The organism is Sphingopyxis witflariensis (assembly GCF_002205635.1).
GTDB classification, from domain to species: Bacteria; Pseudomonadota; Alphaproteobacteria; order Sphingomonadales; family Sphingomonadaceae; genus Sphingopyxis; species Sphingopyxis witflariensis.
In genome coordinates this window covers 203,430-261,100 of the sequence record NZ_NISJ01000003.1, presented here as the reverse complement: position 1 = coordinate 261,100, position 57,671 = coordinate 203,430, and the positions used below count along the sequence as shown (strand labels likewise).

At 61.4% G+C, this 57,671-nt stretch carries 47 protein-coding genes, 2 tRNA genes and 2 pseudogenes (2 of these 51 cut by a window edge); 28 read left to right on the top strand and 23 right to left on the bottom strand.

The window, feature by feature from the left end:
• Positions 1-1,684, bottom strand: a pseudogene (locus CDQ91_RS07740) (BPTD_3080 family restriction endonuclease) (its annotated part extends 719 nt beyond the left edge of the window); the annotation flags it as partial.
• Positions 1,685-2,315: 631 nt separating this feature from the next.
• On the opposite strand from CDQ91_RS07740, the gene CDQ91_RS07735 reads away from it, so the two are divergent.
• From CDQ91_RS07735 to CDQ91_RS07715, 5 genes are all read left to right on the top strand, one after another.
• Positions 2,316-2,861 (top strand): hypothetical protein, encoded by a 546-nt coding sequence (locus tag CDQ91_RS07735; protein WP_088472146.1) that lies wholly within the window; start codon positions 2,316-2,318, stop codon positions 2,859-2,861.
• Positions 2,852-3,466, top strand: coding sequence for a hypothetical protein (locus CDQ91_RS07730; RefSeq protein ID WP_088472145.1), 615 nt, complete (start codon positions 2,852-2,854; stop codon positions 3,464-3,466). The genes CDQ91_RS07735 and CDQ91_RS07730 overlap by 10 nt, the downstream gene beginning before the upstream one ends.
• Positions 3,463-4,077, top strand: coding sequence for a hypothetical protein (locus CDQ91_RS07725; RefSeq protein ID WP_088472144.1), 615 nt, complete (start codon positions 3,463-3,465; stop codon positions 4,075-4,077). Before CDQ91_RS07730 ends, CDQ91_RS07725 begins: the two co-directional genes overlap by 4 nt.
• Positions 4,067-4,444: an MbcA/ParS/Xre antitoxin family protein gene (locus tag CDQ91_RS07720; RefSeq protein WP_201791873.1), complete on the top strand. Its 378-nt coding sequence runs from the start codon at positions 4,067-4,069 to the stop codon at positions 4,442-4,444. Before CDQ91_RS07725 ends, CDQ91_RS07720 begins: the two co-directional genes overlap by 11 nt.
• Positions 4,445-4,536: 92 nt before the next feature.
• Positions 4,537-4,824 (top strand): hypothetical protein, encoded by a 288-nt coding sequence (locus tag CDQ91_RS07715; protein ID WP_088472143.1) that lies wholly within the window; start codon positions 4,537-4,539, stop codon positions 4,822-4,824.
• Positions 4,825-5,086: 262 nt separating this feature from the next.
• On the opposite strand, the gene CDQ91_RS07710 is transcribed toward CDQ91_RS07715, so the two are convergent.
• The 3 genes from CDQ91_RS07710 to CDQ91_RS07700 are packed head-to-tail and all read right to left on the bottom strand — an operon-like array spanning position 5,087 to position 7,081.
• On the bottom strand, positions 5,087-5,383 hold the full coding sequence (locus tag CDQ91_RS07710) for an excalibur calcium-binding domain-containing protein (protein ID WP_088472142.1): 297 nt from the start codon (positions 5,381-5,383) through the stop codon (positions 5,087-5,089).
• Between the two features lie 48 nt (positions 5,384-5,431).
• Complete coding sequence (locus CDQ91_RS07705; RefSeq protein ID WP_088472141.1) at positions 5,432-5,863, bottom strand: hypothetical protein; 432 nt, start codon at positions 5,861-5,863, stop codon at positions 5,432-5,434.
• 18 nt (positions 5,864-5,881) lie between these two features.
• Entirely contained in the window at positions 5,882-7,081 is a 1,200-nt protein-coding gene (locus CDQ91_RS07700) for a hypothetical protein (RefSeq protein WP_144036718.1), read from the bottom strand.
• A 1,295-nt stretch (positions 7,082-8,376) separates the two neighbouring features.
• Between CDQ91_RS07700 and CDQ91_RS07690 the strand changes: the two genes are divergently transcribed.
• Positions 8,377-9,930: a MobA/MobL family protein gene (locus CDQ91_RS07690; RefSeq protein ID WP_088472138.1), complete on the top strand. Its 1,554-nt coding sequence runs from the start codon at positions 8,377-8,379 to the stop codon at positions 9,928-9,930.
• A protein-coding gene (locus tag CDQ91_RS07685) for an IS3 family transposase (protein WP_088470872.1) occupies positions 9,881-11,052 on the top strand; the annotation gives its coding sequence in 2 pieces (ribosomal slippage) (positions 9,881-10,145 and positions 10,145-11,052; 1,173 coding nt in all). The genes CDQ91_RS07690 and CDQ91_RS07685 overlap by 50 nt, the downstream gene beginning before the upstream one ends.
• A 230-nt stretch (positions 11,053-11,282) precedes the next feature.
• On the opposite strand, the gene CDQ91_RS07680 is transcribed toward CDQ91_RS07685, so the two are convergent.
• Positions 11,283-11,885 carry a recombinase family protein gene (locus CDQ91_RS07680; RefSeq protein WP_088472137.1) on the bottom strand — a complete coding sequence of 201 codons (603 nt, stop codon included), beginning with the start codon at positions 11,883-11,885 and terminating at the stop codon, positions 11,283-11,285.
• A gap of 474 nt (positions 11,886-12,359) precedes the next feature.
• Here CDQ91_RS07680 and CDQ91_RS07675 point away from each other — a divergent pair, with 474 nt between their 5' ends.
• Entirely contained in the window at positions 12,360-13,757 is a 1,398-nt protein-coding gene (locus CDQ91_RS07675; RefSeq protein WP_088472136.1) for an AAA family ATPase, read from the top strand.
• Positions 13,758-14,337: 580 nt separating this feature from the next.
• Positions 14,338-15,321, top strand: a complete 984-nt coding sequence (locus CDQ91_RS07665) for a hypothetical protein (RefSeq protein WP_088472134.1) — start codon at positions 14,338-14,340, stop codon at positions 15,319-15,321.
• Positions 15,322-15,345: 24 nt separating this feature from the next.
• On the opposite strand, the gene CDQ91_RS07660 is transcribed toward CDQ91_RS07665, so the two are convergent.
• Positions 15,346-15,419 (bottom strand) — tRNA-Gly (locus tag CDQ91_RS07660).
• A 137-nt stretch (positions 15,420-15,556) separates the two neighbouring features.
• Positions 15,557-16,027 carry an Lrp/AsnC family transcriptional regulator gene (locus tag CDQ91_RS07655; RefSeq protein WP_088472133.1) on the bottom strand — a complete coding sequence of 157 codons (471 nt, stop codon included), beginning with the start codon at positions 16,025-16,027 and terminating at the stop codon, positions 15,557-15,559.
• A 98-nt stretch (positions 16,028-16,125) separates the two neighbouring features.
• Here CDQ91_RS07655 and putA point away from each other — a divergent pair, with 98 nt between their 5' ends.
• Positions 16,126-19,224 (top strand): bifunctional proline dehydrogenase/L-glutamate gamma-semialdehyde dehydrogenase PutA, encoded by a 3,099-nt coding sequence (gene putA / locus CDQ91_RS07650; RefSeq protein ID WP_088472132.1) that lies wholly within the window; start codon positions 16,126-16,128, stop codon positions 19,222-19,224.
• 208 nt (positions 19,225-19,432) lie between these two features.
• On the opposite strand, the gene CDQ91_RS07645 is transcribed toward putA, so the two are convergent.
• The gene (locus CDQ91_RS07645; RefSeq protein ID WP_237245875.1) at positions 19,433-20,380 is read right to left on the bottom strand and encodes a tetratricopeptide repeat protein; all 948 of its coding nucleotides are present in this window, start codon (positions 20,378-20,380) and stop codon (positions 19,433-19,435) included.
• A gap of 159 nt (positions 20,381-20,539) precedes the next feature.
• On the opposite strand from CDQ91_RS07645, the gene gdhA reads away from it, so the two are divergent.
• The 5 genes from gdhA (at position 20,540) to CDQ91_RS07620 (ending at position 31,817) form a co-directional block, all read left to right on the top strand.
• Positions 20,540-21,895 (top strand): NADP-specific glutamate dehydrogenase, encoded by a 1,356-nt coding sequence (gene gdhA, locus CDQ91_RS07640; RefSeq protein WP_088472131.1) that lies wholly within the window; start codon positions 20,540-20,542, stop codon positions 21,893-21,895.
• A gap of 241 nt (positions 21,896-22,136) precedes the next feature.
• Positions 22,137-23,570, top strand: a complete 1,434-nt coding sequence (locus tag CDQ91_RS07635) for a multiheme c-type cytochrome (protein WP_088472130.1) — start codon at positions 22,137-22,139, stop codon at positions 23,568-23,570.
• Between the two features lie 3 nt (positions 23,571-23,573).
• Positions 23,574-25,553 carry a heme-binding protein gene (locus CDQ91_RS07630; RefSeq protein ID WP_088472129.1) on the top strand — a complete coding sequence of 660 codons (1,980 nt, stop codon included), beginning with the start codon at positions 23,574-23,576 and terminating at the stop codon, positions 25,551-25,553.
• Between the two features lie 3 nt (positions 25,554-25,556).
• Positions 25,557-27,473, top strand: a complete 1,917-nt coding sequence (locus CDQ91_RS07625; RefSeq protein WP_088472128.1) for a hypothetical protein — start codon at positions 25,557-25,559, stop codon at positions 27,471-27,473.
• Positions 27,474-27,479: 6 nt separating this feature from the next.
• Positions 27,480-31,817, top strand: a complete 4,338-nt coding sequence (locus tag CDQ91_RS07620; RefSeq protein WP_088472310.1) for a hypothetical protein — start codon at positions 27,480-27,482, stop codon at positions 31,815-31,817.
• A gap of 87 nt (positions 31,818-31,904) precedes the next feature.
• Here the strand turns inward: CDQ91_RS07620 and CDQ91_RS07615 are convergent, their stop codons facing one another.
• Both CDQ91_RS07615 and CDQ91_RS07610 read right to left on the bottom strand, forming a co-directional pair.
• On the bottom strand, positions 31,905-33,998 hold the full coding sequence (locus CDQ91_RS07615) for a RelA/SpoT family protein (RefSeq protein ID WP_088472127.1): 2,094 nt from the start codon (positions 33,996-33,998) through the stop codon (positions 31,905-31,907).
• Positions 33,999-34,174: 176 nt separating this feature from the next.
• Complete coding sequence (locus CDQ91_RS07610; RefSeq protein WP_088472126.1) at positions 34,175-34,504, bottom strand: CC_3452 family protein; 330 nt, start codon at positions 34,502-34,504, stop codon at positions 34,175-34,177.
• A gap of 126 nt (positions 34,505-34,630) precedes the next feature.
• Here CDQ91_RS07610 and CDQ91_RS07605 point away from each other — a divergent pair, with 126 nt between their 5' ends.
• From CDQ91_RS07605 to CDQ91_RS07595, 3 genes are read left to right on the top strand one after another with little or no spacing between them, the layout of a single operon-like run.
• Positions 34,631-35,146: a winged helix-turn-helix transcriptional regulator gene (locus CDQ91_RS07605; RefSeq protein ID WP_088472125.1), complete on the top strand. Its 516-nt coding sequence runs from the start codon at positions 34,631-34,633 to the stop codon at positions 35,144-35,146.
• Between the two features lie 46 nt (positions 35,147-35,192).
• On the top strand, positions 35,193-36,320 hold the full coding sequence (locus tag CDQ91_RS07600; protein ID WP_088472309.1) for a sensor histidine kinase: 1,128 nt from the start codon (positions 35,193-35,195) through the stop codon (positions 36,318-36,320).
• A complete protein-coding gene (locus CDQ91_RS07595; RefSeq protein ID WP_088472124.1) occupies positions 36,317-37,123 on the top strand; it encodes a LytR/AlgR family response regulator transcription factor in 807 nt (268 codons plus the stop codon). Before CDQ91_RS07600 ends, CDQ91_RS07595 begins: the two co-directional genes overlap by 4 nt.
• 84 nt (positions 37,124-37,207) lie before the next feature.
• On the opposite strand, the gene ribA is transcribed toward CDQ91_RS07595, so the two are convergent.
• The 4 genes from ribA to CDQ91_RS07575 all read right to left on the bottom strand — a co-directional run bounded on the left by ribA (position 37,208) and on the right by CDQ91_RS07575 (position 42,512).
• Entirely contained in the window at positions 37,208-38,263 is a 1,056-nt protein-coding gene (gene ribA / locus CDQ91_RS07590) for a GTP cyclohydrolase II (RefSeq protein ID WP_088472123.1), read from the bottom strand.
• Positions 38,260-39,051 (bottom strand): exodeoxyribonuclease III, encoded by a 792-nt coding sequence (locus CDQ91_RS07585; protein ID WP_088472122.1) that lies wholly within the window; start codon positions 39,049-39,051, stop codon positions 38,260-38,262. The genes ribA and CDQ91_RS07585 overlap by 4 nt, the downstream gene beginning before the upstream one ends.
• Positions 39,052-39,415: 364 nt before the next feature.
• Positions 39,416-40,075, bottom strand: a complete 660-nt coding sequence (locus tag CDQ91_RS07580) for a LolA family protein (protein ID WP_174688481.1) — start codon at positions 40,073-40,075, stop codon at positions 39,416-39,418.
• Positions 40,076-40,193: 118 nt separating this feature from the next.
• Complete coding sequence (locus CDQ91_RS07575) at positions 40,194-42,512, bottom strand: FtsK/SpoIIIE family DNA translocase (protein WP_088472121.1); 2,319 nt, start codon at positions 42,510-42,512, stop codon at positions 40,194-40,196.
• A gap of 138 nt (positions 42,513-42,650) precedes the next feature.
• Here CDQ91_RS07575 and CDQ91_RS07570 point away from each other — a divergent pair, with 138 nt between their 5' ends.
• Positions 42,651-43,892 carry an FAD-dependent monooxygenase gene (locus CDQ91_RS07570; RefSeq protein WP_088472120.1) on the top strand — a complete coding sequence of 414 codons (1,242 nt, stop codon included), beginning with the start codon at positions 42,651-42,653 and terminating at the stop codon, positions 43,890-43,892.
• Positions 43,893-44,007: 115 nt separating this feature from the next.
• Here the strand turns inward: CDQ91_RS07570 and CDQ91_RS07565 are convergent, their stop codons facing one another.
• Both CDQ91_RS07565 and CDQ91_RS07560 read right to left on the bottom strand, forming a co-directional pair.
• On the bottom strand, positions 44,008-44,658 hold the full coding sequence (locus CDQ91_RS07565; protein ID WP_088472119.1) for an LON peptidase substrate-binding domain-containing protein: 651 nt from the start codon (positions 44,656-44,658) through the stop codon (positions 44,008-44,010).
• Positions 44,658-45,569: a tetratricopeptide repeat protein gene (locus CDQ91_RS07560; RefSeq protein ID WP_088472307.1), complete on the bottom strand. Its 912-nt coding sequence runs from the start codon at positions 45,567-45,569 to the stop codon at positions 44,658-44,660. Before CDQ91_RS07560 ends, CDQ91_RS07565 begins: the two co-directional genes overlap by 1 nt.
• Before the next feature lie 214 nt (positions 45,570-45,783).
• Here CDQ91_RS07560 and CDQ91_RS07555 point away from each other — a divergent pair.
• The 3 genes and pseudogenes from CDQ91_RS07555 to CDQ91_RS07545 all read left to right on the top strand — a co-directional run.
• A tRNA-Gly gene (locus CDQ91_RS07555) sits at positions 45,784-45,858 on the top strand.
• A gap of 290 nt (positions 45,859-46,148) precedes the next feature.
• Complete coding sequence (locus tag CDQ91_RS07550; RefSeq protein WP_088472118.1) at positions 46,149-47,342, top strand: DUF932 domain-containing protein; 1,194 nt, start codon at positions 46,149-46,151, stop codon at positions 47,340-47,342.
• 120 nt (positions 47,343-47,462) lie between these two features.
• Positions 47,463-48,020, top strand: a pseudogene (locus CDQ91_RS07545) (ParB/RepB/Spo0J family partition protein); the annotation flags it as partial.
• Here the strand turns inward: CDQ91_RS07545 and CDQ91_RS22025 are convergent.
• Together CDQ91_RS22025 and CDQ91_RS07535 are read right to left on the bottom strand one after the other, a co-directional pair.
• Positions 47,999-48,373 carry an RNA polymerase sigma factor gene (locus CDQ91_RS22025; protein ID WP_419722554.1) on the bottom strand — a complete coding sequence of 125 codons (375 nt, stop codon included), beginning with the start codon at positions 48,371-48,373 and terminating at the stop codon, positions 47,999-48,001. The pseudogene CDQ91_RS07545 and the gene CDQ91_RS22025 overlap by 22 nt on opposite strands.
• A gap of 563 nt (positions 48,374-48,936) precedes the next feature.
• Entirely contained in the window at positions 48,937-49,668 is a 732-nt protein-coding gene (locus tag CDQ91_RS07535; protein WP_237245874.1) for a thermonuclease family protein, read from the bottom strand.
• Positions 49,669-49,904: 236 nt separating this feature from the next.
• Here CDQ91_RS07535 and CDQ91_RS07530 point away from each other — a divergent pair, with 236 nt between their 5' ends.
• The 4 genes from CDQ91_RS07530 (at position 49,905) to CDQ91_RS07515 (ending at position 54,175) form a co-directional block, all read left to right on the top strand.
• Positions 49,905-50,228, top strand: a complete 324-nt coding sequence (locus tag CDQ91_RS07530; RefSeq protein WP_088472116.1) for a DUF736 domain-containing protein — start codon at positions 49,905-49,907, stop codon at positions 50,226-50,228.
• 76 nt (positions 50,229-50,304) lie between these two features.
• A complete protein-coding gene (locus CDQ91_RS07525; RefSeq protein ID WP_088472115.1) occupies positions 50,305-51,234 on the top strand; it encodes a HEPN domain-containing protein in 930 nt (309 codons plus the stop codon).
• Positions 51,235-51,479: 245 nt separating this feature from the next.
• Entirely contained in the window at positions 51,480-53,063 is a 1,584-nt protein-coding gene (locus tag CDQ91_RS07520) for an anti-phage dCTP deaminase (protein WP_088472114.1), read from the top strand.
• Positions 53,064-53,392: 329 nt separating this feature from the next.
• On the top strand, positions 53,393-54,175 hold the full coding sequence (locus CDQ91_RS07515; protein WP_088472113.1) for a DUF5131 family protein: 783 nt from the start codon (positions 53,393-53,395) through the stop codon (positions 54,173-54,175).
• On the opposite strand, the gene tcmP is transcribed toward CDQ91_RS07515, so the two are convergent.
• The 3 genes from tcmP to CDQ91_RS07500 form a co-directional block, all read right to left on the bottom strand.
• Positions 54,105-55,040, bottom strand: coding sequence for a three-Cys-motif partner protein TcmP (gene tcmP, locus CDQ91_RS07510; protein WP_088472112.1), 936 nt, complete (start codon positions 55,038-55,040; stop codon positions 54,105-54,107). The genes CDQ91_RS07515 and tcmP overlap by 71 nt on opposite strands.
• Before the next feature lie 147 nt (positions 55,041-55,187).
• Positions 55,188-56,078 carry an ImmA/IrrE family metallo-endopeptidase gene (locus tag CDQ91_RS07505; RefSeq protein WP_201791872.1) on the bottom strand — a complete coding sequence of 297 codons (891 nt, stop codon included), beginning with the start codon at positions 56,076-56,078 and terminating at the stop codon, positions 55,188-55,190.
• Between the two features lie 3 nt (positions 56,079-56,081).
• A complete protein-coding gene (locus tag CDQ91_RS07500; protein WP_088472304.1) occupies positions 56,082-56,450 on the bottom strand; it encodes a helix-turn-helix domain-containing protein in 369 nt (122 codons plus the stop codon).
• 161 nt (positions 56,451-56,611) lie between these two features.
• On the opposite strand from CDQ91_RS07500, the gene CDQ91_RS21460 reads away from it, so the two are divergent.
• Both CDQ91_RS21460 and CDQ91_RS07495 read left to right on the top strand, forming a co-directional pair.
• Positions 56,612-56,749, top strand: coding sequence for a hypothetical protein (locus CDQ91_RS21460; protein WP_164499238.1), 138 nt, complete (start codon positions 56,612-56,614; stop codon positions 56,747-56,749).
• 58 nt (positions 56,750-56,807) lie between these two features.
• The gene (locus CDQ91_RS07495) at positions 56,808-57,065 is read left to right on the top strand and encodes a hypothetical protein (RefSeq protein ID WP_088472111.1); all 258 of its coding nucleotides are present in this window, start codon (positions 56,808-56,810) and stop codon (positions 57,063-57,065) included.
• Positions 57,066-57,174: 109 nt separating this feature from the next.
• On the opposite strand, the gene CDQ91_RS07490 is transcribed toward CDQ91_RS07495, so the two are convergent.
• Entirely contained in the window at positions 57,175-57,510 is a 336-nt protein-coding gene (locus CDQ91_RS07490) for a hypothetical protein (RefSeq protein ID WP_088472110.1), read from the bottom strand.
• Between the two features lie 57 nt (positions 57,511-57,567).
• Positions 57,568-57,671: the 3' end of a hypothetical protein gene (locus tag CDQ91_RS07485; RefSeq protein ID WP_144036717.1), read on the bottom strand. The gene runs 676 nt beyond the window's last position; the window shows 104 of its 780 coding nt (coding positions 677-780); its start codon lies off the right edge, out of view — the gene reads right to left on this strand; its stop codon occupies positions 57,568-57,570.

The window sequence follows — 57,671 nt, the reverse complement described above, 5'->3', positions numbered from 1 at the left end:
GCTGGATAAGTTCGTCCTTAAATCGGGCTATCTCATCCTTTGCTGCGTCGCGGAAGTCGCTGCTGATTGCGTCGCCGCTTTCGAGCTGCTGGCTATCAATCAATAGAGTGCGCATGCGGGGAAGAGCTGTGCCTTCTGGATCATAGTTCCAGAAGAGGGGGCACTTCCCCTTCATCGGCGTGACATTGCCGTCGTCGTCCGTAATCTCATAGCCGGAGATATAATCGTGAACGAGTTTTGACGTCGCAGTGTTGTTGCACACGACGATGAACACCGGATCGACGCCGATACCCGCCTCGCGCCAAAGCTCGTGGGTCTTCTCATAATGGCCGTAGAGAGCATCGATCGCGGTCAGCAGTTCATTCGGCAGCTTTCGCGGGTCGAGTCCCTTCGCAGTGCTGCGTCCTTTTTTCGGAAGATGCTTGCCGACATGCTCCCAGAGATTGCGGAACATCGGCGTGTCGCCGCCGGGCACATTGTCCATCACCGGCACGCGCGGTAGTTTCACGATGCCGCACTCGATGGCGTCCATCAGGCTGAAGTCGCTCATGACCCAGCCGAATAGCGAGCCCTCGCGGTAGCCCGAACCGCGAAGGAAGAAGGGAGTGGCCGACAAATCATAGACCATCGACACGCCGAGTTCGCGCTTCACTGCTTCGATGCCGGCAATCCAGAGGCGCGCAGCCTCATTGTTTTCCTTGGCTTCGGCTAGCTCATCGCCCTTGAGCGACTTCTGCTCTTCATCAGTGAGTGGCCGTTCGCGGTAGCAGTGGTGCGCCTCGTCGTTGATGACGACGATGTTTTTGAGTCCCATCAGCTCGCCTGCAACGCGGCGGATCATCGCACCATCGCTTTCGGGCTTGGGGGTGGTGCGCAGCGCGGCCTGCTGCACCTTGTTCAACGAGACTTCGTCCTTCTTCTTGAAGGAATGGTAATTGGTGATGACGATCTTCGCTCGGCCGAGGTCGAGGAGCATGTCGTCGGGCACGATCTCTCGGCTCTGGTAATAGCTTTCCGGATCGTTGGGCTGGAGGACGCGCAGGCGGTCCTTGATCGTAATACCTGGTGCGACGACGAGAAAGCCCTTCGAGAAACGCTTCGCATTGGGATGCCGCACCGCATTGAGCGTCTGCCACGCAATGAGCATCGCCATCACGGTCGTCTTGCCCGCGCCGGTGGCGAGCTTGAGCGCCAACCGCATCAGCTCAGGATTCGACGCAGCGTTGGCTGCTTCGAGGTGGGTCCAAAAGCGTCGCCCCTGCGACGACGATCGTGGCGCAACCTCGGTCAGCCAGATAACAGTCTCGACAGCCTCGACCTGGCAGAAGAAGGGCTTCTGGTTTGCAAAATTGTGCGTGCGCCAATGACGAAGCAGGCGCGCAGTCGTGGGCGTGACCTGCCACTGGCTTTCCGGCAGCCGCCGCCAACTCTCGACTGCTGAGCGGATGCCGTTGATGACTTCGGTCGGGTTGTATTCCTGTCCGGCTTCATCCGCGAGAAAGTCGACCTGAGTTGCCTTCCCGCGAACTTTTTTTGCTTTCGGAATCGGAGAAACGAGCGCGCTCTGCCGCCTGCGATGGACAATTTCGCTAGTCGGCTGGCCGTGCCCGTCTAGTTCCCAATGGCGATCCGGTTCCGCATAGGGGGTATTCAATATTGGAGAATTAAAGAAAGCGTCGCTCATCCACCCCACCCCGCTGCGTCGCCACTACAATTAGGCGATCTACCCCTCAGCAATCACCTCCTATGGCTGACCTTGACGGAGGTTGGCAACCACTCGGCAACATTCCTACGTCATCAATAAATCGAGTTTGGTGAAAATGTCGGAGAGCCGCCTGAAGCAGCGGCACCAGATTCATTCCGAATTTGGGCTGAATAGCCAATCTAGGCGCATTGAGGACGTTACGATGGTTTCAAGAGATGAACTTTATCAGCTGGTGTGGTCCGAACAGCGTGTCCGATCAGCTTGTAGCCGCATGGGCGGACTCATGGCGCTCCTTGGAGGAGCTGTGGTTGGGCTGCCGCCGAGCGGAAACTCCAAGACTTCCCTGACGACGAAGATGGATCGGCGCCAGAGAGCGCCGATTTTTAACGGAAGAGAAGGTGCAGGTTAGCCCTGCAAGAAGGATGAAAAACATCTGACGCGGGGCTGCCGCCAGAGCCCGATAATCGAGCTCGTAAAAACGAGTAGTTCCAATGAAATTGACGAAGATATCCATGCCGCACTGCGCGGCTGACGGCACAAATGCGCTTCCCCCGATAATAGTGACCGGAGCTGTCCGAAGCGACTGCGCGCTCGCAGAGGGATTCAGCGCATGACGATGCTCGGACTTGTCATCAAGGGAAGCGTGCCGCTCCCGACCGCCTCGCGAACAGACCTCAAGGCTATGCGCTACTTGGCATCGCTCATGCACAGCCGAGCCAGGCATGACCTCCTGAATACGGTGGGCCTGCTTGGCAACAGCCTGTACCTTGAGACGCCCGGCATCCTCGTCCGGGCGACAGCCTGCGCAGCACCACTGTTTCTGGGCGAGATGGAGGTTGAAGCCGTCGCGACCGGTCATCCGGTTCTGTTACTCCGGCATTCGTCCGACCGGTTGGCAGCCGATCTGAAGGTCGATATCGTCCTGCCGGGTGACGGCGACCTTGCATGGTTTCTCGATTACCAGCTTTTTCGCGGCCTCGCGGGCGACAGCTGGCTCGTGCCGTCGGATCATGGGCCGTCGATCCAGCTGATGCGCCACGGTCTGTTCCTGTCTGAACAGGCTCCTTATTCCGACGAATGGGACAGGAATGCCGGGCTGGAGCGGGCGAGTGCGCATTTGGGCGCTCATCTTAGCGGAGGCTGGTCATGGCGATGAAGAAGTGCCCGGCCCTCGGGGATCTCGACTATGTCCCGGTGCCCGGCGGCAACCCCGGTCTGGTCTTCGGTGTCGTGCGCCGGCAGATCAAGGGCGGTCCCATTCACACCGTCCCGATCTCGGTGCTCAGGCGCCTTTGTCCCGGACGCAAGACCGATATCACTGCCCCTTGGGTGCCGTCCTGTTATCGTTGGGATGTTCTGTTGCCGCCACAGGCCAATGACGACTGTCTCGATCCCAAACACCTGTGCGAAAAGTATGAGGAGCAGGCCTTCGACGGGCTCAAGGATCTGCTCGTGATGACGACGATCCGCTTTCCCGACGCGGATCGCTTGCACCAAATCTGGGAGGATGTTCGCAGCTTTACGCGCGAGCATCTGTGCCGCAATCGCAACCTCGCGGTGATCGCCGCGATGCATCTGCCGATCCAGGTTGGTTCAACCAATCCGCCGCATGTGCATTTGATGGCGATGGCCAGGGAGCTCAAATCCTATGGTTTCGGCGACTTGGTCCGGCCCTTCGCCGCGGACGCGGGCAAAGCCATGATCGCTGCCGAATGGGCCGATTGGCAGGCGCAGCAAGGTGGCAGCGCCGGCGGTGCATGACTGATGTCACCGGCGCCGGCGCCGGCGCTCCGGACGGCAACGCCGGAGATGACCCCGTTCAAGGCGGAAGCCCAGCTTCTGGCTGGAGCGAAGAGATGAAAGCAGCGGCCCCAGCCGAAGCCGCGGCAAAGAATGGACTCAAGATGAAAAAATATCTGACCGACACAGACAGGGCTGAAGAGGCCGACGCTTTGCGGATTGCGCTCGCGATCATCCGCAAAGTGGGCCTGGAGCTTGATACCAAGCTGCCCGTCCTGCCGCCCGATTTTGCCCAATTTCTGATAGCGCCCCAGGCGTATCTACTGATCGTGCCGTCCACGGCGGCGAACCGAGCCGATCGCCGGAAGGTCGAGGCGGCCATGCGCATGGCACAGTGCGACGCGATCATTGTGAATATTATCCCGCAAATCAGCGGACCGAGGAGGATCTTGTTCGAAATCGGGATCGATGGCCTGACACCTGTCTGGCATTCAGAATATCTCTCTCGCGGCGTCGATGGCGGGCTCTATTTCATACCCGGCCACGATCCGAGCGGGCCGATGTTCAAGCTGACGAAGCAAGGTCTCAAATCGTCGGCAGATTTCGGCGGGATACGTTTCAGTGGATACTGACAAGGCTGATTTTGGGCTGCTTGCCGTCGGCCTTCGAACATTCTTCCGGTTGGCGGACGAATGGCACCTGAGTGAGGCCGAGCAGATCATCCTGCTCGGCTCGCCCGCGGAGTTCGAATTGGCGCAGTGGCAGCGAGGCGATGTCGCTTCGGGATCTGGTGAAACATTGGAGCGGATTTCCCTTATCCTCGGGATCTACAAGGCCATCCAGACGCTTCTTCCAGATCGCGTGCGGGCCAACCGCTGGATGCGGGCGCCCAATTTGGCTCCGACCTTCTCCGGCGGTAGTGCGCTCGATCAGATGCTCCGCGGAGACATCGCAGATTTGCGCCGCGTACGGACCTATCTCGACGCCCAACTCGGATGAGTTTTCGCTGCAGTGCGTAGATTCAACCCGCCTGGCGCGAGAAGTTTGGCCGATGCAGACGACATTGATTTTAAATATGAAAAGGGAATTGCATGCTGGTCGCAACGATAGAGATTTGGCCGTGGGGTTCCTCGGAGCTGAGATATAAAGTCGGCGAGATCACGCTCGGAAATATCACAGCCGCAGGGGCCGTCAGCACATACGAAGTGCGCGTACAACAGGATGCATATGATGAAGCCGGTGTCGCCGAGATTTGCGAAGAATTTCTACTGCGCGATCGCGATCGCAGCGCGGGCCCCCTCGCGCTGATCCGAGCTGCCTTGGCGATTGCCGTCCCGAAGCTCGAAGACAACGTCGGCAAGGTGAACGATGAAAGTTAGCCGACCGCACCCGACAACTCCATTGGGGGATGCCATACCGAAGAAGAGGATGGCCGCTGCCAACTCGCCTGGCGAGGAGTATCGAGCAAAGCTGTTCGAGACTTTCTTCTCCTTGAGATCGTTTATCGGCGATCGACGCGCAATCATGTGCGATCCAAATAGCCTGCAGAACTCTGGCATCTGCCTCAGCATGAAGCCGTTTCAATTCGCGATCGTCAGACTTTTCCTTCCGGCCATCATCATCGCCTTTTGCCGGCGCGCTTCACTCGCAGCCCACCCCGTCGCCGTCGCGATCAAGGTGGCGGCCGTATCCCGGATCGCCGCGCCGAACGGGCGCGGCACCAGCCGCGCGCGCCGCCGAGCAATTGGCATAAAAGGCACCGCCGCCGGACAGGCGCTGCGGACGCTCGATGGGAGGTGCGCTCCGCCCCGAGGACCGATGACAATGACGGCCGCCATTTTTGCGGTCGTTGTGACAACCGTCCGCTGCGAGGCCTCCCGGATGCGCTGCAGCTGTCAGCGGCCATAGGGCTGCGATCAAAAAGACGGATGGTCGCATTGGATTTCTTCGCGGAAGAAAATGCCGCGCCAGATGTAGTACATGCGATCAATCACAGCGATGAGCGCTCCAATATTTATCCCAGCGCGCGGCGTTCCCGCTGCGCAGCATCGCGCACGAAAGGTCGCCCGACCAAGAGGAGCTACAGAAGGCGGCCGTCCGATTTCCGCCGGCTCCGCCGCGCGAGACGCAGCGCATCGCCGGGCCACGGACCACAATATGGCCGGTACGGTTTTTCCCCTGCGGCTCGCCAACAAGCCGCACGAGATGGTCGCGCGCGGCGACGGGGTCGGCGTCGGGGCAGGGGTGGCCTGGCCTGCAACTGCCGTCCATCTCGCGCGCCGCAATACCCGACAGTCGGACATGCGGCCCCTCGGCGCACCAGATTGGGCCGTCGCCGTCCCACACTGCAGTCGGCGTACAAACGAACGCCTGGCCAGCGGGGACGATCTGTGCGGCAAGAACCAAGGCCAATAGCATCTATTTCTTACCTCGCCGTCAGATCGCGCAATCTCTACGCGTGGCCGCAACGGTATCGAACGCAGAACCACGCGCCTTTGCCCCCTCGAACAGATCGACACGAACGGTGGCACCCGCCTTTAGAAGTGGGGCATTTGTCTCGCAAATCTTGCGTATGATTTGTCGGCGACCATTTTCCGTTACGCTGGCACCCTTCTGGTCGACGAGGGCTGTCATGATGAGGCTGCTGCCATTGGCCTCAACCTTGGAGACGGTCGTTTTCTCCATGAAAACGATCGGAGTCTTCATATTCTGTACGACGCGAGCCAATTCGGCATCGAGGTCTATCTCCGGAAGCCGGGCGGGACCGGTCGCATGCGCCGCAAGCGTCGCCGGATTTATCGGGGCGACATTTGCCGATCCGACGGTGCTAGTCGCTTCCTCGGTAGCTGGCAGGCCCTGCACCGCCGGCGCAAGGTTGGTGAATGTCGGAGCCGGCGTGCCCGGTTTTACCAACCGGAATGAAAAGGGATAGCGCTCGCCATTCCAGTCCAGATTGATCGTCACGACCGTGGGAAGCTTCTTATCCTTGATCTTCGCGAGCACAATCTTGCCGCCGTAGCTCCGGTCGGGATCGACAGTTGAAAGCTGCACGACGCTGTTCGCCAGATCGCGGCGCGTCTGGTCGAGGCGCTGCTGGACATTATGGATGGCATAGCCTGTCCCGGCGGTAATCGCCGCAGCCTGGATCTGGCCGAAGACACTGGGCGCACTATAATAGCCGTGATAGCTGCCGCGCGGCGTGTAGAAACTGCTGTGATAAGTGTCGCGCTGACTCGCCGCGCCGGCTGCCGCTAGACCGCCAAGCGCTGCCAAACCGATCTGCGTCCACATCGCGCGGTTCTTTGCCTTCTTTTCGAGATCCTGCCGGGAAAAGACCGCCAGGGACTGCTCACCGGCGAGGATGGAGAAATTGGTGACGTCGATATTGGCGGGGAGCTGACCGGCATTATACACGCCGACGAAGAAGGCCAAACTGCCATGATCGACTGGCAGCGGCTGAATCTGGACCGATCCCTGTCGGTTGAATAGCTCGACCGTCGCCACACCCTGGTCATAGCGGACGGTCTCATTTCCGACCTGGACGGGTTGGAGGAGGAATTTCTCTTTCGCCATCGCATCATGGGCAAAGCTTGACGATAGTCCAAGCAGCAAGACAGCAGTTACTATGCGTTTCATTACTCACCCCCGACAAAATCAGTCGGCGGCTGATATGCTCAATAGATTATCGGTGTCTTAAGGCTCGAAATCATGACTTGGGTATTTGGCTTGATTTGGCACATAAATTTGCACCCTCGCCAGCAATTCGGCGATATCAGCATCGTCGCGAGCTCAATCTCCCGCTTATCCGTTCAAAGACGATCGAATATTCTGGAGCCAATTGCATGGATCGCCGCCACATTGACGAACAATGAGACCATGGGGGATCCACGCCCGCATGGCTTGTCTAGCGGCGCTTAATCCTGACCTCGCCACGCGCGACCATCAGAGCCAGCATGGCTATTCGGACGTCTCTGCTTTGGGATCGTTTCCCCGCGCGAACTTGTTCGGCGCCCCAAGGGAAACCATCTGCCTCGAGGAGGGACGCGGCGATCTCTTCCGCTTCCCGCCGATAGGCTTCGTTCCAGGCTTCCATCCTATTGCTCACTTCCAATATTGGCCGCGCCAATTAGGCGCCGAAGTCAGCTCGCGAACCGAGCAGTAACGTCATACAGTGACCGGTGCCCGTCGGCGATACCGATGGTCATCGCATTCGAACAGAGGGACGATGTCCAGGATAGTCCGCCGATCAGGCGACCGGCCGCATCGCATAATAGGCCAGCGTAAAAGGGGCGACATTAGGGTGCCTAATGCGGCGATTAGGGCCGCGACACACGCTCGTACCGCCGCCAAGCCGGTCGCTGCGCGGGAAACGTCCGTAACGGGCGGAGTCGCGGCCATCGAAATCCCCGCGGCGAGTTCATGCCCTGTAAGCGCGATCGCATAACTTCGACAGGAACCGTCATGGCTGCCAGAGCCGCGAAGTCGGAGCAGTGTTTTGTGTGGCTATCTCGTTGCGAGCTCTCATCCATATTTGGTCTGATGTGAGATCACTATCTACTCCCCGACGGGACGCCGGCACCTTTTGTGCGGTATCCTTCGGCATCATATTGTCGAGCCTGACGCCCATTGGCGACCGGCCAGAATGCCGACGCCTCCTACCTTTTCAGGTTCAAGCTTGGAGTAGAAGTATTACTAGGCGCAATAGCGCTAAACTGACTTTCTCAGTTTAGGTTGGCATGCTTTCGCATGACGTGCACGACATTCGGCGAGGGTCCGCCTCATCTTTATTTTGCGCGCTACCACGCGGGCCCGTTCGCCGACATACTTCGGCTCAGGGGAAGGGGCCAGAAATATTTTGAGTGGCGCTCTTGCCACTGATTGGAACAAATGAGAAACTTATAGGAGTCAAATCAGAAACATAGGCTCTCGCAATGCGCACTCTCGGTCCCATCGGTCATCTCTCGGCTGAAGTTCGAAAACTTTTGGAAATAGATGAAGAGGAGGCGCTTCTCGGTAAAGTCCGTAAAAAGCGCAAGCCAACGAAAGACGACGAGAAGACGCGGAAGGCCAGCGGCGGTCGCTTTACGCAAGAGCCGGATTTCAGCTTCCCGGGCCCTTTCTCGGACCGGCCCGTGTCAGCCAACGGGCGTGTATCACTCCATTTCTCGCGCGACGTCGTCACGAAAGGCGCCAATGGATCATCGATCCTCCACTTGGCGGCGGGACCGAAGCGGCTGACACCGTCGGCTCCGGCCGATCACGACAATTATGTGTCGCGACCCGAGGCGGTCATGACCATTTCTGCTGCAAACTTCGAGGATTATGCCGGGCGGGAGGCCGCGCTGGAGCTCGCTGGCGACGGCAAGGTTGCGTTGTTTACAAACATCAGCCCGGAGCCCGCTGTCCGGAGTGACTATTGGCGCAAGGTGCATGAGCATGAGCGAACGCCAAAACCGGATGCGGTCGAGTTTTATGGTGCGCACCTGCCTGCGTCGTCATGGCGACAGATCGCGGCGATCGAGGATCTGCCCGCCAAGATCCGTGAGCTGGCCGCGAAGATGGCGACGACGAAGGGAAACAAGAGCCACAAGAAGAAGCCTGACGCTGAGCTCGTGATGGGCCGAGCGGAGGCCGGGAAGCTGCTCGCCGTCATTCGAAAGGAGGTGGGAGCGTGGGATAGGAAGAAGTCTCCGATACGTATCCGACAGGGGCGCGGAGGTCGAACCCAGTTCCGATATACGGCCGAATTCCCTCAAGGCATTGATACAACCGCCCGCCTCCGTATCACGGCTGAATTCTGCCAGGAACTGGACGCGAAAGGCGTCATGTATACGGCTGCCATTCATGCGCCCGATGCTCACAACGACGAACGAAATTTTCATCTCCATGTCGCGACCCATGACCGGCCGGCCCGGCGACTGGAGGACGGGCGATGGGACTTTGAGGTCAGAGAAGTGGTTCCAGGTCAGTGGAATCGTTTTCGATATCCATATCGGCAGCCGAAAATTGCTGCACTTTCCCGGGACCCCGCTGGCGGAAATCCGCGCGAGTATGCCGCATCTGAAATTTACCGCATGCGGGAAAAATTTGCCGATCTTTGCAATACAGAGTTGAAGCTTGCGGGCTGCGGAAGACTGTTTGATCCTCGAACCTACGAAAAAATGGGCATCGATCAACCACCCACTGAACGGCTCGGTCCGCAATCGTCCGCGCTCGAAACGGCAGGCATCCCGACCGCGAAGGGTAGCAGAAACGCAGAAATCTTATGGACGGCAGAACTTCAGCGCAATCTCAAGATGTGCAACAAAGCGCAGAAAACGCGTGAAAAGCTTCGCGCGCACGTCGAAAATGCGCTGAAGGCGCTCGACGGAGTGATCTGCCCCCTTCTGAGTGGTCCAAAATTGATGATATTTTGGATTACGAAGGAGATTATGAATGCCGAGCAAGAAGCATCGCCCGGAAGAGATTATTGGCAAGCTGCGTGAAGCGGAGGTTGTGCTGGCGCAGGGCGCCACGACGGCTGAAGCGTGTCGCCGGATCGCGGTCAGCGAGCAGACCTATTATCGGTGGCGCAAGGAATATGGCGGCCTGAAAACCGACCAGGCGCGTCGGATGAAGGACCTGGAGAAGGAGAATCTTCGGCTTCGGCGTGCGATATCCGACCTCACTTTGGACAAGCTGATATTGCAGGAAGCTGCCCGGGGAAACTTCTGAGCCCCGCGCGCCGAAGGCGCTGTATCGACCACATCAGAACGATGATTCCGGTGTCCGAGCGGCGGCTCTGCCGCGTACTCGGGCAGCACCGATCGACACAGCGCAAGGCGCCCCGCGGGGCAGATGACGAAGCGGCTCTTACCGAGGATATCATTGCGCTGGCGCGGCAATATGGTCGTTATGGCTATCGCCGGGTGACGGCGTTGCTGCGCGATGCGGGGTGGCATGTGAACCGCAAGCGAGTCGAGCGCATCTGGCGACGCGAGGGGCTGAAGGTGCCGCAAAGACAACCGAAACGCGGGCGGCTCTGGCTGAATGACGGATCGTGCATCCGGCTTCGGCCAGAGTATCCCGGCCATGTCTGGTCCTACGACTTCGTCGAGGGCCGCACCCACGATGGTCGCAAATATCGTATCCTGTCGATCATCGACGAGGCGAGCCGGGAGTGCATGGCGTTGCCCGTGGCGCGTAAACTCAAGAGCGACGACGTGCTGGCGGCGCTGGCCGAACTGTTCGTCACGCGCGGGCCACCAGCGCATATCAGGTCTGACAATGGGCCGGAGTTTATTGCCACGGCAGTGCAGGAATGGCTGGCGAAGGTCGGTGTGAAGACGCTCTACATCACGCCCGGATCGCCCTGGGAGAATGGCTATTGCGAAAGCTTCAACGGATCGCTGCGCGATGAACTGCTCAACGGCGAAATCTTCTACTCGCTCGCCGAGGCCCGGATCCTGATCGAGGCCTGGCGGCGACATTACAACACCGTCCGGCCGCACAGCTCGCTGGGATATCGGCCACCGGCGCCGGAGGCCGTTCCCTCGCCAGTGTTGCCCTCCGGTTCCGCTTCGCTCCACCTACGGCCAACACTGGCGAGGGAGGCGTCAATGCACTAACAATCCACCCGGACCACTCGGTGGGGGCCGGTCAGCTGTCCGGCCCATTTGGCCAGAAGCGAACAGTCTCCAGCCGACCATTTTCCCCATATTTTGAACGGCGGTTTTCGTAGTCCAACACCCCGAAGAAAACCGACGGGCGACCTCCCCAAAAACCGTCGATCGCTGCCGACCCTGATGCAATAAAACGGAACCACCAAAATCGGACATTATGGCCGGCAGGGCATTTCCTAGCCGGCCGTCCCGCCGCCCCTCCGTCTCGCTGCACAGGAGCGTTTGACCGTCGAGGGAGAAATTCCGAAGTGTTGGGCCGTTGCGGCAATGCTGGCCATATTCTCGCTGCGCCAAAGCGCGACTTGGGCGGGGGCGACAATGGGTTCCCTTCCGAGGCTGGACTTTCCGCGATGCGTCCTGCCGTTCGCTTTCAGCGAAGCCCTGGCGGCAGCCCGGCCCGCGTCACATCGATCGCGGATGCGGTCCCGTTCCATCTGCGCCATTTGCGCGAGTACAGCCAGGATGAGTTCGCCGACGCCCCTGGCAATTGGCCCAATCCCGAGCACATCGACAACGACGCCCTTTTTGATGAGGGCTCGCACGCTATGCTGGACGTCCAATGCATCGCGTCCCAGTCGATCAACGGCGTAGACACATAGCGTGTCTCCTTCGCGAACGTAATCGGACATGGCGGCGAATCCAGGCCGGTCATTCGCCAATGTCGCACCGCTTATCGCTTCGTCGACGAACTCCCGGTCGAACATTCCGCCTAGTGCGGTCCGTTGAGCATCGACAGACTGATCCCTTGTCGACACGCGATAATATGCAATGCGGCTCACTCTTTCCTCCTGGTTTAAAACCTACCCCTTCCTTTCTGACCTTGGATCAAAGGTCTCGGACGTAAGTTCTGGACCGGGGAACCGGACGCATTTTCGATAGGTTCAAAACGTGGAAGTTCTGAGCCGATCAGTGACGGGCGCGCCAATCTGCACTTTGGGGCATTCGCGCACGGATGGCAGAAAACATCCAGAGTCTGGACAGGAATGAAGAAGGCGCATCACGCACGCCCAACTGCGGCTTAATCAAGCGACGACAGTGCCTGGGACAGGGAGGTATCGGGGGTAGGATAGAGAGCGGGAGTTGAGGGCAGAGCACCTCTCTCCCGCTCTCTATCCTACCCCCTTACCCCCAACGGATCATGTCGTAGCAAGAGATTGATGAAAGGTTAAGGGGCCATTGGAAAGATGAAATTTCGAGAGTTAACAGTCGTTTAACCAGGCTCTCTTAGGTCTCACTGGTAGAGGAGAACTTCTATGAGTGACGAAAATTGGACCATTCGGGCGCGACGCGGCGAGTATTCTGCTCGCGATGCAGCTAAAACCCTGGACCCTATGAAATGGGCCGTCCATCGGCTTCTTCCGGCAACAGGAGCATCGGTCTTATTCGGAACTGGGAGTACCGGAAAAACCCAGCTGCTCCTCTGGCTCGCGGCGCATATAGCGGCCAGGGGTGAGAAGAAGCCGAAAAAATGGCTTGGCGCTGACGTCGCCGTGACCGGAAAAGTACTCGTACTTTCCGCCGAGGACCTCCGCGAACATCTGTTCAAACGCATTGGCGACATCGCGCGGCGGATGAGCGAGCAGTTCGGATGGGCCGACGAAGAGGTCGAGGATGTCTGCGCGCGTATCCATGTTATGCCCTTCCTCTCCATGGGCGTGACAGAATTCACAGAGTTGAATCCGTCGCTCTTCCGGCGCGGCGCAGGCGGCGATTGGGAACCGTCCGAATCGCTGCGGAGTATCGAGCGGTTCCTCGAGGACGCAAATAACGAGGCGGATGCCAATGAACGCCCGGAGGACCGCTTTGTAGGGGTGATCCTGGACTCAGCAGTTTCGATGGCCGGGTTTGAAATGTCACAGTCGGAAGCCGCGACGAACTTTCTGTTCCACTTGAATCGAATGTCTCGCCGGCAGGGCATGTTCTGGGCTGTCATTGGTCACACGCCGAAGGATGCCGGAAAGAAGGCAGATGATCCGGCGGTCGAACGTCTAAGGGGCTCCGCCATGTGGTCGACGACTCCGCGAGCGGTAATCGAGCTTCGCTGCGCGACCTCAAGTGACAATGTGGACGATGTGCGCGTCCGCTATCCGAATCTGGACACCCGCGACATTCTGCTTCTTTCGACCGCAAAGGCCAACTCGGAGGATGCCGATCTAGATCCACGCGCGCTGGTCCGTGAGAAGGACAGTGGCGCCTTCATAGATATTACGGGCCAGTTCCCAGGGATATTCGATCGTGTTCAGAAAACGCACGCTGATGCCGACCGGTCAGAACCGCGCATCCCGCGCGACCGCAACCAAACCGGGTTGGCTATTATCGACATTATTAGTCGGGTAACCAACGACGGGCGGCCCCAGGAGAAGTTCACCCGGCAGAGCGTCCGAGACGAGTTCGATCGTCAACGACCTCTGAACGAGGCTCTCCGTGACGTTGCTCCCGAGCATGAAGGAAAATACTCGCGAAAGGATTTCAGCTTGGCTTGGTACATGGCCCAGTTCCGGGACTTTGGTGCAATCGCTGATAGCAAGGCCAGCAGTTTTTTAATCGTCGACCTCGCGCTTGCGCACGCGCGCTTCTCCGATGTCGGAGATACGAATCGGAGCGAAATCAAGGCCGTTGACCTTGATTCGCCCGGAATAGACCAAGATTGAAGGTTAACTCTGTGGGTGGGCGTAAGCCCATCCACGGAGGAAAAATTGAATTACAGTCCTTTATTCGGTCTCAGATCTAAGGCCGACTCAACTGCTCGCGCCAATGTGATTTACGTCGTGCCGGGTCAAACTGGGCAGGCTCCAAGTTTCTGCACGCAGCAAGTGCCGCCAATCCGCCCGAAAAAGATGGATGGCGAGACATGACGGTCCACGCTTCCGAACTGATGCGCAAGCTTTCCAAGAAGATCGATCAGCGTCGGTCCATCCAACTTTCAGCCGATGATCTGGACTATTTTGTCGCCAGTGGTGCGTGGGACGCACTCTGCAAATCCGTACTCGAATACCAGAGGAACCAATGCCAAGAACGAAGCGCCCAAAACCGCTCTACCAGCGCGGAGATTACAAACTCTATCGACGACCAGACCGCGAGAACCTTGAGATCGTCTGGTACGACCACGAGGCCCGACGCGAACGTAGTATTAGCGGACGTACAAGCGATGTTCGGGAAGGCTGCAAGGCGGTAGACCGACTGTACTTGAAGGCATCAGGAGAAGACATCTGCCCTGGATGCGGGAGAGCCATGGTCGGGGAAGCGGCGCCACTCGTTACGATGGCGATCAAGGACTACATGCTGACTTCGGAGCACAAGGCTGGATTCAAGTCAGCGAGGACGCGCCTGTCGCATGTCGTGGGCTATATCGCGAAGGAAAACCCAAAACTAACGGTTCCTATGATCAATGAGCGTTGGATTGACGGCTTCCGAGCCTACATGAAAAGTCACGGCTACGCGCTTGGTCACATTGAAGGATGCGTTTTGCAATTCGCTGCGGCGATCAACGCCGTGCCGGGTCACCAAGCACGTTTCAAAAGCCGCTCCGTCAAGGACGCGGCGCAGACGCCGGTGTACCGCGCAAATATCGAAACGATCGCGGAGATGTTCCGCTTTTGTATTGACCCGCCGCCGCCTGATGGACGCCAATGGACGGAAAAGGAGCGACATATGGTCATCGGCCGGCGCGTTAATCTTCTGCGCTATCTGCGCGCTGCCGTTGCGACTTGGGCCCGACCTGACGCAATCTCTGGCCTCAAGGCGCGTGGGCAGTGGCATAAAGATGCGGGCGTGCTCGCACTCAACCCACCCGGTCGCGCACAGACGAAGAAACACCGGCCGACGGTCCCGGTCCCCAGTCAGTTCATACCCTGGTTGGATGAGGCGATGGGCCGTGACAACTACCTGCCGGTGAGTTCCATACGGCATAGCTGGGAGAAAATGCGTAAATATCTCAAATTGCCAGCCAATCGGCAGAGCGGCGAGAAACTGATTCGCCGATCAGTCGCGACAATTGCGCGGCCTTTGATTGGGGAGCGGGATTGGGTCCAGGGCGAGATGATGATGGGTCATAAGAAGGCAACGATCAGCGATATCTACGCCCTTCCTGACCCGGCGCATTTTGGTCGCGCACTGGAAGTCACCGAAGTGATTATCGATGATATCGAGAAGCTCTGTCCGGGCGCTTACCGCAAAGTTACCGCAGAAGCCGTTGGACTGAGGCTTGTAAAATGAGGCAAAACTGGCTGATTTCTGCGGTGGAGCGGGTGAAGGGAATCGAACCCTCGTCGTAAGCTTGGGAAGCTTCTGCTCTGCCATTGAGCTACACCCGCAATCCCGCCGACAGGCTGCTGTGCAAAGCCGTTTCGCAATGGCGTTGCGGCAGCATCGGCTGACGGCACGGGCTTTGCCGTCTTCGAACGCGCCGGTCAATCCCCTGATGCGGGCGTGTGCGACCATCGCCCCGACCTCAGCGCGCCGCTTCGCTGATCGTTTCCATCGCGACGAAGGTCGATGTGCTGGCGACGAAGGGCAGGCTCGAGATTTTCTCACCCAATATGATCCGGTAACGGCGAATGTCGGGGGTACGGACCTTGAGTAGATAGTCGAAGCTGCTCGCGATAAGGTGGCATTCCTCAACTTCGTGAATCCCGCGCACCGCGGCGTTGAACTGCTCCAGTGCCGCTTCGCGCGTGTCCGACAGCTTCACTTCGGTGAAAGCGACATGGTCGAGCCCGACCTTGGCGGGGTCGATGATCGCGCGAAAGCCGATGATCACGCCGCTTTGCTGCAAACGCTTTACCCGCTGCTGGCACGGGGTTTTCGACAGGCCGACCTGCTGCGCGAGTTCGGTGAAGGTGATCCGGCCGTCCTGACGCAGGATCGACAGGATCTTCCGGTCAAATGCATCCATATCGACTGTTGATGTTTCATTTTTCATCCAATTCGCCTAGATCGAATGGTGAAATAGGTCAAAAGATAGTTTGTTAAAGTAATATGAAGTCAGATCGCCTTCCTTCTATGCTTTAAAGGGGCCGCATGACCATGTCTTCCCCCGATCGCGCCGCGGTGCGCGCCCTCGCCCGTCGTTCCGAAGCCGAGCTTGTTGGCGAGCTGCGCACCGCGCTCGCGACCTCCCCCGCCAGCGTCGATGCGGTGACGCGGCGCGGCCTCGCACTGATCCGCAAGGCGAAGGCCGAGGGCGAGCGCGAGACGCTCGTCGCGCAGTTGATGAACCGCTACCGCCTGTCGACCGAGGAAGGCGTCGTGCTGATGTGCCTCGCCGAGGCGTTGCTGCGCGTTCCCGACAATGCGACCGCCAATGCGCTGATCCGCGACAAGATTGCCGGACGCCACTGGGCCGATGGCGATGATGGCGACAGCCCGCTGATCGTTTCGTTGTCGTCGCGCGGTCTGTCGCTGGGTTCGGCGACGCTGATGCTTGACGCAATGGGCAGCAAGGCGAACCCGCTGACCTTGCTCAAATCGATGATCCGCCGTTCGGGCGAGCCGGTGATCCGTCAGGCTGCACTCGCGGCGATGAAGATGCTCGGCCAGCAGTTCGTGATGGGCGAGACGATCGACGCCGCGGTCAAGCGCGCCGACAAGGACAAGTCCGAACTTGCGAGCTTCGACATGCTTGGCGAAGCCGCACGCACCGCCGAGGATGCCGCGCGCTATTATGACAGCTATGCCGCCGCGATCCAGCGCATCGGCCGCGATGCGAAGCCGGGCGATCCGCACGCCAATCACGGTATTTCGATCAAGCTGTCGGCGCTCCACCCGCGCTATGAGTATCTCCAGCCAGCGCGTGTCCGCGACGAACTGATCCCGCATGTGATCGAACTCGCGCGGGCTGCGCGCGCGGTGAATATCCCGCTGATGATCGACGCCGAGGAAAGCGACCGGCTCGAACCGCATATGGACGTGTTCGAGGCGCTGCTAGATGCCGGGATCGCCGACGGCTGGACCGGGCTCGGCATCGTGATCCAGGCCTATCAGAAGCGCGCGCCGGCGGTGATCGACTGGCTCGCGGCATGCGCGCGGGCGCGCGGTGCCAAAGTGTCGATGCGCCTCGTCAAAGGCGCCTATTGGGACACCGAGATCAAGCGCGCGCAGGTGCTGGGGCTGGACGATTTCCCGGTCTTCACCGCAAAGGCGCACACCGACCTCAATTATCTGCGCTGCGCGCAATTGCTGCGCGACTGCCAGGACTGCATCTACCCCGCCTTCGCCAGTCACAATGCGATGACGCTGGCGTTCGTCGCCGAGCTGTTCGCGGGCGCCGATTATGAACTGCAACGGCTGCACGGCATGGGCGAGGGCGCGCATGACGCGCTCGTCGCGCTCTTCCCGCCGCCGCGCCCGGTGCGCGTCTATGCCCCGGTCGGCACCCACCGCGACCTGCTCGCCTATCTCGTCCGCCGCCTGCTCGAAAATGGCGCGAACTCCAGCTTCGTTCACCAATTCTCGGACCCCGATGTGACCGCCGAGGAGCTCGCGATCGACCCGCGCAGCATCGCGAATGCTCCGGCGCCGAAGATCGCGACCGGGCTTGGCCTCTACGGCGCCGAACGCCGCAATTCGCGCGGCTATGACCTCGGCGAGCCGGGCGTGCCCGAGGCACTGGTTGCCGCGATCGCCAAGGCGCGGCGCGGCGATATCGTTGCCGCGCCGCTCGTCGGCGGCGAAGCGCGCGGCGGCAAGGAAGAGGCGGTGCGCAATCCCGCCACCGGCGCCATCGTTGGCCGTGTGATCGAGGCCGATGCCGCTGCCGTAGCCGCTGCGGTCGCTGCCGCGCGTGCGGCGCAGGACGACTGGAGCCTCGCCGGCGGCGCCTTCCGCGCCGAACGGCTCGAACGCGCCGCCGACCTGATCGAGGAACGCGACGCGCTGTTCCTCGGCCTCGCGATCGACGAAGCGGGCAAGACGCTGGTCGATGCGATTGCGGAAGTGCGCGAAGCTGTCGATTTCCTGCGCTATTATGCCGGGCAGGCGCGCGCCGGCTTTACCCATCCGGTCGCGCTTCCGGGGCCAACGGGTGAGCGCAACGAACTGATGCTCGAGGGCAAGGGCATTTTTGCGTGCATCAGCCCGTGGAACTTCCCCCTCGCTATTTTCCTGGGGCAGGTGTCGGCGGCACTCGCGGCGGGCAATGCTGTGCTCGCCAAGCCCGCCGAACAGACCCCGCTGATCGCGTATGCCGCGGTCGAGATCCTGCTTGAGGCCGGAGTGCCCGGCGATATTCTCCATTATCTGCCCGGACGCGGCGAGACCGTCGGCGCGGCGCTGACCGGTCATGCCGACATCATCGGGGTTGCCTTCACCGGATCGACCGAGGTCGCGCGCGCGATCAACCGCGGCCTCGCGATGCGCGACGGCCCGATCGCGACGCTGATCGCCGAAACCGGCGGCGCCAATGCGATGATCGTCGATTCGACCGCGCTTCCCGAACAGGTCGCGCGCGATGCCGTCGCGAGCGCCTTCCAGTCGGCGGGGCAGCGCTGTTCGGCACTGCGCCTGCTCTGCGTGCAAGAGGATGTCGCCGAGGCGATGATCGAAATGGTCGCGGGGGCGATGGCCGAACTCAACGTCGGCGATCCGGCGCTGCTGGCGACCGACGTCGGCCCGATCATCGATGACGAGGCGCAGGCGAATATCGCCGCCTATGTTGCCGAAGCGCGCGCTGCGGGCCGGGTGATCGCCGAAGCCGGGCGCTCCAATCTTCCTGCTGACGGCCATTTCGTCCCGCCGGCGATGATTCGCCTCGATGCGGTCACCGACCTGAAGCGCGAGATTTTCGGACCCGTGCTCCACGTCGCGACGTGGAAGGCGGGTGAACTCGACCTGCTGATCGACGCGATCAACGCGTCCGGTTACGGCCTGACCTTGGGTGTCCACACCCGGATCGACGCGGTCGCAGCGCATGTCGCGGCGCGGGCGCAGGTGGGCAATGTCTATGTCAACCGCAACCAGATCGGCGCGATCGTCGGCTCGCAGCCGTTCGGCGGGCGTGGGCTGTCGGGGACGGGGCCGAAGGCCGGCGGCCCGCATTATCTGCACCGCTTCGCCGAGGAAAAAACGATCTCGACCGATATTACGGCGGCGGGCGGCAATGCAGCGTTGATGGCGGGGTAGAAGGATTCCCGATGCTGATGTGCGGGCGCAATGGCCCGTGCATCAGCGGTACGGATTTTACCACGAGGCCCGATACAGAGTGGACGCACTGTCCCGGGCAAATACGTCCGAAATCGTCTCGCGGCGAAAATGCCGCGGCGACCCTATGTTATGGTTCCCCCCGCAGCGGGATCAGCATAGCCATTTCTCGCTCGGGTGCCAGTGGGGATTATGCCCCCGGAACGCCCAGCAGCTGCGCTTGTGCTTTCAGTCGCCCTGCCGCGCCCGGATTGGCGGCGATGCCGTCCTTCAGCGCTTGCGCTGCCTTCGATGTTTCGCCCAGCGTCATGCGGCTGCGCATCAGCATGATCCAGCGGTCGACGTTGGCGGGGTCGGCCTTCAATTTCGCCTCCAGCCCGCTCACCATGCCCTCGATCATCGCATCCTGCTGCCCCTTGGGCAGCTGCGACGCGGCCTCCATGTCCGACCGGCTCGGGCCGGGGATGGCGCGCGCGGCGACGGGCATCTCTTCGGCTGTCAGTGCGCGTGGCTGCGTAGAGGCGAGCCGTGCGGCGACGTCGATCTTGTGGATTTTTCCGACCTGTTCGATGGTGCGACGCAGGTCCGCTTCCCACGGTGCACCCTGCGGCGTGTCGGCGAGCAGCGCGAACCAGTCGTCGATCGCGCCCTTGTGATCGCCGCCGATATCCTTCTTCACCGCCATGAAATAGCGCGCGCGCGGGTCCTTGGCGTCGAGTGCAATCGCCTTCTGAAACGCTTCGAGTGCGTTCGCCGGCATCGGGTCGCGGTCGCTCGCCATCACCCGCGCTTCGCCGAGCGCCGACCACAGCCCCGCCGAATCGGATGCGATGGCGACCCCTCTCTCATATGCGGTGGCGGCGCCCTTGAAATCGCCGAGGTCGAAGCGCGCGGCGCCGAGCGCGGTCCACGCCTCGGCGCTGTTCGGTTCGGCGCGGGTGCGCGCTTCCAGGGCCGCAAGCTGATCGGATGGCGCGGCCGCCTGCGTGGCAGGATCATTGGCGGCAGGGGCAGAATCGCGCCAGATCGCATAACCGATGGCGGCCGCCAGCAGCACGAAGGCGGCGATCAAAATTGCCCGGTTGGTGCCCGTCATGCCCCCGGTCTTGGCCTTCGCCATGCCATTGCTCTCGTTCATTTTTGCCCCTTTGGTCGGTTCCGCAAATAAAGCCGCGCCGCGCGATGCGCCGTCTTGCCTTTGCCCGGCGATGGTGTAGCCTTTCTTCCGTAAGGTCGGTCAACGATAAAATCGTCAGGGGTCGCGCCGGCTTTCCCAGTCATAACAGGGGAGGGGTGCATGGCAGTTTCGGATCACGTCGATTTTTCGACGTTCATGGAGGGCGTCAAAAAGCGCAATCCGGGTCAACCCGAGTTCGTCCAGGCGGTTCAGGAAGTCTCGGAAGATATTTTCGACTTCATCGCCGACAAGGAAGAATATCATTCACAGCAGATTTTGCGCCGGATCGCCGAGCCCGACCGGGTCGTGTCCTTCCGCGTTTGCTGGGAAGATGATAATGGCAATATCCGCGTCCAGCGCGGCTGGCGGGTCCAGAACAACAATGCGATCGGGCCCTATAAGGGCGGCATCCGTTTCCACCCGAGCGTCACCGAATCTGTCCTAAAATTTCTCGCGTTCGAACAGACGTTCAAAAATGCGCTGACCGGGCTGCCGATGGGCGGCGGCAAGGGCGGATCGAACTTCAATCCCAAGGGCAAGAGCGTGCGCGAGATCATGCGCTTCTGCCAGAGCTTCATGACCGAACTCTATCGCCACATCGGCGCCGACATCGACGTTCCGGCGGGCGACATTGGCGTGGGTGGACGCGAAATCGGCTTCATGTTCGGCCAATATAAGCGGATCACCAACGAATTTACCGGGGTGCTGACCGGCAAGGGCCTCGAATGGGGCGGCTCTTTGATCCGTACCGAGGCGACGGGTTATGGCGCGGTCTATTTCCTCGCCAATATGCTCGCGGCCAAGGGGCAGGATCTGGTCGGCAAAACCGCGGTCATCTCGGGATCGGGCAATGTTGCGACGCATGCGGCGGAAAAGATCGTCCAGCTTGGCGGCAAGGTCCTCACCTTCTCGGATTCGGGTGGTTTCATCCACGATCCCGACGGCATCACGCAGGAGAAGATCGACTGGGTGAAGGCGCACAAGACGCATCGTCGCGGCCGGATTGAGGAATATTGCGCCGAGTTCAAATCTGCGACCTTCACTGCGGGCAAGACGCCGTGGGGCGTCCCCTGCGACGTCGCGCTGCCATGCGCGACGCAGAATGAGCTGCTCGGCGACGATGCCAAGCTGCTGGTCAAGAACGGCTGCATCGCGGTCAGCGAAGGCGCGAACATGCCCACGAACCTTGAGGGCGTGCATGTCTTCAAGGACGCGAAGATCATGTTCGCACCGGGCAAGGCGGCCAATGCCGGCGGCGTCGCGGTCTCTGGCCTCGAAATGAGCCAGAACAGCGGACGGCGTGCCTGGAGCGAAGGCGAGCTGCAACAGATGCTCAAGGACATTATGGACGGCATCCACACCAGCTGCATCACCTATGGCGATCAGGGCGGCGGCTATATCGATTATGTGAAGGGCGCGAATATCGCCGGCTTCAAGAAAGTGGCCGACGCGATGCTCGCGTTCGGGGTGGTCTAGGAAAAGGAACCGCATGCGACGTCTTTGCGGGTTTGATGCGATCGGCTCACGCTATGATGTACGACACAGGCATATGAAAATATTCCGCTATTTGTCGACGCGGCGATGGACAAAATCGGACAAATCCCGAAAGGGCGTCGCAGCGGTTGCATAGGATCGGTCGGCGGGGTGCCGATGCCGTTCCCGGGGTAAAGGCCCGAGGCGCAAAAGCGCCCGGGCGGGGTGAAAGGGGTTTTCGCGGATGACGACGCACGCGGAAAAGAAGCGCAGGGATCGGCCTTGGTCGGCGTTTGCCGCGCTGGCGATGATGCTGCTCGCGCTTGCCATCGCCGCCATCATCGCCGCCCCGCCCGCGCGCTCGCAGGGCGAGGGTGGCGCGCGCTACACCGGCGTCGCTTCCTGCGCCGGATCGACCTGCCACGGCCGGATGGAAGGCGACGGCACCGTCGTCCGTCAGGACGAATTGATGAAATGGCAGGAACCCTCGACCCCCGGCGGCGCACACAGCCGCGCCTGGGCGGTTCTCGGCAACAGCCGCAGTCAGTTTATCGCGCGGAACCTGGGCATCGGCGACCCTGCAAAAGCGCAGATGTGTCTCGGTTGTCACAGCACGGCGGGCACGGCGCGCGCGGTTCCGGCCGAAGACGGCGTCGGTTGCGAATCGTGCCACGGCCCCGCGGGCGGCTGGATCGCCAGCCATTATGCCGGGGTCGGCACCAACGCCAATCCCGACGCCGAAATGCGCCAAAAGCATCTCGCCAACCTGTCGGCAGGGCTCAAGAAACTCGAAGATCCGGTGGTCCGCGCGGGCGTCTGCGTCGATTGCCATTTCGGTTCGGCGGGCGAGGGGCAGTTCGTCACCCACCGCATTATGGCGGCGGGGCACCCGCGTATCGCGTTCGAACTCGACCTCTTCTCATCGCTTCAGGCGCATCATCAGGAAGACGCCGATTATGGCTGGCGCAAGTTCGGTTCGCCGACCGGGCGCACCGACCATGTCCAGATGTGGGCGGTCGGGCAGGCGACCGCGATCGAGCGCAGCCTTGCCCTCTTCCAGTCGAAGCGCGGGACCGAGGGGATGTTCCCCGAATTCTACTTCCTCGATTGCCACAGCTGCCACCGCCGCATCTTCGATCAGGCGAAGCCGGTGAAGACGAGCATGGACAATCCCGGCCGCGCCATTCCGGAGGGGATGCCGCCCTATAATGACGAAAATCTGATCATGCTCGCCGCCGCCGCACGCCTCGCCTCGCCAGCACTCGCCGACCAGCTAGCCGCGCGCACCGTGGCTTTCCACAAGGCGATGGCGACCGACCGCGCGAGCGCGGTCAGTGCCGCGTCGCAGCTGTCGCAGACGGTCGCGGCGCTCAAGAGCAGCTTCGCCTCGCGTGGCTTTTCGGGCACCGACGCCTTTGCCATGGTTGATGCGATCGCGGCGAAAGCGATCAGCGACCGCTTCACCGACTATTCGGGATCGCAGCAGGCGGTGATGGGGGTCGATACCTTGCTCAACGCCATGGTGTCATCGGGCCGCATCACCATTGGCGCGGCGGCGGGCATCCGCGGCGACATCGACCGTGCCTATGCTGCGGTGAAGGACCCCAATGCGTATAAGCCTGCCGATTTCCAAGGCTCGTTCGGCAGCGCCGTGCGCGCGATCCGGGCGCTGCGCTAAACGATGCGAAACAAGACCCGCCTTTTCCGTTCGGTCGCCTTTCCCGCACTGGGGGCGTTGTTGCTGTCGTCGTGCGGCGGTGGCGGTGGCGGCGGCAGCACCCCGACGCCGACTCCCACGCCGACGCCAACCCCCACGCCGACTGGCGGGCTCTACACCCCGCCTGCCGCCGAAGCGCTGAGCAGCACCGACGTCGAGCGCGTCCTCGCGCAGGCGATCGCCGAAGCGCAGGCGCGCAATTCGCCGTCGGTGATCGCGGTGACCGACCGCGTCGGCAATGTGCTCGGCGTCTTCCGCATGAACGGCGCGCGCGCGACCGCGACGACCGCACCCGCGCCCAATGGCGTCAGTATCGACGCGCAAAATGTGACTTTCCCGGCCGAGGGCGGTGCGATCGCCAAAGCGGTGACCGGGGCGTATCTTTCGAGCGGCGGAAACGCCTTCTCGACGCGCACCGCGAGCCAGATCGTGCAGGAACATTTCCCGCCGGCACCGACGACCGTCGGGCTAGAAAGCGGGCCCTTGTTCGGGGTGCAGTTCAGCCAGCTGCCGTGCAGCGACCTCAGCAGCCGTTTCGGCGCGGGCGGCAGTGCGGCGCTGATCGGCCCGAAACGCTCGCCGCTCGGCCTCGCCGCCGATCCGGGCGGACTGCCGCTTTATAAAAATGGCGTTCTCGTCGGCGGCATCGGGGTGATGGGCGACGGCGTCTATGGCAGCGACTCCAATATCCTCGACGTTGATAATGACCCCGAAGAATTTATCGCGCTCGCGGGAACGCGCGGGTTTGAGGCGCCATCGACGATCGTCGCCGACCGGATCGCGGTCGACGGCACGACCTTGCGCTTTTCCGATGCGACCTTCGCCGGGCTGATGACGAGCGGCGGCGCGAGCTTCACCAGCCTCAACGGCGTCGCGGGTAATCTCGTCGCGGTCATCGGCTATGCCAATGCCGCGATCACCGCCGGGGCCACGTACGGAACCGAAGCCTCAGGCATTCGCGCTTCGACCGCCGCCGAATTTTCGAACCGCGATGCCTTTGTCCTCACCGACGGCAGCGGCACCAACCGCTACCCGATCCGCGCCGGCACCGACGGCGCGAGCATCAGCACACCGTTGACGCAGGCCGAAGCCCGCGCAGTGCTCGAAGAGGCTTTCACGGTGATGAGCCGCGCGCGTGCGCAAATCCGCCGCCCGCTCGACAGCCGCGCGCAGGTGACGATCAGTATCGTCGACACGCATGGCGCCCCGCTCGGCATCGTACGCTCGCCCGATGCGCCGATCTTCGGCACCGACGTGTCCTTGCAAAAAGCGCGCACCGCGGCTTTCTTCTCGAACGCGCAGGCGGGCGCGGAACTCAGCGCCAACGCGAGCGCCGATATTCGCCAGTTTGTCACCGCGACGCGCAGCTTTCTGGCCAATCCGGCGGCGCTCACCGGCACCATCGCTTTCCCCGACCGCGCGAACGGCAATTTGTCGCGGCCCTATTTCCCCGACGGCGAGGTCGGGCGTCCCCATGGCCCGCTGTCGCGGCCGATCGCGCAGTTCAATCCCTTCTCGACCGGGCTGCAATCGGCGCTGATCATCGGCAATGTCGGTGCGCATCTGGGTTTCGTGTCGGGAGCGAGCGTCACCGATACGCCGCAACGCTGCACCACGCTTCCCGATGTAGCACCGGGACAGAACAGGCTGCAAAATGGCATTCAGATTTTCCCCGGATCGGTTCCCATCTATCGCGGAACTACGCTCGTCGGCGCGATCGGTGTGTCGGGCGACGGCATCGACCAGGATGATATGATCAGCTTTCTGGGCGCGCATAATGGCGGCGCGCGCGTTGGCGGGATCGGCAACGCGCCGATGGCGATGCGCTCGGACAATGTCGTCGTGACGCTCGCCGACAACAAGAAGGTTCGCCTGCGCTATATCAGCTGTCCCTTCGCGCCCTTCCTCGACACGCAACAGCAAAATGTCTGTGAGGGATTGTAGGCGATGATGGTGGGGGGCAGTCTTTGGCCGATCATCGCGAGCCTCGCGGCGCAGGGCACGCCCGCGGATGTTGTCGCGCCGCCGTCTGAGCCGCCCGCTACCGCCGAAGCCGCTGAGCCGCAGCCGCCGGAGGACCTCACCCCGCCGCCGCCGCCGGTCGACTGGAAGGAAATGGTGGACGACGGCCTGATCACCGACATCATCGAAGGCCGCCGCCGTCCCGGCTATAGCCCCGACCTGCCGGACCAGTTGACGCAGGACAATGTCGGCGCGCTCCGTCCGCCGCCACCGCAAGCCTTTCCGGGGATCGAGAACCAGCTCCCCATTCCCGACCGCTGGCGGCTGATCGAAACGCTGGGGGTGGTCAAGGAACGCTGGTTCGACCCCTATCATCAGAACACGCTGAAGGGCGACCGGCCGATCGACCCTGAAAAGGTCAAATGGCTGCCGATCAAGGGCGACGACTGGTTCTTCATCGCCAATGCGGTGTCCGATACGGTGTTCGAACCGCGCACCTTCCCGATTCCGAATGGTGTCCAGACCACCGAACGGCCGGGCAGTCTCGACGTATTCGGGAAAAGCCGCAGTTTTGTGCTGGCCCAGACATTTATCGCCGGCGTCGCGCTGATCAAGGGATCGACCGCGTTCAAACCGCCCGATGTCGAATATAGACTGACCCTCGCCTATCAGGCCAATTATGTCGACGTGCCCGAACGGCGCGTTCTCGACGTGCGCCCGTCGCAGCCGAGCCATCGCTATGACTCTTTCCTCGGCGTGCAGGAATTGTTCGTCGACAAGCATCTCGGCAACACGTCCGACCGCTATGATTTCTATTCGATCCGTCTCGGAATCCAGCCGTTCCAGAGCGATTTCCGCGGCTTTCTGTTCAACGACAGCCAGCTTGGCATCCGCCTGTTCGGCAACCGCGACAACAACCGCTTCCAATATAATCTCGCGGCTTTCTGGCGGCTGGAGAAGGACACCAACAGCGGCCTCAACGACATTACCCAGACGCCGCGCGACGATTTCGTTCTGACCGCGAACCTCTATCGCCAGGATTTTCCGTTCGTCGGGCTGACCAGCCAGATCAGCGCGACCTATAATATGAACCGCGAAAAGAACGACATTCAGATCGACCATAATGGCTTCCCGGTGCGCCCTGCACTGATCGGCGATCTGCGCGGGCGCGAATATGATGTCGTCTATCTGGGTTACAGCGCCGACGGGCGGATCGGACGGATCAATGTCACCGCGAGCTTCTATGCCGCGCTGGGTGAGGACCGGAACAGCTTCTTCACCAGCAAGCCTGCCGAAATTCGCGCGGGCTTCGCCGCCGCCGAGCTCAGCTACGACTATGACTGGATGCGTTTCCGCCTGTCGGGGCTTTACGCGACCGGCGACGGGGACCCGTATAACAAGACCGAGGGCGGCTTCGACGCAATCTTTGAAAATCCGATCTTCGGCGGCGCCGACACCAGCTACTGGATTCGTCAGACGATCCCCTTCGCGGGCGGTGGGCGCGTTATTTCGATCAACGGCCGCAACGGCATTTTGAATTCACTGCGCTCGTCGAAGGAAGAGGGGCAGTCGAATTTCAACAATCCCGGCACCATCTTCCTCGGCGCCGGCGCCGATTTCGACCTGACCCCGCAATTCCGAATCAGCACCAATTTCAACCATCTCTGGTTCGAAAATACCGCGACCTTGCAGGCGCTGCGCATGGAAGGGTCGATCCCCAAGGACATCGGCTTCGACCTGTCGGCGGCGGCGATCTGGCGGCCCAAAGCGACGCAGAATATCGTCGGCCGCCTGAGCGCTGCGGTGCTGCTGCCCGGCGACGGATTTCAGGATCTGTTCGAGAACAAGAACCGCGAGGACGCCTATGTCTCGATCCTCGCCAATATGATTTTGAGTTTCTAGGATATGATGCGCAAACTCTTCGCCTTGCTCGCCTTTATGACGATGGCCGTCGCCTTTGGCGCCAGCGTCGGCCGCGCGGCGGAGGAGGAAAAACCGCTCAAGATCGAATATCGCTTCACCCCGCCCGCGCCGCGCGAGCAGAGCGAAGCCGATGTGAAAGCGAAGTCCGAAGGCTGCTACAGCTGCCACACGCGCACCGATCAGCCGTCGATGCACGCCACCCCCGCGGTGCGGCTCGGCTGCACCGACTGCCACGGCGGCGACGCGGCGCAGGTCGGTACCCCCAGCCTTGGCTATCAGCACCCGACCAACAAGGCGGTGATGAAGCTTGCGCATCCGCAGCCGACTTTGCCCGGCGCCTGGCACGACAGTTCGGCGAACCCTGAGCGCAGCTATACCTTGCTCAACAAGGAATCGCCCGAATTCATCCGCTTCATCAACCCCAGCGACTATCGCGTCGCGCGCGAGGCGTGCGGGGCGTGCCATATGGAGGTCATCGAGGCGACCGAGCGATCGCTGATGTCGACCTCGGCAATGCTGTGGGGCGGCGCGGCGTATAATAACGGCATCGTCCCCTATAAAAATTATGTGTTCGGCGAGGCCTATACGCGCACCGGCGACGCGGCGTGTATCCTGTCGCCCTCGTCGCGGCTGACCGCCGAGGAATATAAGGAAGCGTGCAAGCCAAGCTTCCCGTCGGACAAGATATTGACCGATGAGGAAAAGAAACGCGGCGCGCTCGCGCGCATGTATCCGCTGCCGCAGTGGAACGTGATCCCGCCCGGCGACGTGTTTCGCGTCTTCGAGCGCGGCGGGCGCAACATCAACACCCAATTCCCCGAAATCGGTCTGCCCAACCCGACGGGCAGCATCCAGCGGCTCGAGGAGCCGGGACGCCCCGACCTCAAACAGTCGAACCGCGGCCCCGGCACCGGGTTGCGCGTCGCGATCCCCGTGCTCAACATCCACAAGACGCGCCTCAACGATCCGCTGATGTGGTTCATGGGCACCAACGATCAGCCCGGCGATTTCCGCCATTCGGGCTGCGCGGGCTGTCATGTCATCTATGCTAACGACCGCGAGCCGCGCCACAGTCTGACCTATGCGAAGTTCGGCCGCGACGGCGAAACCGCGACGGTCGACCCGACAATCGCCGAAAAGAAATGGAAACCCGCGGGCGACGCTCATGGCAATGAGGGGCACGGCACCGCAGAGGCCGGCGCGTCGCACAAGGCGCCCGACGACGGCCATGGCAGTGGCGGCGGTCACGGCTCGCTGATCGATCCGGCCGCCGCCGCGGCCGGACCGCAACAGCAGCCCAAGCAACCGCGCCGCGAGGCGGGGCATCCGATCAGCCACACCTTCACCCGCGCGATCCCGACCGCGCAGTGCATGACCTGCCACATGCACCAGCCGAATATCTTCCTGAACTCCTATCTCGGTTACACGATGTGGGATTATGAATCGGACGCGCCGCAAATGTGGCCCGGCCCGAACAACACCGCGCCGCGTCCGCCGGGGATGAGCGACGAGGAATATCAGAAGAAATATAAGCAGCAGCGCTATCCGACCGCCGCCGAGGTCCACAAGGTGCTCGAACGCAACCCCGAGGCCGCCGCGCCGCGCGGGCTGTGGGCCGATGTCGAATTTTTGCGCGACGTCTATGACGTCAACGACAGCAATCAGGACACCCAGTTCGCCGATTATCACGGCCATGGCTGGAACTTCCGCGGCATCTTCAAGCGCGACCGCAACGGCAATCTGCTCGACGCGGGCGGCAATATGTCGACCTATGGCACCGATGCCGCGCATATCGTCGATCCCAAGGATCCCGAGAAATGGCGCAAGAGTTGCAGCCACTACACCGATCCCAAGGAACGCGACCTCTGCCTGCTGAGCGCCGATCCGGGCAAGCCGGGGGTCGAGGGCAAGTTCGTGCCCCCCGGCATCAACCCCGGCAAGACCGTCCATATGATGGATATCCACGCCGAAAAGGGAATGCAGTGCGCCGATTGCCACTTCGCGCAGGACAGCCACGGCAATGGCTATATTCAGGGCGAGGTCGCGAATGCGGTCGAGATCAGCTGCAAGGATTGCCACGGCACCGCCGACGCGCTGCCGAACCTGCTGACCTCGAACGTCGCGGCGCGACCGCAGGGCACCAATTTGGCGCTGCTCCGCAACCCCGACGGGCGGCGGCGCTTCGAATTCCAATATGACGACAATGCTGAAGTGATCGGGCTGATCCAGCGCTCGATCGTCGATCCGAAGCTCGAATGGCAGGTCAGCCTTGTCAAACAGGCGGTGACCCCGGGGCCGCATTTCAACGCCAAGGCGGCGCGCGCCAAGCTGATGGCGCGGTCGGGCTCCGACGATGGTCAGTTCGCATGGGGGCCCGGCGTCGCGAAGGAAGATCGCGCACACGGCGAAGACAAGATGACCTGTTTCACCTGTCACCTTTCGTGGACGACGAGTTGCGGCGGTTGCCATCTGCCGATCGAGGCGAACTGGAAGACGAAGACGCACCATTTCGAGGGTGAGGAAACGCGCAACTTCGCGACCTACAACCCGCAGGTGGCGCGCGACGAGATGTTCCAGCTCGGCCGGCACCAGCTGACGAAGCCCGGCGAACCGGGTCCCCCCGATGAAAATGGAAATCCGACGGTGCGCGGCATCATCACCCCGGTCCGATCGACCTCGGCGCTGATATTGTCATCGACCAACATCAACCGCGAACGCATCTATATCCAGCAACCGCCGATTTCGTCGGCGGGCTTCTCGAGCCAGGCCTTCGCGCCGCACTTCCCGCACACGGTACGCAAACAGGAAACCAAACAGTGCAGCGACTGCCATTTGTCGGCGGCTGACGACAATAATGCGATCATGTCGCAGCTGTTGCTGCTCGGCACCAACTTCGTCAATTTCACCGGATTGAACGTCTGGTCGGGGATGGAGGATGGCTTTCAGGCCACCCGCGTCACCGAATGGGACGAGCCGCAGGCGGTGATCGGCAGCTATTTGCAGAAATATGCCTATCCCGATTTCTACGACCTGCACGTCAACCAGAACGGCCGCGAGCTGAAGAATTGGGTGCGCGGCAAGACCTTCGACAAAAAGGGTTCGGGCGAAACGCATGCGCTCGAGGAGTTCGCGAACATCGTTCAGGACACCAGCGGCCGCGTGAACTGCCTGCAACAGCGCGGCGAATATATGTTCGTGGCGGAGGGCAAGGGCGGCTTCCGCGTCTATGACGTCGCCTCGATCGGCAACAAGGGCTTCAGCGAACGGATCATCCGAGCGCCCTTCTCGCCGCTCGGCCACAGCACGCATGTGAAGACGAAAAATGCGACCTGCATGGCGATTTCGACGACCCAGCCGATCAGCGTCGCGCGTAACGACAGCATTCGGAAGAATTTCCCCGAGAATCATGAACAGGCGTTCCACCCGCTCTATCGCTACGCCGTCATCACCGACAGCGTCGAAGGGCTGGTGCTCGTCGATATCGACACGCTCGCCGACGCCGAATTCCGCAATAACAAGTTCAGCCGCGCGTTGACGTGGAACCCCGACAATATCCTCGCCGGGGCGCGGCATGTGACGCTGGCGGGCGATTATGCCTATATCACCACCGATGCCGGACTGGTCGTCGTCGACCTTTCGGCGCCGCTTGACCCCAAGGTGACGGCGCAGCTGCCGCTGACCGACGCGCGCGCAAGCGCGGTGCAATTCCGCTATCTGTGGGTCACCGATGCCGAAGGGGTGAAGCTGTTCGACGTCACGAACATGGCGCAGCCGATGGCGGTTCCCGAAGGCAGTGTACGCCTCGCCAATGCGCGCAAAATCTATCTCGCGCGCACGTACATGTATATCGCGGCAAAAGCCGACGGGCTTGTCCTCGTCGACGTCACCAAGCCCGCAGCGCCGGTGGTGTGGCCGGGGCTGACCTTTGGCGGCGCGCTGCAGGATGCCGAGGATGTGATCGTTGCATCGACCAACGCCTCGCTCTTCGCCTATGTCGCCGACGGCCGCGCGGGCATCAAGGTGATCCAGCTGACCAGTCCGAACAATGCCGGTCTCTATGGCTTCTCGCCGAAACCCACCCCCGAACTGATCGCTTGGGCGAAAACCCCGTCACCGGCGCTTGCGCTGTCAAAGGGCCTCGACCGCGACCGCGCGGTTGATGAGACCGGCGGGCAGATGGCGGTGTTCGGACGTCTGGGCTCGCGCCCCTTCACCCGGCCGGAGATGGAGAAGCTGTTCCTCAACAGTCGCGGGCAGGTCTATAAGGTCCGCGACGAGGTCGATCAGGCCGGATGGCGTCCGCCGCTCAAATACGCGAACTAAGGCTCGTCATTGCGAGCGCAGCGAAGCAATCAAGAGTGGCGTAAACCGCTCTGGATTGCTTCGCTGCGCTCGCAATGACGATCGTGTCTAAAGCCGCTCGGCCTGCACCACCATGTCCGACGCGCGCAGCGCCGACAGGATGCGCATCACATGGTGGACGTCGCGCACTTCGACGACGACGTCATAGGTGTGGAAACCGCCCTCACGGTTCGACAGGCGCAAATTGGTGATGTTCGCCGAATTGGCGGCGAGGATGCCCGACATTTCGGCGAGCGTGCCCGGCTCGTTCAGGATGACGATGCACAATCGCGCATTGCCGCCCTCGCTATCTTCCTGCCAACGCAGGTCGATCCAGTCGGCGTCGATGCCGTCGGCGAGGCTGGGGCAGTCGATGACATGGACGACAATACCTTCACCCTCGCGTGCCAGCCCGACGATGCGGTCGCCGGGCACGGGGTGGCAGCAATCGGCGAGCTGATAGGCGACCCCGGGGGTTAGCCCCGCGATCGACACCGCGGCGCCCTGGCTGAGCTTGCCGGGCTTGGTCTTCATCTCGGCGGTGATGCCGGGGACGAGTGCCTCGAGCACGGCATTGTCGCTGAGCTGGCGGCGGCCGATCGCGACATAGAGCGCGGTATCATCGTCGAGCTTCAGCCGCTCGCGCGCTGCGGCGCGCGCCTTGTCGCCGATCTTGTTCGGCAGGCGCGCGATGATTTCGTCGTACATTTTGCGACCGAGCGCCGCGAGTTCGACCTTTTCCTTCGACCGGACATGGCGGCGGATAGCAGCGCGTGCTTTGCCGGTGACCGCAAAGCCGAGCCATGCGGGCTGAGGGGTCTGCTTGTCCGACACCAAAATTTCGACCGTATCGCCGTTGACGAGCTGGGTGCGCAGCGGCACCAGCCGCCCGTTGACCTTGGCGCCGACGGTACGGTCGCCCAGCCCGGTGTGGACGGCATAGGCGAAATCGATCGGGGTCGCGCCCTTGGGCAGCTGGTGCAGGCTGCCCTTTGGCGTGAAGGCGAAGATGCGATCCTGATACATCGCGATCCGCGTGTTCTCCAGAAACTCTTCGGGGTCGTGCGTCTGTTCGAGGATTTCGAGCAGGTCGCGGATCCATCCCGCCTGGCCATCGGGCGCGGCGCCGCCCTGTTTATACGCCCAATGCGCGGCGAAGCCGAATTCGGACTGCTGGTGCATCCCCATGCTGCGAATCTGGATTTCGATCCGCATATTCTGTTGATGCATGATCGTCGTGTGCAGCGACTTGTAGCCATTGCGCTTGGGGGTCGAGATATAATCCTTGAAGCGGCCGGGGACCATTTTCCACTTGCGATGGAGCAGGCCGAGCGCGGCATAGCAGTCGGCGTCGGTCGGGGTAACGATACGGAACGCGATGATGTCGGTGACCTGCTCGAAGCTGACATGGCGCTCCTGCATTTTGCGCCAGATCGAATAGGGATGCTTTTCGCGCCCCGACACCTCGGCCTCGATCCCGTTCCTGGCGAGCAGCTCCTTGAAATCGCGGCTGATGTTCGCGACCTGGTCCTTGCCGCCGGCGGTGAGCTTGGACAGCCGACCGGTTATCGTCGCATAAGCCTCGGGCTCCAGCTCGCGAAAGGCGAGCAGCTGCATCTCGCGCATATACTCATACATGCCGATCCGCTCGGCGAGCGGGGCATAGATATCCATCGTCTCCTTGGCGATGCGGCGACGCTTTTCGGGGCTCTGGATGAAATGGAGCGTGCGCATATTGTGCAGCCGGTCGGCAAGCTTGACCAGCAGCACGCGAATATCGTCCGACATGGCGAGCAGGAATTTGCGCAGATTTTCGGCGGCGCGCTCATTTTCGGTCTGCGCCTCGATCTTGCTGAGCTTGGTTACCCCGTCGACGAGTCGGCCGACATCGGCGCCGAACAGGCGTTCAATCTCTTCGGGGGTGGTCAGCGTGTCTTCGAGCGTGTCGTGGAGCAGCGCGGTCACGATCGTTTCGACGTCGAGATGAAGGTCGGTCAAAATCCCCGCGACTTCGACCGGATGGCTGAAATAGGGGTCGCCCGAGGCGCGTTTCTGGCTGCCATGCTTCTGCACGGTGAAGACATAGGCGCGGTTCAGCAGCGCCTCATCGACGTCGGGATCATAAGCGCGCACGCGCTCGACAAGTTCATATTGGCGCAGCATCCCCGCCAATGTCGTTCATGTTGGCCCAAATGCAATGCGAAATTTGCTTGCGCGCTTCCCAGCGTCCTCCGCAACTTTGATAAAGTCGCTTGAAAGCATCGGTCGCGTGGTTTCGCGACCGATGGAGAAAGTGCCGCGCCATCTGCGAGGACGGTGGCGCGGTACTTTCGAGGGGGTCAGCCTTTGCCGTTGCAGCGGGCCAGTTCGTCGGCATCCAACGCCTTGCCGTTCGCGATGAAGCCGGTCACCGGGCCGGATTTCTTGACCAGCGCCGCGCACATGATCGCGGGCCGGCTGGTGCCGCGAGCGGCCGAACAGCTGGCGCCTTCGCAAAGCCACACGACGTCGCGCGCGACGAAACGGCCGGTGGACGCCGGCTGGGCCAGCTCGGCGCTGTAATAGGCGCCGCCGGCCGCGGTTGCCGGCGAAACCGCCAGCGCACCGATCAGCGCCGCCCCAGCCAGGGAGAATAGCGGAGTGAGGGGAGAAAGCGTGAGTTTGACCATGACATTTTCCTGTTTTTGCGCAGCCAAAAGGTTGCGAAATGAAATTTACTTCCATGAGTTGCGAAAAGCAACGGAGGCTCTATATTTTTTTGGCGCGCATCTGGATTTTACGTTAGGGCTTGGCCAATGGGAAAATTACGCGAACCGCTGAGCGACCTCCATTCGGGCCACTGTGCCCTCCCGCTCGCGCTCGAAGCGATGGGCGAGCGATGGTCGTTCATGATCCTTCGCGCGGCCTTCAACGGCGTCCATCATTTCGAGGAGTTCCAGCAGGAACTCAACATCGCGCGCAACATCTTGTCGAACCGCCTGTCGCGCCTCGTCGACCATGGCATCATGGCGCGTGAGGTGATGGCCGAGGATCGGCGCAAGGTGCAATATCAGCTGACCGAAAAGGGTGTCGAGCTGCTCCCTGCGATGATTGCGCTGCGCCAATGGGGCGAAAAATGGGGCGCCGGCGTTCCATCGACCCCGGTGCTGGTCGATGTCCATGATGAACAGCCGATTGGCCCGGTAACGATCACCGCGCACGACGGACGTGCGTTGAGCTATGGGGAACTGGTGTGGAAGCATCGCGCCGAGCTCCAGCCGCTGGGGCAGGCGCGTGTGCGCGCCGAAGCGGCGCCTGTCGCGGCCGAATGATCGGCCGCCTCTTCTGTCGCTGACCCCCGGAACCCATCGCGCCTCCATGCCGCTATTCGGATTATCTTCGCCCGGACCGTTTTTCAGCGACAAGATACGCGCCTTCTGGAACCTGCAGATCCTCGGCTGGCTCGCCTGGCTCGGCCTGCGCGGGGTGTCGGGGCTCGCAAATGGCCAGTCCTTCACCTTCCTGATTCCGCAGGTGATTTCGGCGATCACGGGCTTTTCGCTGACGCTCATCCTGTCGGTCTGTTACCGCGCGCTGATCAACCGCCGCCCGATCCTGATGTGGAGCGTCAGTCTCGGGCTCGCGGGTCTCGCGACCGCGCTTTGGGCGTTCATCGATGCCTGGGTCGCGCAAATTCAGAATCCGGCGAGCGAAGCCGGATTCACCAGCCTGCTGCTTGGCGCCATCTATATCGACGCGACCTCGCTCGGGGCCTGGTCGGCGCTCTATTTCGCGATCAACTATTTCCTTCAACTTGAGGAACAGAATGACCGCGTCCTCCGGCTCGAGGCGCAGGCGGCGTCGGCGCAGCTCGCGATGCTGCGCTATCAGCTCAACCCGCATTTCCTGTTCAACACGCTCAACAGTATTTCGACGCTCGTGCTGCTGAAGCAGACCGAACCCGCGAATGCGATGCTGTCGCGCCTGTCGGCTTTCCTGCGCTATACGCTCGCAAACGAGCCGACCGCGCAGGTGACGCTGGCGCAGGAAATCGAGACGCTGAAACTTTATCTCGACATCGAAAAAATGCGTTTCGAGGAGCGTTTGCGCCCGCATTTCATCATCGATCCGGCGGTCGCGCGCGCGCGCTTGCCCTCGCTCTTGCTCCAGCCTTTGATCGAAAATGCGATTAAATATGCGGTAACGCCGCAGGAAGACGGCGCCGATATCACCATTTCCGCACAGCTTGCCGGTCAAAATGTTCGGATTACCGTGTCCGACACCGGCTCGGGATTGCCAGCCGATCGTGCCGACCCCACCACGGGGCTTGCAACGGAATCGACCGGTGTGGGTTTAGCCAATATCAGGGACCGGCTGGCGCAGGCTTTTGGCGACCAGCAGAGGTTCGAAACGCAATCGGGCGCTGATGGCGGATTCACAGTGATTGTCGAATTTCCGTTTCAACCCGAGGGTGGGCAAGCAAGAATTGGAACCGAAGCCACATGACAATCAGAACCATCCTGGTGGATGACGAAAAATTGGCGACACAGGGCCTGCAACTGCGGCTCGAAGCGCATAGCGATGTCGAGATTGTCGACACCGCGCTGAATGGCCGCGAGGCCATCCGTAAGATTAAAACCCACAAACCCGACCTTGTTTTCCTCGACATTCAGATGCCGGGATTCGACGGCTTTTCGGTGATTCAGGGGCTGATGGAGGTCGAGCCGCCGCTCGTCGTCTTCGTCACCGCATATTCGGATCACGCGATCCGCGCTTTCGAAGCGCAGGCGGTCGATTATCTGGTCAAGCCGGTCGAGCCCGAACGGCTCGCCGACGCGCTCGATCGCGTCCGCCAGCGGCTCGCCGAAAAGCGCGGTGCGGCCGAAGTCGAACGACTGAAGACTGTGCTCGCCGAAGTCGCCCCCGAAGCCGCTGACGATTATGACGCAGAGGTTCAACCCGACGCGCACGCCGCCGATCGCTATGAAAAGATGATCAACATCAAGGATCGCGGCCAGATTTTCCGCGTCGATGTCGACAGCATCGAACGTATCGACGCCGCGGGCGACTATATGTGCATCTATACCGCCGACAACAGCCTGATCCTGCGCGAGACGATGAAGGATCTGGAAAAGCGCCTCGACCCGCGCAATTTCCAGCGCGTCCATCGCTCGACGATCGTGAATCTGTCGCAGGTCAAGCAGGTGAAGCCGCACACCAACGGCGAGTGCTTCCTCGTGCTGGGGTCCGGCGCGCAGGTGAAGGTCAGCCGCAGCTACCGCGATGTGGTGGCGAGGTTCGTGCATTAAGATGGCGTCGCCCCAGCGAAAGCTGGGGCCGCTATCGTTCCGACAGGCCGCTAACGATCCCAGCTTTCGCTGGAATGACGGGTATCAGAGCTGGTGTCCTGTCCGATCGCGCTTCGTCGCGAGATATTGCTCATTATATTTGTTGGTCGGCAGCGCGAGCGGCAACCGCTCGAGTACCTCGACGCCTTCCTTCTCCAGCCGTGCGACTTTTTGGGGATTGTTCGTCATCAACCGGATGCGAGGGATGTTGAGCAGTTCGAGCATCCGCCCGGCGATCGCGAAATCGCGGGCCTCGACTGGAAAGCCCAGCCGCAAATTGGCGTCGACCGTATCATAGCCCTGATCCTGCAGCGCATAGGCGCGCAGCTTGTTGACCAGCCCGATGCCGCGGCCTTCTTGCCTCAAGTACAGAAGCACGCCCCACGGGGCGTCGGCCATCGCGTGAAGCGCGGCGTGGAGCTGCGGCCCGCAATCGCATTTCAAACTGCCGAGCACGTCGCCGGTCAGGCACTCGCTGTGGAGCCGTACCACGGGCGGCTTGCCATCGCGCTTGCCGATCACCAGCGCGACATGATCCGACGCCTCCTCGGGTGAACGAAAGGCGATGATTTCGGCGCTCTCGCTGGCTTCGACGGGAAGGCGCGCGCGCGCCGCCACTTCCAGCCGCGTCGGGTCGAGCAGCGCCGCGACATCGTCGATGGTGCACATGGTTTCGGCGTCGCCACTCGCTTCGCGCACGAAAAAGGCGGGGAGCAGTCCGGCGTGGCGCGCCATCGTCATGGCGGCGACGGCGGCATCTTCACCGCCGGTTGCAACCGTACGAAACGGGCCTTTCAGTGGGTTGGCAAGATCCAGCGCTGGATCGGCAATCGCGAGCGCTGCGGCGACCGTATCGGCGGCACCTGCCAACCGGACCGGACCCGGCGCGGCGGCGGCGCGCTGGTTGGTTAGCTTGAGTGTTACCGCGCGTTCGCCAGAGAGCAGCACATCGTGGCTGGCGAATTCAACCAGCGCCTCATCGCGCGCGCTTTCGATCGCCAGCAGGTCGATGGCGCCGGCCGCGCTAGTCACACGGAACGGCCAGCCGCGCCGGAGCGCGTCAATGGCGCGGGCGGCCTGACGGGCGCCCCTGTCGCTCAAAAGGCGAACTCCGTCACCAGCGGGATATGGTCCGACGGGCGTTCCCAGCTGCGCGCCGGCTGGACGATGCGGTGCGCGCTCGCGCGCTCCAGCAGGTCGGGGGTTGCCCACATATGGTCGAGCCGGCGGCCGCGGTTCGACGCCTCCCAATCCTTCGCGCGATAGCTCCACCAGGTATAGAGCGGGGTCGGCGCTGCGATGAAATGGCGGCCAAGGTCGACCCAGCTCGACGCGGCCTGAAGCTTGGCGAGGATTTCGATCTCGACCGCAGTGTGGCTGACGACGTCGCGCAGCGCCTTGTGGCTCCAGACGTCGCTTTCGAGCGGGGCGATGTTGAAGTCGCCGGTGAGGATCGTCGGCTCGCCAAGCACGCCCGACCATTCGATCATGCGGCCAAGGAAATCGAGCTTCTGCCCGAATTTGGGATTGAGTTCGCGATCGGGAATGTCGCCGCCCGCGGGAATATAGACATTGTCGAGCCGCACGCCTGACGGCAACGTCACTCCGACATGGCGCGCCTCGCCATTCGCCTGCCAGTCATATTTGCGCACATCTGCCAGCGGTACCTTGCTGACGATCGCGACGCCATGGTGCATCCGCTGGCCGTTGGTGATGATATGCTTATAGCCGAGCTTCTCGAACATATCCTTGGGGAACAGGCCGCATTCGACCTTGGTTTCCTGAAGGCACAGGATGTCGGGGGCGTCTTCGCGGAGGAATTTTTCGACGATGCCGATGCGGGCGCGGACGCTGTTGATGTTCCACGAAGCGATGCTGGTGCGAGTCATGCAGCGGCTCTATCGGTGCGCGAGGCGTGGCGCAACGAGGATACGGCCTGCCTGCCTGGAATCATAAACCCCCGTTCCAGGGGCGGTGGAACGGGGGTTCAAGGTCAGCGTTCGTCACGCTCTTGAAAGAAGACACCGGGCAACCGGGTGGGGCAACAGGGGGAAACCCAAATCCGGGTGCCGTGTTGGCGTCTTCGAATTTAGAAATACCGCCGCTTCCCTGTCGCCAAGCTGAACGAAAATGAACGTTCCGGCGCCGTTTTTGCAGTTCGTCGATGGCGCATGTCGGTTGAACGGAAAAGCGGCGCCGAATCCGTGGGAAGGATGCGGCGCCGCTTGATTTGCATATTTGCTGAGGGTTTTGTCAGCCGACGCGGCCGCGCTTGTTCGGTCGCGGGTCGGTCCAGCGGAAAGCCGAATCGGCAACCGGCACGTTGAATTTCTGATTGGTGAGGTCGATCCGCGTCCGGTTGTTCTGCGAATCGAGCGCGACCCAGCCGCGCAGGCGGAGGCCTGCCGGCGCCGATCCATCGCGGACGAACACCATGGTGATCGTGCCATATTCAGGGCGCTTGGGGTCCCTGACCTCGATGCTCAGCACATCATTGCTGCCGGTCGGCAAGACTTTCGCATATTTGGTCAGGTCGCGGTCGGGGTCGAGCAACGCGCCGAGCGGCGAGTTTTTCACCGGCCAGCGCTGCACCTGCTTGACCTCGTAATCGATCATCGTCAGCGAACTGCCGTCGCCGACGATCAGCAGCGGTACGCCCTTTTGATACTGGAAACGGATCTTGCCGGGGCGCTTGAGGGTCAACTGGCCCGACAGGCGCTGGCCGTTGCGGTCGGTCTGAACGAAATCGGCGGTCATCGAACTGGTCAATTTGAGGTGCGACTGTACCGATGCCAGCGTGTTCGAGGACTGCGCGATCGCCGGCACGCCCAGCGCGAGGCCGGCGGCGGCCACCGGGGCAAGCGCAAGCGCGGCGAGGCGGGTCAGGGTCAGGCGGGGGAAGGTCAGGGTCATTGGGCTCTCATTCCTGCAAAATGCGGGGCTGGTCCTGGCATCGCGGCATTGAACCCGCGCTGAACCCGGTGGTTAGGCGCTATTCAAGTCGCCAGGGCGGCCAGAGTTCTGCGCGGTCTCAGCGTTGCTGGCCATATTGGTCGGTCAGAACGTCGCGGCGGCCGACATGGTTGGGCGTGCTGACCAGTCCTTCCTCCTCCATCCGCTCGATCAACCGCGCCGCGCTATTATAACCGATGCGCAATTGCCGCTGGAGCCAGCTTGTCGAGGCCTTCTGACTTTCGACGACGATCTGGCACGCCTTGGCATACATGCGGTCCTCGGCGCTGTCGCCACCTGCGGGAGCGCCCTCCATCGCAAAGCCGCCGTCTTCGGGGTCCTCCGTGACGCTCTCTATATAGTCGGGGCGGCCCTGACCCTTCCAATGGTCGGCGACCGCGCGGACCTCGTCGTCCGACACGAACGGGCCGTGGATACGCGTGATCTGCTTGCCGCCGGGCACATAAAGCATATCGCCCTTCCCGAGCAGCTGTTCGGCGCCGGCCTCGCCCAAAATGGTGCGGCTATCGATTTTCGAGGTGACGTTGAAGCTGATGCGCGTCGGCAGGTTCGCCTTGATGACGCCGGTGATGACGTCGACCGACGGGCGCTGGGTCGCGAGGATCAGGTGGATGCCCGCCGCGCGCGCCTTTTGCGCCAGACGCTGGATCAGGAATTCCACCTCCTTGCCCGCGGTCATCATCAAATCGGCGAGCTCATCGACCACCACCACGATCTGCGGCAGCGGCGCATAATCGAGCGTCTCTTCCTCGTAAATCGGCTGGCCGGTCTCGGGATCATAACCGGTCTGGACGCGCCGCCCGAGCGACTTGCCCTTGGCAAGCGCGGCGCGGACCTTATCGTTGTAGCTCGCGAGGTTGCGCACCGACAGCGACGACATCATCCGGTAGCGGTCCTCCATCTGCTCGACCGCCCATTTGAGCGCGCGGATCGCCTTTTTGGGTTCGGTGACGACGGGGGCGAGCAGGTGTGGAATATCGTCATAGACGCTGAGTTCCAGCATCTTGGGATCGATCATGATCATTTTCACCTGATCGGGGCCAAGCCGATAGAGAAGTGACAGGATCATCGCGTTCAAACCGACCGACTTACCCGAGCCCGTCGTACCCGCGATCAGCAGGTGCGGCATGGGGGCGAGGTCGGCGATCATCGGGTCGCCGCTGATATTCTTGCCGAGGATGATCGGTAGCGCGCCGGTCTGGTCCTGGAACAGCGCGCTGCCAATGATTTCGTGCAGCACCACCGACTCGCGATTTGCGTTTGGCAACTCGATGCCGATCACCGTGCGCCCCGGTATCGGGGCGATTCGCGCCGATAGCGCCGACATGTTGCGCGCGATATCGTCGGCAAGGTTCGATACGCGGCTCGCCTTGGTGCCCGGCGCGGGTTCGAGTTCGTACATGGTGACGACCGGGCCGGGACGAACCGCGGTGACGACACCCTTGACCTGGAAATCTTCCAGCACCGATTCGAGCAGGCGCGCGTTGCGTTCGAGGCCCGCCTTGTCGATTTGCCCGGTTGGCCCCGGCGGTGGCGGCGACAAGAGGTCGATCGACGGTAGCTGGTAATTGGTGAACAGCTCGGTCTGCGGCTTCGCCTTGGGTTTTGACGGTGCAGTGCGCTCGGCGGGGTCGGCGATCTCGGGCGGCGCGCGGTCGGTTGGTTCGGCGCGCGGGCGCGGGGTGACGACGCGCTCCACCAAAGTAGAGGTCTTGGGTCCCGATTCTGATTCGACCGGCCTGACGGGCTCGACGATGCGGCTGCCCTGGACTGCGGGCAGCTTGAAGCGCGACGCCCAGCCTTTTTCGAGCCGTAGCGCGCGATAGCCGAGCCACAGGCCCACGCCGAAGAGCAGGAGGATCGCGGCGAAACGGACCAGCGCCGCGGCGGGGTCGCCCGCCAGTTCGAACCAGGGGGTGATCGCTCCGCCGACGATCAGCGCTATGATCCCGCCCCAGCCCGCGGGCAGCGGCGCATTGCTGTCGGGCGCCCACAGCTGCGCGCCGAGGCCGACGAGCAGGATAGCGATAAAGGCAAGGGCGAGCTGGCGCTTCCAATAGGGTTGCGGCGCTGCGGCCCACAGGCGCCACGCGAGAATGCCGAGCAAGGGCAGAAGCAAGACGATCGCGCCGCCGCCGACGAACAGCAGCAGGTCGGCGAACCACGCCCCTGCGGTGCCCATCCAGTTCGCGGGATTGCCTCCGGCCGCAGTATGAATTGCGGCATCGGTGCCGTCATAGGTCAAAAGCGCGAGTGCAAGGAACAGGGTGAAAGCGCCAAGCGCCACCGCCGCCGCGATCACCAGCGATCGCGCGATGCTCTGGCGGAAAACACTGCGCCAATCGGCCTTTGCGGTAATGGCCTTGCGGCTTGCCATGCTCTGAACGGTCCCTGTCGATGTATCATGGCGGTATGCACATGGGGCGGAGTCGGCGTCAAGCGCGGCCCATCGAGCGGTGCCGCACGCGCGCCTGACCGCTTTTCAAGCGCCGCTTGGCAAGCTAGGGCAGGCCGCATGAATGAAACGCTGCGCAGCGATGTCCTGATCTCGGGCGGCGGGCTCGTCGGCCAGGCGCTTGCCCTCGCTTTGGCTCACCACGGCCTGTCGTCACAAATCGTCGATCCTGCCGATCCGGTGACGACGATCGCGCCGGGCTTTGACGGCCGCGCTTCTGCCATTGCGAGTGCGACGTGGCAGATGTTCGAGGTGCTGGGGATAGCTGGTCGCCTTGCGGGCCATGGCTGCCCGATCCGCGCGATCAAGGTGGGTGACGGCGTTCCGGGGCAGGGCCGCGGCGGCGAACTGGATTTCGTCACGCGGGAGGGCGACGCGCCACTCGGCACGATGATCGAGAATCGCCAGCTCCGCCTCGCGCTCGCTGCCGGGCTCGCCGAAGCGCCGCTGGTGCGGCTGCTTATGCCTGCGGCGGTCACCGCGCGCGAGGTCAACGCCCATGGCGTCACGCTGACCCTCGACGACGGCACAAAGCTCGCGGCGCCCTTGCTGATCATCGCCGAAGGGCGGCGCTCGCCGACGCGCGACGCGGCGGGGTTCAGTATCGCCAGCTGGTCCTATCACCATCATGCGATGATCGGTGCGGTCGCGCACGAACGGCCGCACGGCAATGTCGCGCACGAAATCTTCTTCGCCTCCGGCCCCTTCGCGCTATTGCCGCTCGTCGATGATCTTCAGGGGCGGCACCGTTCGGCCTTTGTCTGGACGGTCGATGAAAAGGACGGTCCGGGTTTCGCCAAGCTGGGCGATCGCGGTTTCGTCGCCGAATTGCAAAAGCGCGCGGGCGATACGCTTGGCACGATGGAGTTGGTTGCTCCGCGCATGACCTATCCGCTCGGCTTCCATCACAGCGCGTCGATCGTCGCTGAACGGACTGTGCTCGTTGGCGATGCCGCGCACGGTATCCATCCGATTGCGGGGCAGGGGCTCAATCTCGGCCTCCGCGACGTCGCCGCGCTCGCCGAAGTGCTCGTCGAAGGTGCGCGGCTGGGTCTCGACCTCGGCGATGCGGCGTTGCTCGCGCGCTATCAGCGCTGGCGCGGGCTCGACAATATGATGGTCAGCCTCGCGACCGATGGCCTGACCCGCCTTTTTGGTATTCCGGGGCGCACCGCGTCGGCAGTCCGGCGCGCGGGGCTGGGTGCGGTCCAGCGGCTTCCGATGCTCAAGCGCTTCTTCATGGATGAAGCGCGCGGCGAAGCCGGCGACCTGCCGCGCCTGCTGGCCGGGACGGAGATTTAGGTTCCGTTCGTATCGCGCGAAGTCGAGATGCCCTTCGACCTTGCGCAACGCCGATGGGTGTCTCGACTTCGCTCGACACGAACGGCGCAGATACTGATCGTTTTCGGCCTGAAGCCTATTGCAGCGTGACGCGCCCGTCATCGCCGTCAAAGCGCCCGAAAAACTGCATCAGCTGGACGACCAGTTCGGCGCGCGCGTCGATCGGTGTCGCCTCGAGCAGCGCCTGCTTCGCGGCGGCATCGAAAGGCGCGACCTGCGCAATGCCGTTCACCAGGGTCGCATCGTCGAGCTGGCCGACCGAATCCCAGTCGACGACATAGCCCTGACGTTGCGCGAATCGCTTCGCCTCGCGCTCGAGGCTGGCGCGCTCGATGCTCGAAAGCACTGCGGCTTCTTCGGCTTCCATCTCTATCTCTGCCTCGACTTGGCGGAACGGGGTCGTGACATCAAGTTCGTGGCGGACGCGGAAACGCGCGACGCCTTCGAGCACCAGGTTGAAGCGCCCTTCGTCGAGCGCCTCGACATCGATGATGCGGCCGACGCAGCCAATGTCATAAAGCGCGGGCGGCTCGCGATTCTCTTCGCCGGGAAGCTGGCGCGGCTGGATCATTCCGATCTGGCGATCGCGCGCCAGCACCTCCTGCACCATCGCGGAATAGCGCGGCTCGAAAATATGCAGCGGCAGGTGAAGCCTGGGAAACAGCACCGCGCCGGGCAGCGGAAAAATCGCGATCCGCTGGATGGTCAAAGGCGCGGCGGCGGTCATCAGCCGAACAGGATCAGCGACAGACGGCGGCGCTGCGCCGCGACCCACGGATCCTCCAGCCCGACCGCTTCGAACAGCGACAGCAATTTGGCGCGCGCTGCGTCCTCCTGCCATTCGCGGTCGGCGGCGACGATGTGGAGCAGATTGTCGGCGGCGGCATCGCGCTGGCCCGCGCCGATCTGAGCGCTCGCGAGATCAAACCGCGCCTGATGATCGTCGGGGTTGGCGGCGACCGCGGCTTCAAAGCCCGCAAGCTCACCCGCGTCGGGGGCATCGGCGGCGAGCGCGAGCGCGCTCCGGGCCTGCGCGATTGCGGGGTCTTCGGCGATTTCGGCGGGCACCGCACCCAGCGCAGCCTGCGCGCTTTCGATATCGCCCGCGAGGAGCATCGCGCGAATCAGCCCGCCATGCGCGGCGGCATTGTCGGGCGCGATGTCGAGGATCTGGGCAAAGACGCTCGCGGCGCGCGGGCCATCACCCTCGGCCAATATATTTTCGCCCATTTCGATGAGCGGTGCGATCTCGACCGCGCGCGCGGTCGCTTCGCTTTCGATCGGCAATTGCGCAAGTAGCTGGTCGAGGATCGTCTTGAGCTGGCTCTCGGTGCGCGCGTTGGTCAGATTGGCGACCGGCTGGCCCTGGAAGATCGCATAGACGGTCGGGATCGACTGGACCTGGAACTGGCTGGCGATGAAGCGATTCGCATCGACGTCGACCTTCACCAGCGTCACGCCCTTGTCGGCATAGTCGGCGGCGACCTTTTCGAGCACCGGGCCCAGCTGTTTGCACGGTCCGCACCATTCGGCCCAGAAATCGAGGATGACGAGGCTGGTCATCGACGGATCGACGACGTCGCGGCGGAAAGCTTCGACGGCTTCCTTCTCGGCGGGGTTCAGACCCAAAGTGGCCACGCGGTGATGCTCCTTGTTCATTGGCTGCGCCCGGCCGGTGCCGTTTCGGCATCAGCCGGAAAAAACTCTCGTCGCATCTATGTGGGATTTGCGTTCAATATGCCAACCCTTCGACTTTAATTGCATTGAAAAGGCTGAGGGGGGTTGCCGAGTCAAAAACCCGATGCTAATGGCCCGCCTCACCCGCTGGAACCGCCCGGTTTCAGCCGCCAGAGCGGGCGTAGCTCAGGGGTAGAGCACAACCTTGCCAAGGTTGGGGTCGAGGGTTCGAATCCCTTCGCCCGCTCCAGTTTTTCTCAGAAAATCAGTCACTTAGTGTCGCGCGGTCAGCGCGTTTTGTGGTGACACGGGCAATGACCCACCGCATTGTCTCCACAATGTCTCCAGAAAATATCGCAGATACGGATAGGCACGGCAGCTTTCGCGTGCCTTGCCTGTCTCGCGCGCGGCATACGCCGCGCCAGTCCGCGGGCCCGGCGCGCTACGCCCGCTGGCCCATAGAGTGAGAGGGGAACGGGGAAACCCGTGACGGGCAAGGTCTTGGAGAGAGGCTCCGGGCGCTCGTCGCGGAGATTTGCCATGACCCACCCCATCCAAGCGGCGCCCGCCGATCACGCGCCGGGCTACAAGGTCGATATCTCGCGCGGTCAGCGCATTGGCCGCGTTTCATCCGAATGGTTCTCGCGCCCCGAGGACGAGCGCTACCTTTCCTTGGACGAGCTTTTTGACGCGGTCCGCGCGCGTGCCGAGGCCGCAACGTCCCGGACAGTCGAGACGCGCGCGATCCGCGTCGAGGCCGCCACCGACAATCCGGAGCGGCTCACCCTCCTGCTTCCTGACCGCGACGCGCCTGTGGCGCCGACCCATTGGTCCTTCGGCCAGCTCTGCAGCCTTGTGGGCGCACCTTCGGGCTATTTGCGCCAGCTGCCTGCGGCCCTGGCGGGGATCAACATGCAGCACGGGTTGCTCGCGCATCGCGGCGAGTTGGTGAAAACCCTGGAGACTGGCGACGGCCGCACCGAACTGCGTGCTGTCACCGGCCCGGATTATGGGCGCATCTGGGACCATCAGCTGGTGTCGGCGGTCATGAAGATCGCGGGCAATGGAACGGGCGACACGCGCTGGAAAGTGCCGGGCATGCTCGATTGGTCGACGATGCGGCACAATCCGTTTGTTGAGGTCACAAAGGACACGACGACGCTCTATGCGAGCGACCGCGACGTGTTTCTCTTTCTCGTCGACGATATGAACCCGATCGAGGCGGGGCGACTGCCCAACGGGGATCCCGATCCCTTCTTTCGCGGCTTCTATTGCTGGAACAGCGAAGTTGGGTCGAAAACGCTCGGCATGGCGACCTTCTACCTTCGGGCCGTTTGCATGAACCGGAATATCTGGGGCGCGGAAGGCTTTGAGGAAATCAGCATCCGCCACAGCAAGTTCGCAGCTGGACGATTCGCGCAGGAGGCTGCGCCAGCTCTTGAGCGCTTCGCGTCGTCATCGCCGGGTTCATTCCTGGATGGAATCAAGGCGTCTCGGGCTGCCATCGTCGCACGCGACGCCGACGAGCGACAGAATTTCCTCCGCAAGCGGGGTTTCTCGAAAGGCGAGACCGAAAAGATCATCGCCACCGTCCTGCAAGAAGAAGGACATCCGCCATCGTCGATCTTCGATTTCGTCCAGGGCATCAATGCTGTGGCCCGGGATCGCCCGCATCAGGACGCGCGGCTGGAGCTTGAAGGAAAGGGAGCAAAATTGCTCGCGTCGGTGCGCTGATCCGGCGTCCACTCTCGGTTCGGCGTGGTCCGCTTCCCTAGAGGAAGAGGGCTGCGCCGGAGCCATGGCGGGTTGAAAGCCGGGAGAGAGTCTCGCGGCGGCCCGTCATGGAGACGAGTCATGACGAAACATACGAAGATCACGCTCAGTGGCGCGCGGGACATCCCGTTCAGCGCCCTCATGCTGAGCCAGGCCAATGTGCGGCGCGTCAAGGCAGGTGTGTCGATCGACGGCCTTGCAGCCGACATCGAACGGCGCGGCCTGCTCCAGAGCCTGACGGTTCGGGCGCTGCGCGACGATGAAGGCAACGAGACGGGGCGCTACGAAGTCCCTGCCGGCGGGCGCCGCTTTCGGGCGCTGCAGCAGCTCGTGAAGCAGCGTCGCATGGCCAAGACGGAGCCGGTGCCCTGCATCGTGCGCGACGATGACGCCGTCTCGGCCGAGGAAGATTCGCTGGCCGAAAATGTCCATCGCGAGCCTTTGCACCCGCTCGACCAGTTCCGCGCCATGCAGAAGCTCGTCGAGCAGGGCAGCGACATCGAAACCGTGGCGGCGACCTTCATGGTCACCCCGGCGGTCGTGAAGCAGCGCCTCAAGCTCGCCGACGTTTCGCCGAAGCTGCACGACATCTACGCTGAGGACGACATGACCCTCGATCAGCTGATGGCCTTCTCGGTCGATATAGAACCAGTTTGGGGCTTTAATTTCTCGATCGCCTCGCCGACGCGCCGCATCGTGTCGCGCGCCTCGAGCGCTGCATGGGGGTCGGGGCCGGCGATATCCTCATCCTCGAAGCTATGGTGCTGCGATGTCAGGCGCGCAGTATCGGCGCGCGCGCGATCGGTGAGCAGGTTGCGTGCGGTGCTGACGAGATAGGCTCCGGGCTTTTCGATCAGGGCCAGCTTTCCGCCCTTCGCCATGGCAAGGCGGCGGAAGCATTCCTGGACGAGATCGCCGAGATCCTGCTTCGGCGCGCGGCGGCGCAGAAAGCGCGCCAGCGCAGGCTGATGCGCAGTATAGATCGCTTCCATGCTCGCCGTTGAACCAAAGCCTGTCCAGTCGGACGGCGGCACGGGGTCGCCGCTGCTCAGGGCCGGTGCGCGCTTCTGTTCGTCTTCGAAATCCATGTCCATCGCCTCCGGTCGGACCGGAAGGCAGGATGCCGGGAGGTAAGAACATACTCGGAAAAATATGCGCCGCCGCCTTTAGCCCGAAGGCCTGGACATACGCGTCGGCCACCCGGCAACGGATGGGAATATCATAAAGGCCCGAGCAGAATTCTTACGTTCCGGCACCGCGCGCCTTCTGGCCCGGTGCATGGTAAGCATAGCCGGACGTAACGTCAGGGCAAGCCCGCGCCACGCAATTGGGTCCAGATTGAGTCTTTTTGGCTGGAGACCTCGATTTGTCGCGTGAGGCTATGATTCGTCTTTGCCCGACGGGCCCTATTCCTTGTTGCGCTGCAACGCGGTCATGGATTTGATCGGATTATTACCCTATGTGGACATCATCGCACCCGCCCGGTCTCTGTTCGTAAGGACATGCACACTGGGCGGGTCTTTTTTTGGCATAGCGGACGCATGAGGATGACGCGCTAACGTCCGCGATAGGGCTCGCAGGCGATCCCGTCGCCGTCGCCGTCCATTTCCGGCCGGTAACCGGGATGACCTCGGCGGAGCGGAGCCGCACCCGCCGCCCAGGCTTCCTTGCAATTGCGGAAATAGGCTCCGGTCGGCCTCGGCCCTGGCACACGGACTGGCGCCGCGTCTCGCGAAAGGCCCGGCGTTCGGCGCCCCGGCCTCGGATGCGCTGCGCGATAGTCCGCCGGTATCTGGAACGTGCCGGCCCACACGCCGAGACCGGCAGCGCGGGCGCGAGCTTCGGTAGCAACATAGCGGTCGCTGAAATGCGGCAGGGCGACCGCAAGCCCCGCATCGACTATCGCGCCGCCGAGATCGACCGAACCCGCGCGACAGGTGGCGACGATCCGGCCATAATCGTCGACATCCTTCTGCTCGCACACGACCGATGTTCCAGCGACGAGCGTCGCGAGCTTCGACGCGGCTTGTTTTCCGCAAGGCCAGGACGCGCCGCCACGTTCGCAATTCTGCGCCAGCTCGGGCGCATCGACCCCGAAGAGCCGCACCGAAATTCCGCTGAGATCGAGCGAATCCCCGTCGGCCGCGCGGGCCGGGCCGCTGACCTGCTGCGCTGAGGCAGGGAGGGAGAAAAGAAGGAAGGCGGCGGTGATCGTCAGTCTCATGCGCTGCCCATAGCGTGATCCGGTGAGCAAATCCTTGCCGTCCATCTCCATTCCGGCACGCACGGAGCCAGCCGGTGCAGATCCGGCGAGATGAATAGCGCGCCCGTGCGCGCAACGGCGGCGCACCACCTTTTTCCCCGGCCGCAGGCGGCCTCCTCGCGGGCGCTTCGCGCGCAAAAAGCCGGTGCGCCGCCGTCCTCCGCTGTCGCTCCGGCCCTTCGGGTGCGTGCGCGGGCCTGACGCCATTCCCTGGCCGCCGGTGCCCCGGGGATGGCCCCGGGCTTCGCAGGAGCAATATCATGGCCGCAATCGGTCTTGTCAGCGGAACGAACGAGAAGGGCTTTGTGGGCCAGCTCTCGACGATCTCGATCCGCGTCCCCATCGAAATCCGCCCCAACCCGAGCAAGAGCGGCGAAGTCCAGCCGGACTATCGCGTCTGGTCGAACGGCGTCGAATGCGGCGCCGGGTGGCTGCGCCGTAGCGAAGCGTCGGGCAATCTCTATGTATCCTTGACCCTCGAAGCGCCCGAGTTCGGGCCGCGCCGCATCTATGCCAACCTTGGCCGGGCGGCAGGACAGGACAATCCCGACGTTTATGCGCTGCTGTGGAATCCCGCAGATTGACCGCCGTCGGCGGCATCCTGGCGCCTGGTTCAATCTCGGCGTGCAAGGGTGTCGCCACCTTGTTAGGGTGACCGCAATGCGCAGCAGTCTCGATCATCTCCCCCCGCACAAACAGCGCGAACTCGAACGCATCGTCCAGATCGTCTTCGAAGAATTCGAGGATGCGCTCGCGCTCGCGACGCAGGACTGGAAGCGCAAGGGGCGCATCTCCAAGATCATCCTCTACGGCAGCTATGCGCGCGGCGGATGGGTCGATGAGCCGCACACCGCCAAGGGCTACCAGTCGGACTATGACCTGTTGATTGTCGTCAACGACGACAGGCTGACCGATCGCGTCGAATATTGGTCGAAGCTCGACGACCGGCTGATCCGCGAGCTGTCGGTCACGAAGACGCTGCGCACGCCGGTAAACTTCATCGTGCATAGCACCGGCGAGGTGAATTCCGGGCTGTCGCAGGGGCGCTATTTCTTCATGGACGTCGCGTGCGACGGGATCGCCATTTATCAGGCGGTCGACGATGAATTGCCCGAGCCGCAGCCGAAAACGCCGCATGCGGCGCTGGAAATGGCGCGGGAATATTTCGACGGGTGGTATCCGAGCGGCGGGGAGTTTTTCGAAACAGCATCATTCGCAAGGCAGCGCGGATGGACCAAAAAGGCCGCGTTTCTTCTGCATCAGTCGGTTGAAAGCTATTACCACTGCGCTTTGCTAGTCTGTTCATTTTACACGCCGCACGTCCATAATCTGGCGTTCTTGAGGACGCAGGCAGAGCGGCTCGATACGCGGCTGATCGTCGCTTGGCCGCGCGAGACGAAGGCTGACCGGTCGCGCTTCGAGAAGCTGAAAGAAGCCTACATCAAGGCCCGATATTCGAAACATTATCGGATTTCTGAAGACGAACTGACTTGGCTCGGCGCCCGCGTCGAGGCTCTCGCCGCGATTGTGGAGAGCATCTGCAGCGAGCGTATTGCGCAGCTAGAGGAGACGGCACGCGCCGCAGGATAGTTGGAGCATGCGACTGCTTCGCGCCTGATGTCGGCCGTTCGGACCTAAAGTGAGGAGCGCCTGAAAGCGGTCGCTACAACCAAACCGTTTGCGCCGAAATTACCATTTGACTCTGGCGGCAATTTGTAGGAACAAAAAAAGAACAAAAAATTTAAAACGGGTGTTCCGTGCCTCATGGGCACGAACAAATCCTTTCCGAAGAGCTGCCACTATGTCATGGCTCCCAAAAGTGATCCGGGGGGAACATGCAGACACCGCAGCCATTTCAGTTGGTCAACGACAATGACGTTGCCAAGGACGGCGTTGCACGCGAAATCAAAGAGCGTCTTTCTCAAGAATTGGTCATCGCGCTCGTTGGTCCCGTTGGATCGGGCGTCACCACGGCTGCGAACATTCTTCATACCGTCTTGGAACAGGAATTTGGCTACGATGTCGCGCCAGTCATGAAGCCAAGCGATGTAATCCGCGCTCAGAGCGGGTTGGTCGGAATTACGGCGCCCCAGAACGCAAAAACGGCAACCTACATTTCTGAGATGCAGGACGCTGGAAACAGGCTGCGTGAGAGGTTCGGAAACAATTATCTTATTGAGAAGCTTTTTGAAAAGATTCGTGGCTTCCGAACGGCTCATCACGGATATGATGGCGAGAATGAACTGCCGGGGCGGCGTGCCTACATCATAGATTCACTGAAAAGTTTGGAGGAGCTCGAGCTTTTACGGGACGTGTACCGTGAGACTCTCTGTGTGGTCGGTGTCTTTGCGCCCGACAAATTGCGCGACGAACGGCTGAAGGATCTTGACTATCCTGAAGCCGAGAGAGCGAAGGTGATGGCACGCGATCAGGGCGAGTTGGCAACGTTCGGTCAGGCTACACGCAAGCTGTTTGTTCATTCCGACTTCTTCGTCTGCAACGACCGCCGGCCAGAAGATCTCGACTCAAGTCTCAGAAGATTTCTCGACATCGTCTTCGATACAGCCATCCATACGCCAACGCGCGCGGAATCAGCGATGTACAAAGCAAATGCGGCCGCGGCCAACTCCGCCTGCATGTCACGGCAGGTCGGCGTCAGCATCGTATCTGACGGAGGCGAACTGATCGCGGTCGGATGGAACGATGTCCCGAAGTTCGGGGGTAGCTTGTATACAGAAGAGGATCGAGAGACCTTTGACGACGAAGCGAAGGTTATCGTCAACAGGGATCATCGGTGCTACAATTGGGGCGGTAAAAAATGCCACAATGAGGTGCGGCGTCATGGGCTCATGGACAAAGTCGCGATTGCGGTGGCTGAATCTGGTCAGATCAAGCCAGGTAAACGATCGGCCGTTCGCGACGCAATTGGCAGCACTGACATCAACGCGCTAATTGAGTTTTCGCGCTCCATCCATGCGGAGATGGAAGCCATCCTCTCGGTGGCGAGAGAAGGAAAACATTCTCTGGTCGGCGCAACGCTCTACACAAACACATATCCATGCCATAATTGTGCGCGACACATCGTCGCGTCGGGAATCAGGGAGGTCGTCTACATTGAGCCATACCTCAAAAGTCTTGCTATCGAACTGCACAGCGATGTGATCAGTGAGCTCCCAGACGCTAGAAACATGGTGGTGTTTCGACAGTTCAACGGTGTCGCTCCGTCGAACTATGTGAAGCTTTTCCGTCCGAAAGGCGACAGGAAGCAGAAAGGATACCTCTTTCGTACTCCCCGTAAGGAGGCACTTCCCGTGTTCCGGGTGCCTCTGGACGCGAGGCGGGAATATGAAGACAAGATCATCGTTGAAGTCGCCGCCAAGGAACATGACCAATTGACACAGCCAGGAGCCAATCAATGAGCAAGCGTAGCGATGGACCGCAACTCGACCTCGACCTCTCCGGCAACACTCGTCAGCAGGAACTGCGTCCGCGAAGTTCGTCCAACCACATTGCACCCTTTGTAGACGCCGCGACGCTCCAAATACGTCGCGACGCAACCCGGCGCGTGGCGGCTAATGGGATTTTTCAGGTTCCGGGCGCATCCCGAAGAGGCTGATTTCTGGCATTTTCAATAAGGCAATGGCGCTATCATAGCGCAACCTAACAACGTTAAGATCGCGAAGATAATGCGAGACACAGCCGCACTGTTCATGTATGTTCCCTCTTTGTTCCCAGTGGAGGCAGGCTTGTGGCGCAGTTGACACCAATTGAGTGGACTGACGTCACTTGGAATCCAGTTGCGGGATGTACTGTCGCTACAGCAGGCTGCACCAATTGTTATGCCATGCGCATGGCTGCGCGCCTCGAGTCAATGGGAATGCCAAAGTATCAGGGGTTGACCCGCAAAAGCGGTGACCGGTACGTCTGGACTGGAAAAATCGTACAAGACGAGCGATCGCTTTCGGCACCCCTTAGTTGGCGTGCTCCTCGAACTGTATTTGTCAATTCCATGTCGGATTTATTCCATCCGGACGTGGAAGAAGATTTTATTTTTAAGGTCTGGGCTGTCATGAAACAGACGCCACAGCACACTTACCAAATTCTCACTAAGCGTCCCGAGCGTATGGCAGAATTATTGTCTCAACCCAGATTTGCGATCTTGAAAAATGTGTGGATCGGAACGAGCGTTGAAGACAGCGCGGTGCTTAAACGCATCGATTACCTTCGTGCCACTCCGGCAGCAGTGCGCTTTATTTCTTTTGAGCCTCTGATCGGTTCCGTGGTCGACGCTGACTTGCGTCAGATCGACTGGGCTATCGTCGGCGGCGAGAGCGGTCCTCGCGCCCGCCCAATGCCTGAGGACTGGGTAATTGAGATCGAGGAAATGTGTCGCGAAAGTGGAACTGCCTTCTTTTTCAAGCAGTGGGGTGGCCGTAACAAAAAGGCTGCCGGCCGCCTTCTCAACGGCCGGACATATGACGAGATGCCGACCCGAATTTCTTCAGCGTCGCCCGTACCCCTTTCTCTATAAGGTCAATGGCCTTGTCGCTGCCGCTGTTTGAAAGGCAGAACAGTGAAAAGAGGTGGCCACGCCCGTCCGCAATCAACGGCAACGGCTCGGAAACGTATCGAAACAGCGTACCCAGCCGCTGGCGAGAATACTCTTCAATCTGCGCCTGGGTGACATTACGCTTCGAAGTGCTGATTGTCTCGGCGAACAAATCCGTGAAGACTTTAGTTTCATACAGCTCCTCCCGCCAGTTGGGGGTGCCAAAGATGTCGTCCAACCTGTCTTGTTTATAGTGATCGATACTATCGAGCTTACCGGACAGTTGACGCGTCACGGCCTGCAGTGGGAACAAATACCACACATCGATTGCTCGGGTAGCCGCCAGCAATTCGAGGGTGTCCCACGCCACATTCATCCCGTATGGATCGAGGAATACGACCGCCCGAAGATTTCCTTGGCCACCAGTTTGCGCGTTCCAAGGAGGACGGGAAAGAATTGCACGTAGCTCGGCATTGGCATCGCCGTGCCGACATTCGATCTGTTTCAATGGGTATTGACTGCGAACCGTCTCTAATGCGCGGAATCGCTCAGCATTACCTTCGATGAAAACGTGTCGTGTGAAGGGCGGGTCCACTGACAGTGCTCGCATTACTGACCCGGCAAGCTGTTCCGAAGCGAGTTCGACGGGCGCCCCCTCGAGCAGGCCACCGACTTGGCGAATCTCAACCCGAGTTCCTGTTCCAGCGAAGGCATCAATATACCACAATTCAAACGGCAGTGTTCTCAAAACCCTCGTGAAGAAGCCGAGATAATAATGGACGGCGTCGAGCTTAAGCTCTGTCCATACACCTCCAAAACGATGCCCCTGCTCAGTTAGAGTAGCCATCAGATTCTCCAATCTCTCTCGAACGAACGGAGAACAACAGAGGTTGGCACCTGCGTCAAGCTTGTTTTGGCACTCTGCTGCCGAGAGTGCCAAACGCTCTGTCGGTATGACATGTTGCGATCGCGCAGATCATGTCGTTAGCGCCCGTCAGCTTTTGAAGAGCGCGGTAGGACATGCAAACAGCAAAATATTATAGGTGGTATCCAAGGCTTCCCCAATGAACTCGTGGTGCTCGCCATTCAGGTCGGTAAGCCGGATAGTGGTTGGCCTTGTCGCCTTGCCAAATGGAACGAGCGGCCAAAGCGGATGGGTCTTCGTTATCGTAGGTAGCTGTGGTCGCCCAAATTGTTGCTCAAAGGAAAGAGAGGTTTCGATCCGGCGAATCTCCGCGCTCAAACCATTTATCGGGCATACGGCAGGTTTCTCGATAGCCATCGCGATGCAAACATGGCGATGCGTCCGCGCATATTCGCGCAAACCCGCATATAATGAGACTTTGAAACCGCGCTGCATCTTCTTGGCCGACGAGAAGGAGAGCGGAAGATCCGCCGCTCTCTCGGCGTAAGCATTGCCGTTGAAGATCGCGAACCGAGCAAAATTGTTCGCTTCTCGCTCGAACTTGTCCGCGATTGAGGGATCTAGCTCTTCTTGGCTGTCTTCAAAAAATCGAAAGATTTTGCGTTGATGGGGGAGCTCGAAATGGCCGGTTTCATGCAGCTTCAAAAACCGCTGGCGCGATTCCAACACAGTATCGTCGATGTGGATGACCTCTTCGTGAGCATCCAGAATGCCCAGAACTTTTCCGATGGCCTGTTTGACGAGATTCGCAGCCTGCTTGCCTTTTGCTATGGCGTAAGCGGCAATGGCGCGAGGGTCGAAAATGCTTGTCGGTGCAACCTTAAGATTGGCCGCGCTCAGCAAATCGTCGATCGGGACCGGGACAACGCCCCAAGCATCGGCCCGTTGAAGAAGCATCTTCGCGCGGCTCTCGACAAACTCCCTTTCGGCGTGGCTCAGCGAGCTGTCGTCTTTCCGCACTACCTACTTCTTCTCGCTTCGCATGAATTTGAGAAAGCGAAGTAGCTCGGCTTCCTCGTCCGAAGATAAATCAATCTCGGCAAAGGTCGCTGCTCTGCCGTGACGCTTCGGTGCGTCAGAAGATTGTTGCGGCGTCAAATACCCGGCGCGTTCCATCAGACCGATATAGTCGATATCATAAGTCGCCGAAAGAGCATGAAGCACGTTGGGAGACGGCTGCTTCACCTTGTCGTTTTCAAGCTGGCTTAGATACGCGTTGGATACCTCCTTGCCGGTCATTTCTTCGACCTGTCGCAAAGAGAATCCACGATCGGATCGCACAGCCGCCAGGTAGCCGCCTAGCGTCGACGCATGCTTATTACCGTCGACCACGATTAATCCAAACTGCCCTGTTGCATCGACGAATTCTAACGGTTTTTGCTTGATAGAGCAAGCGCGCTTGATTGATGCTTGACATATCAAGCGCGCGTTGCAAATAAAGCGTCACGGCTCGTCGATTCCCGATCGGTCGGAAGGAAAGGAGGTAAATGAAAATGGCAGGCAACAAGGAAGTGACGAGCGCAAAGGCAGCATCGGCGGCGGCGAAGGTTCTCAGCGATCCCAAGTCGAGTCCGGCGGCCAAGAGCGCGGCCGCATCGGCGCTGACTCAGCGACCGAACCGCGGAAAGTAGCGAACTAGGGAGGAGCCGGACTTAGTCCGGCTCTTTTCCGATATAAGGGATCGAAATTATGCGCATTCAAGGAGCCGTGATTCGCGAGCAGGGGCAGTCCTTTGCAATCGTCATCGTCAAACCTCATATCGTCCAGAGCACGAGCGCAGCCGCAGCCGCCATTCGTAGCTTCATCCCGGTATTTGGTGTTCCCGTCGTATTGATGGCGCAGGACGGGCGCGGGCGACCCACCTATTATGGGCGTCCGGACATCGCCCGCTTTCTGACATCAGTGCCGCTTCGAAATATCCCTTGGCGGGAGTATGCCGTCAACTAATCCGTCCTAGTGCGACCCAATTGCGATGCGGGTCGCTTGCTAATGGCTGAGCTACGTTTCGTTCGAAAACCGTCGGCCAATCGGCTTAATGGACGAATAGGTTGGCCGGTCACGCCCCGTTCACGAGAATTGGGGCGGTCAGATCATATTTACTCGCGATCTGCCGCTGGCTTTCGCGGTCGATGAATTCGCAATTGTTCGGATTGTCGAGGCTGGCGATTTCGGTGCGGCGCGACTTTGCCAAGTCCATCGCGCTGCTCACCAGCGCATCGAAAGCCAGTTGGGCCGTCAGTACTGGGGGCGACGATTTCGCCGCCGGAAAGATATTGCCATCGGCGGTGTGGAGCGCAATTTCGCTGGAAAATTGCGGCCGATGATCGGTGATGCGGGCATCACCTATGTCGCCATTTTCAAATGTGATACGAAATTCTTGGATGGGGGTCATGATCGTCCTTTCGGCATTGAAATTCTGCTGGCTATGGGCCGCGACAGGGCTCGCAGGCTAGCTAAGCTTTGCTAAGGCGTGCTCGATGTTTCGGATCTGGGTGCGTAGGTGTTTGATGGAATCGGCCTGCACGCTACGAAGCGCATAATAGGCCTTGAAGA

What these genes read in the sequence shown, in the direction of transcription:
- CDQ91_RS07735 (WP_088472146.1), top strand. Translation starts at nt 2,316, where the DNA reads ATGACGATGCTCGGACTTGTCATCAAGGGAAGCGTGCCGCTCCCGACC.
- CDQ91_RS07730 (WP_088472145.1), top strand. Translation starts at nt 2,852, where the DNA reads ATGGCGATGAAGAAGTGCCCGGCCCTCGGGGATCTCGACTATGTCCCG.
- CDQ91_RS07725 (WP_088472144.1), top strand. Translation starts at nt 3,463, where the DNA reads ATGACTGATGTCACCGGCGCCGGCGCCGGCGCTCCGGACGGCAACGCC.
- CDQ91_RS07715 (WP_088472143.1), top strand. Translation starts at nt 4,537, where the DNA reads ATGCTGGTCGCAACGATAGAGATTTGGCCGTGGGGTTCCTCGGAGCTG.
- CDQ91_RS07710 (WP_088472142.1), bottom strand. Translation starts at nt 5,383, where the DNA reads ATGCGACCATCCGTCTTTTTGATCGCAGCCCTATGGCCGCTGACAGCT.
- CDQ91_RS07705 (WP_088472141.1), bottom strand. Translation starts at nt 5,863, where the DNA reads ATGCTATTGGCCTTGGTTCTTGCCGCACAGATCGTCCCCGCTGGCCAG.
- CDQ91_RS07700 (WP_144036718.1), bottom strand. Translation starts at nt 7,081, where the DNA reads ATGAAACGCATAGTAACTGCTGTCTTGCTGCTTGGACTATCGTCAAGC.
- CDQ91_RS07690 (WP_088472138.1), top strand. Translation starts at nt 8,377, where the DNA reads ATGCGCACTCTCGGTCCCATCGGTCATCTCTCGGCTGAAGTTCGAAAA.
- CDQ91_RS07675 (WP_088472136.1), top strand. Translation starts at nt 12,360, where the DNA reads ATGAGTGACGAAAATTGGACCATTCGGGCGCGACGCGGCGAGTATTCT.
- CDQ91_RS07665 (WP_088472134.1), top strand. Translation starts at nt 14,338, where the DNA reads ATGGTCGGGGAAGCGGCGCCACTCGTTACGATGGCGATCAAGGACTAC.
- CDQ91_RS07655 (WP_088472133.1), bottom strand. Translation starts at nt 16,027, where the DNA reads ATGAAAAATGAAACATCAACAGTCGATATGGATGCATTTGACCGGAAG.
- putA (WP_088472132.1), top strand. Translation starts at nt 16,126, where the DNA reads ATGACCATGTCTTCCCCCGATCGCGCCGCGGTGCGCGCCCTCGCCCGT.
- CDQ91_RS07645 (WP_237245875.1), bottom strand. Translation starts at nt 20,380, where the DNA reads ATGAACGAGAGCAATGGCATGGCGAAGGCCAAGACCGGGGGCATGACG.
- gdhA (WP_088472131.1), top strand. Translation starts at nt 20,540, where the DNA reads ATGGCAGTTTCGGATCACGTCGATTTTTCGACGTTCATGGAGGGCGTC.
- CDQ91_RS07635 (WP_088472130.1), top strand. Translation starts at nt 22,137, where the DNA reads ATGACGACGCACGCGGAAAAGAAGCGCAGGGATCGGCCTTGGTCGGCG.
- CDQ91_RS07630 (WP_088472129.1), top strand. Translation starts at nt 23,574, where the DNA reads ATGCGAAACAAGACCCGCCTTTTCCGTTCGGTCGCCTTTCCCGCACTG.
- CDQ91_RS07625 (WP_088472128.1), top strand. Translation starts at nt 25,557, where the DNA reads ATGATGGTGGGGGGCAGTCTTTGGCCGATCATCGCGAGCCTCGCGGCG.
- CDQ91_RS07620 (WP_088472310.1), top strand. Translation starts at nt 27,480, where the DNA reads ATGCGCAAACTCTTCGCCTTGCTCGCCTTTATGACGATGGCCGTCGCC.
- CDQ91_RS07615 (WP_088472127.1), bottom strand. Translation starts at nt 33,998, where the DNA reads ATGCTGCGCCAATATGAACTTGTCGAGCGCGTGCGCGCTTATGATCCC.
- CDQ91_RS07610 (WP_088472126.1), bottom strand. Translation starts at nt 34,504, where the DNA reads ATGGTCAAACTCACGCTTTCTCCCCTCACTCCGCTATTCTCCCTGGCT.
- CDQ91_RS07605 (WP_088472125.1), top strand. Translation starts at nt 34,631, where the DNA reads ATGGGAAAATTACGCGAACCGCTGAGCGACCTCCATTCGGGCCACTGT.
- CDQ91_RS07600 (WP_088472309.1), top strand. Translation starts at nt 35,193, where the DNA reads ATGCCGCTATTCGGATTATCTTCGCCCGGACCGTTTTTCAGCGACAAG.
- CDQ91_RS07595 (WP_088472124.1), top strand. Translation starts at nt 36,317, where the DNA reads ATGACAATCAGAACCATCCTGGTGGATGACGAAAAATTGGCGACACAG.
- CDQ91_RS07585 (WP_088472122.1), bottom strand. Translation starts at nt 39,051, where the DNA reads ATGACTCGCACCAGCATCGCTTCGTGGAACATCAACAGCGTCCGCGCC.
- CDQ91_RS07580 (WP_174688481.1), bottom strand. Translation starts at nt 40,075, where the DNA reads ATGACCCTGACCTTCCCCCGCCTGACCCTGACCCGCCTCGCCGCGCTT.
- CDQ91_RS07575 (WP_088472121.1), bottom strand. Translation starts at nt 42,512, where the DNA reads ATGGCAAGCCGCAAGGCCATTACCGCAAAGGCCGATTGGCGCAGTGTT.
- CDQ91_RS07570 (WP_088472120.1), top strand. Translation starts at nt 42,651, where the DNA reads ATGAATGAAACGCTGCGCAGCGATGTCCTGATCTCGGGCGGCGGGCTC.
- CDQ91_RS07565 (WP_088472119.1), bottom strand. Translation starts at nt 44,658, where the DNA reads ATGACCGCCGCCGCGCCTTTGACCATCCAGCGGATCGCGATTTTTCCG.
- CDQ91_RS07550 (WP_088472118.1), top strand. Translation starts at nt 46,149, where the DNA reads ATGACCCACCCCATCCAAGCGGCGCCCGCCGATCACGCGCCGGGCTAC.
- CDQ91_RS22025 (WP_419722554.1), bottom strand. Translation starts at nt 48,373, where the DNA reads ATGGAAGCGATCTATACTGCGCATCAGCCTGCGCTGGCGCGCTTTCTG.
- CDQ91_RS07530 (WP_088472116.1), top strand. Translation starts at nt 49,905, where the DNA reads ATGGCCGCAATCGGTCTTGTCAGCGGAACGAACGAGAAGGGCTTTGTG.
- CDQ91_RS07525 (WP_088472115.1), top strand. Translation starts at nt 50,305, where the DNA reads ATGCGCAGCAGTCTCGATCATCTCCCCCCGCACAAACAGCGCGAACTC.
- CDQ91_RS07520 (WP_088472114.1), top strand. Translation starts at nt 51,480, where the DNA reads ATGCAGACACCGCAGCCATTTCAGTTGGTCAACGACAATGACGTTGCC.
- tcmP (WP_088472112.1), bottom strand. Translation starts at nt 55,040, where the DNA reads ATGGCTACTCTAACTGAGCAGGGGCATCGTTTTGGAGGTGTATGGACA.
- CDQ91_RS21460 (WP_164499238.1), top strand. Translation starts at nt 56,612, where the DNA reads ATGGCAGGCAACAAGGAAGTGACGAGCGCAAAGGCAGCATCGGCGGCG.
- CDQ91_RS07495 (WP_088472111.1), top strand. Translation starts at nt 56,808, where the DNA reads ATGCGCATTCAAGGAGCCGTGATTCGCGAGCAGGGGCAGTCCTTTGCA.
- CDQ91_RS07490 (WP_088472110.1), bottom strand. Translation starts at nt 57,510, where the DNA reads ATGACCCCCATCCAAGAATTTCGTATCACATTTGAAAATGGCGACATA.